This window comes from Rothia sp. HMSC062F03 (assembly GCF_001836905.1).
Classification (GTDB): Bacteria; Actinomycetota; Actinomycetes; order Actinomycetales; family Micrococcaceae; genus Rothia; species Rothia mucilaginosa_A.
The window spans coordinates 17,688-75,358 of the sequence record NZ_KV830882.1; the positions used below are offsets into that span (position 1 = coordinate 17,688).

The 57,671-nt window shown below is 63.7% G+C and carries 49 protein-coding genes (1 of these 49 only partly in view); 5 read left to right on the plus strand and 44 right to left on the minus strand.

What is annotated here, in order from left to right:
- Positions 1-134 precede the first annotated feature (134 nt).
- The 7 genes from HMPREF2674_RS04410 to infC form a co-directional block, all read right to left on the minus strand.
- Positions 135-644 carry a (deoxy)nucleoside triphosphate pyrophosphohydrolase gene (locus tag HMPREF2674_RS04410; protein ID WP_049332725.1) on the minus strand — a complete coding sequence of 170 codons (510 nt, stop codon included), beginning with the start codon at positions 642-644 and terminating at the stop codon, positions 135-137.
- Positions 645-660: 16 nt separating this feature from the next.
- Positions 661-1,476, minus strand: a complete 816-nt coding sequence (locus HMPREF2674_RS04415) for a DUF421 domain-containing protein (protein ID WP_049332727.1) — start codon at positions 1,474-1,476, stop codon at positions 661-663.
- Between the two features lie 18 nt (positions 1,477-1,494).
- The gene (locus HMPREF2674_RS04420; protein ID WP_049332729.1) at positions 1,495-2,421 is read right to left on the minus strand and encodes a cation diffusion facilitator family transporter; all 927 of its coding nucleotides are present in this window, start codon (positions 2,419-2,421) and stop codon (positions 1,495-1,497) included.
- A gap of 172 nt (positions 2,422-2,593) precedes the next feature.
- Positions 2,594-3,508, minus strand: coding sequence for a TrmH family RNA methyltransferase (locus HMPREF2674_RS04425; RefSeq protein WP_070824933.1), 915 nt, complete (start codon positions 3,506-3,508; stop codon positions 2,594-2,596).
- 309 nt (positions 3,509-3,817) lie between these two features.
- Positions 3,818-4,198: a 50S ribosomal protein L20 gene (gene rplT / locus HMPREF2674_RS04430; protein ID WP_005507127.1), complete on the minus strand. Its 381-nt coding sequence runs from the start codon at positions 4,196-4,198 to the stop codon at positions 3,818-3,820.
- A gap of 114 nt (positions 4,199-4,312) precedes the next feature.
- Complete coding sequence (gene rpmI, locus HMPREF2674_RS04435; RefSeq protein WP_004006287.1) at positions 4,313-4,507, minus strand: 50S ribosomal protein L35; 195 nt, start codon at positions 4,505-4,507, stop codon at positions 4,313-4,315.
- A 198-nt stretch (positions 4,508-4,705) separates the two neighbouring features.
- Positions 4,706-5,407 (minus strand): translation initiation factor IF-3, encoded by a 702-nt coding sequence (infC, locus tag HMPREF2674_RS04440; RefSeq protein ID WP_005507875.1) that lies wholly within the window; start codon positions 5,405-5,407, stop codon positions 4,706-4,708.
- A 292-nt stretch (positions 5,408-5,699) separates the two neighbouring features.
- Here infC and HMPREF2674_RS04445 point away from each other — a divergent pair, with 292 nt between their 5' ends.
- Positions 5,700-6,122 (plus strand): DUF1844 domain-containing protein, encoded by a 423-nt coding sequence (locus HMPREF2674_RS04445; protein ID WP_049332734.1) that lies wholly within the window; start codon positions 5,700-5,702, stop codon positions 6,120-6,122.
- A gap of 163 nt (positions 6,123-6,285) precedes the next feature.
- On the opposite strand, the gene HMPREF2674_RS04450 is transcribed toward HMPREF2674_RS04445, so the two are convergent.
- The 3 genes from HMPREF2674_RS04450 to HMPREF2674_RS04460 all read right to left on the minus strand — a co-directional run bounded on the left by HMPREF2674_RS04450 (position 6,286) and on the right by HMPREF2674_RS04460 (position 8,535).
- Complete coding sequence (locus HMPREF2674_RS04450) at positions 6,286-7,068, minus strand: HisA/HisF-related TIM barrel protein (RefSeq protein ID WP_070824934.1); 783 nt, start codon at positions 7,066-7,068, stop codon at positions 6,286-6,288.
- Positions 7,068-7,808, minus strand: a complete 741-nt coding sequence (locus HMPREF2674_RS04455; RefSeq protein ID WP_070824935.1) for a type 1 glutamine amidotransferase family protein — start codon at positions 7,806-7,808, stop codon at positions 7,068-7,070. The genes HMPREF2674_RS04450 and HMPREF2674_RS04455 overlap by 1 nt, the downstream gene beginning before the upstream one ends.
- 91 nt (positions 7,809-7,899) lie before the next feature.
- Positions 7,900-8,535 (minus strand): LysM peptidoglycan-binding domain-containing protein, encoded by a 636-nt coding sequence (locus HMPREF2674_RS04460; RefSeq protein ID WP_141761803.1) that lies wholly within the window; start codon positions 8,533-8,535, stop codon positions 7,900-7,902.
- Between the two features lie 657 nt (positions 8,536-9,192).
- Between HMPREF2674_RS04460 and lexA the strand changes: the two genes are divergently transcribed.
- A complete protein-coding gene (gene lexA / locus HMPREF2674_RS04465) occupies positions 9,193-9,855 on the plus strand; it encodes a transcriptional repressor LexA (RefSeq protein ID WP_049332741.1) in 663 nt (220 codons plus the stop codon).
- A gap of 239 nt (positions 9,856-10,094) precedes the next feature.
- Here the strand turns inward: lexA and HMPREF2674_RS04470 are convergent, their stop codons facing one another.
- Both HMPREF2674_RS04470 and hflX read right to left on the minus strand, forming a co-directional pair.
- The gene (locus HMPREF2674_RS04470; protein ID WP_070825065.1) at positions 10,095-12,149 is read right to left on the minus strand and encodes an ATP-dependent DNA helicase; all 2,055 of its coding nucleotides are present in this window, start codon (positions 12,147-12,149) and stop codon (positions 10,095-10,097) included.
- A 24-nt stretch (positions 12,150-12,173) separates the two neighbouring features.
- Positions 12,174-13,853 carry a GTPase HflX gene (hflX, locus tag HMPREF2674_RS04475; protein WP_070824937.1) on the minus strand — a complete coding sequence of 560 codons (1,680 nt, stop codon included), beginning with the start codon at positions 13,851-13,853 and terminating at the stop codon, positions 12,174-12,176.
- A gap of 198 nt (positions 13,854-14,051) precedes the next feature.
- On the opposite strand from hflX, the gene HMPREF2674_RS04480 reads away from it, so the two are divergent.
- A complete protein-coding gene (locus HMPREF2674_RS04480; RefSeq protein WP_049332745.1) occupies positions 14,052-14,675 on the plus strand; it encodes a class I SAM-dependent methyltransferase in 624 nt (207 codons plus the stop codon).
- 174 nt (positions 14,676-14,849) lie between these two features.
- Here the strand turns inward: HMPREF2674_RS04480 and dapF are convergent, their stop codons facing one another.
- The 4 genes from dapF to miaB form a co-directional block, all read right to left on the minus strand.
- Complete coding sequence (dapF, locus tag HMPREF2674_RS04485; RefSeq protein ID WP_070824938.1) at positions 14,850-15,785, minus strand: diaminopimelate epimerase; 936 nt, start codon at positions 15,783-15,785, stop codon at positions 14,850-14,852.
- A gap of 162 nt (positions 15,786-15,947) precedes the next feature.
- Positions 15,948-17,099 (minus strand): acyltransferase family protein, encoded by a 1,152-nt coding sequence (locus tag HMPREF2674_RS09115; protein ID WP_084824428.1) that lies wholly within the window; start codon positions 17,097-17,099, stop codon positions 15,948-15,950.
- Positions 17,100-17,171: 72 nt separating this feature from the next.
- The gene (gene miaA, locus HMPREF2674_RS04495) at positions 17,172-18,086 is read right to left on the minus strand and encodes a tRNA (adenosine(37)-N6)-dimethylallyltransferase MiaA (RefSeq protein WP_070824940.1); all 915 of its coding nucleotides are present in this window, start codon (positions 18,084-18,086) and stop codon (positions 17,172-17,174) included.
- Between the two features lie 85 nt (positions 18,087-18,171).
- On the minus strand, positions 18,172-19,686 hold the full coding sequence (gene miaB / locus HMPREF2674_RS04500; protein ID WP_049332750.1) for a tRNA (N6-isopentenyl adenosine(37)-C2)-methylthiotransferase MiaB: 1,515 nt from the start codon (positions 19,684-19,686) through the stop codon (positions 18,172-18,174).
- A gap of 35 nt (positions 19,687-19,721) precedes the next feature.
- Here miaB and HMPREF2674_RS04505 point away from each other — a divergent pair, with 35 nt between their 5' ends.
- Entirely contained in the window at positions 19,722-21,167 is a 1,446-nt protein-coding gene (locus HMPREF2674_RS04505) for a hemin ABC transporter substrate-binding protein (RefSeq protein ID WP_070824941.1), read from the plus strand.
- A 162-nt stretch (positions 21,168-21,329) separates the two neighbouring features.
- Here the strand turns inward: HMPREF2674_RS04505 and HMPREF2674_RS04510 are convergent, their stop codons facing one another.
- The 11 genes from HMPREF2674_RS04510 to dapB all read right to left on the minus strand — a co-directional run bounded on the left by HMPREF2674_RS04510 (position 21,330) and on the right by dapB (position 35,918).
- The gene (locus tag HMPREF2674_RS04510) at positions 21,330-23,267 is read right to left on the minus strand and encodes a regulatory protein RecX (protein ID WP_070824942.1); all 1,938 of its coding nucleotides are present in this window, start codon (positions 23,265-23,267) and stop codon (positions 21,330-21,332) included.
- Positions 23,268-23,474: 207 nt separating this feature from the next.
- Positions 23,475-24,581 (minus strand): recombinase RecA, encoded by a 1,107-nt coding sequence (gene recA / locus HMPREF2674_RS04515; RefSeq protein ID WP_049332756.1) that lies wholly within the window; start codon positions 24,579-24,581, stop codon positions 23,475-23,477.
- Positions 24,582-24,986: 405 nt separating this feature from the next.
- Positions 24,987-25,208, minus strand: a complete 222-nt coding sequence (locus HMPREF2674_RS04520; RefSeq protein WP_049333114.1) for a DUF3046 domain-containing protein — start codon at positions 25,206-25,208, stop codon at positions 24,987-24,989.
- A 177-nt stretch (positions 25,209-25,385) separates the two neighbouring features.
- Positions 25,386-25,790: a helix-turn-helix domain-containing protein gene (locus HMPREF2674_RS04525; protein WP_049332759.1), complete on the minus strand. Its 405-nt coding sequence runs from the start codon at positions 25,788-25,790 to the stop codon at positions 25,386-25,388.
- 314 nt (positions 25,791-26,104) lie between these two features.
- Positions 26,105-26,698, minus strand: coding sequence for a CinA family protein (locus HMPREF2674_RS04530; RefSeq protein WP_049332760.1), 594 nt, complete (start codon positions 26,696-26,698; stop codon positions 26,105-26,107).
- 143 nt (positions 26,699-26,841) lie between these two features.
- Positions 26,842-27,498: a CDP-diacylglycerol--glycerol-3-phosphate 3-phosphatidyltransferase gene (gene pgsA, locus HMPREF2674_RS04535; RefSeq protein ID WP_049332762.1), complete on the minus strand. Its 657-nt coding sequence runs from the start codon at positions 27,496-27,498 to the stop codon at positions 26,842-26,844.
- Between the two features lie 210 nt (positions 27,499-27,708).
- Entirely contained in the window at positions 27,709-30,846 is a 3,138-nt protein-coding gene (locus tag HMPREF2674_RS04540; RefSeq protein ID WP_070824943.1) for an FtsK/SpoIIIE family DNA translocase, read from the minus strand.
- A 248-nt stretch (positions 30,847-31,094) separates the two neighbouring features.
- Positions 31,095-32,810, minus strand: a complete 1,716-nt coding sequence (locus HMPREF2674_RS04545; RefSeq protein WP_049344400.1) for a ribonuclease J — start codon at positions 32,808-32,810, stop codon at positions 31,095-31,097.
- A 494-nt stretch (positions 32,811-33,304) separates the two neighbouring features.
- A complete protein-coding gene (dapA, locus tag HMPREF2674_RS04550; RefSeq protein WP_049344398.1) occupies positions 33,305-34,240 on the minus strand; it encodes a 4-hydroxy-tetrahydrodipicolinate synthase in 936 nt (311 codons plus the stop codon).
- A gap of 241 nt (positions 34,241-34,481) precedes the next feature.
- Positions 34,482-35,150, minus strand: a complete 669-nt coding sequence (locus tag HMPREF2674_RS04555; RefSeq protein WP_070824944.1) for a tetratricopeptide repeat protein — start codon at positions 35,148-35,150, stop codon at positions 34,482-34,484.
- A 9-nt stretch (positions 35,151-35,159) separates the two neighbouring features.
- Positions 35,160-35,918 (minus strand): 4-hydroxy-tetrahydrodipicolinate reductase, encoded by a 759-nt coding sequence (gene dapB / locus HMPREF2674_RS04560; RefSeq protein WP_049332771.1) that lies wholly within the window; start codon positions 35,916-35,918, stop codon positions 35,160-35,162.
- Between the two features lie 293 nt (positions 35,919-36,211).
- Here dapB and HMPREF2674_RS04565 point away from each other — a divergent pair, with 293 nt between their 5' ends.
- Positions 36,212-38,179, plus strand: coding sequence for an acyltransferase family protein (locus HMPREF2674_RS04565; protein ID WP_070824945.1), 1,968 nt, complete (start codon positions 36,212-36,214; stop codon positions 38,177-38,179).
- 180 nt (positions 38,180-38,359) lie between these two features.
- Here HMPREF2674_RS04565 and HMPREF2674_RS04570 read toward each other — a convergent pair whose 3' ends face one another.
- The 17 genes from HMPREF2674_RS04570 to HMPREF2674_RS04650 all read right to left on the minus strand — a co-directional run.
- Positions 38,360-39,691: a M16 family metallopeptidase gene (locus HMPREF2674_RS04570; protein WP_049344392.1), complete on the minus strand. Its 1,332-nt coding sequence runs from the start codon at positions 39,689-39,691 to the stop codon at positions 38,360-38,362.
- Between the two features lie 25 nt (positions 39,692-39,716).
- A complete protein-coding gene (locus HMPREF2674_RS04575) occupies positions 39,717-40,841 on the minus strand; it encodes an acyltransferase family protein (protein WP_080978765.1) in 1,125 nt (374 codons plus the stop codon).
- Between the two features lie 63 nt (positions 40,842-40,904).
- On the minus strand, positions 40,905-43,124 hold the full coding sequence (locus HMPREF2674_RS04580) for a polyribonucleotide nucleotidyltransferase (protein ID WP_070648946.1): 2,220 nt from the start codon (positions 43,122-43,124) through the stop codon (positions 40,905-40,907).
- Positions 43,125-43,528: 404 nt separating this feature from the next.
- Positions 43,529-43,798: a 30S ribosomal protein S15 gene (gene rpsO / locus HMPREF2674_RS04585; RefSeq protein ID WP_049332781.1), complete on the minus strand. Its 270-nt coding sequence runs from the start codon at positions 43,796-43,798 to the stop codon at positions 43,529-43,531.
- Positions 43,799-44,065: 267 nt separating this feature from the next.
- Positions 44,066-45,466 (minus strand): amino acid permease, encoded by a 1,401-nt coding sequence (locus tag HMPREF2674_RS04590; protein WP_070824946.1) that lies wholly within the window; start codon positions 45,464-45,466, stop codon positions 44,066-44,068.
- A 230-nt stretch (positions 45,467-45,696) separates the two neighbouring features.
- Complete coding sequence (locus HMPREF2674_RS04595; protein ID WP_070824947.1) at positions 45,697-46,035, minus strand: hypothetical protein; 339 nt, start codon at positions 46,033-46,035, stop codon at positions 45,697-45,699.
- A gap of 252 nt (positions 46,036-46,287) precedes the next feature.
- On the minus strand, positions 46,288-47,187 hold the full coding sequence (gene mtnN, locus HMPREF2674_RS04600) for a 5'-methylthioadenosine/S-adenosylhomocysteine nucleosidase (RefSeq protein WP_049344378.1): 900 nt from the start codon (positions 47,185-47,187) through the stop codon (positions 46,288-46,290).
- A complete protein-coding gene (locus HMPREF2674_RS04605) occupies positions 47,187-47,645 on the minus strand; it encodes an S-ribosylhomocysteine lyase (protein WP_049344376.1) in 459 nt (152 codons plus the stop codon). The genes mtnN and HMPREF2674_RS04605 overlap by 1 nt, the downstream gene beginning before the upstream one ends.
- 206 nt (positions 47,646-47,851) lie before the next feature.
- Entirely contained in the window at positions 47,852-48,892 is a 1,041-nt protein-coding gene (locus HMPREF2674_RS04610; RefSeq protein WP_049344374.1) for a bifunctional riboflavin kinase/FAD synthetase, read from the minus strand.
- A gap of 164 nt (positions 48,893-49,056) precedes the next feature.
- Complete coding sequence (locus HMPREF2674_RS04615) at positions 49,057-49,833, minus strand: DUF4345 domain-containing protein (RefSeq protein ID WP_049332792.1); 777 nt, start codon at positions 49,831-49,833, stop codon at positions 49,057-49,059.
- Positions 49,834-49,996: 163 nt separating this feature from the next.
- The gene (gene truB, locus HMPREF2674_RS04620; RefSeq protein ID WP_049332793.1) at positions 49,997-51,088 is read right to left on the minus strand and encodes a tRNA pseudouridine(55) synthase TruB; all 1,092 of its coding nucleotides are present in this window, start codon (positions 51,086-51,088) and stop codon (positions 49,997-49,999) included.
- Positions 51,089-51,529, minus strand: a complete 441-nt coding sequence (gene rbfA, locus HMPREF2674_RS04625) for a 30S ribosome-binding factor RbfA (RefSeq protein WP_049332795.1) — start codon at positions 51,527-51,529, stop codon at positions 51,089-51,091.
- A gap of 260 nt (positions 51,530-51,789) precedes the next feature.
- Complete coding sequence (gene infB / locus HMPREF2674_RS04630) at positions 51,790-54,555, minus strand: translation initiation factor IF-2 (RefSeq protein WP_070824948.1); 2,766 nt, start codon at positions 54,553-54,555, stop codon at positions 51,790-51,792.
- 200 nt (positions 54,556-54,755) lie between these two features.
- Positions 54,756-55,109 carry a YlxR family protein gene (locus HMPREF2674_RS04635; protein WP_070482825.1) on the minus strand — a complete coding sequence of 118 codons (354 nt, stop codon included), beginning with the start codon at positions 55,107-55,109 and terminating at the stop codon, positions 54,756-54,758.
- A gap of 235 nt (positions 55,110-55,344) precedes the next feature.
- On the minus strand, positions 55,345-56,469 hold the full coding sequence (nusA, locus tag HMPREF2674_RS04640) for a transcription termination factor NusA (RefSeq protein WP_070824949.1): 1,125 nt from the start codon (positions 56,467-56,469) through the stop codon (positions 55,345-55,347).
- Positions 56,470-56,578: 109 nt separating this feature from the next.
- Complete coding sequence (gene rimP / locus HMPREF2674_RS04645; RefSeq protein ID WP_070482831.1) at positions 56,579-57,250, minus strand: ribosome maturation factor RimP; 672 nt, start codon at positions 57,248-57,250, stop codon at positions 56,579-56,581.
- A 2-nt stretch (positions 57,251-57,252) separates the two neighbouring features.
- On the minus strand, positions 57,253-57,671 hold the 3' portion of the coding sequence (locus HMPREF2674_RS04650) for a proline--tRNA ligase (protein WP_070824950.1). 1,414 nt of this gene lie beyond the right edge of the window; 419 of the gene's 1,833 nt are visible here — the last part of the coding sequence; its start codon lies off the right edge, out of view; it ends in the stop codon at positions 57,253-57,255.

Sequence of the window (57,671 nt, forward strand, 5' to 3'; positions counted from 1 at the left end):
CCCCGCGTGGACTTTTAAAAAAAGCTGAGAAAAAACTATTCGGACGAAAATATTACGCCGCGTGAATGCCGTTACGTTCCGTCAAGGTGCCGCAACGGCTACCGGAGTGTCCTCGGCACGCGAGGTGCGCGCCCTTAGCTTTCGTCGCCCGACCCAGACCGACCCGCCCCAGACCGACCGAGCTGACGCAGGAGTGCCTCCACGATTGGGAAGTCCGCGGGAATCCACGGCAGCGCCAGAATCTCGGCGGCTTCCGTGGCCTCGAGGATTCCCTCCCCCGCCGGGGGAAGCGGCATCCACCGCAGAGCGCTGTGATCTTCCAAAGTATCCGGAGTACCCGAAAGAATTTCCGCGAAGAACACGCGCATCGCCAGACGCTCGCTCAGACGCCAGCCCTGCGGGTACGCGCCGGGCACCTCAGCACCCAAACGCGCCTGCACCCCCAGCTCCTCCTTCAGCTCACGCACCAGCGCCTGCTCGCAGCTCTCCCCCGGCTCGACCTTACCGCCCGGGAACTCCCACATCCCGGCAACAGTCTGCGGCTCAGAACGCTGAGCCACCAGCATACGGGTCGGAGCCACCAAAGAATCAACCACGGCGGCGCCAACCACCTGAACCTCAAACGAGGGCGACACTTCACTCATCTTTCTCTACCTTCTTCTACGCTTTAGATTCCTTCGTCGGATGCGCATCTTCAGCAGCGTGCTCCGCTACTTCCTGCTCTGCATCCTCGGTATCCTCATGCTCAGGAGCTTCCTCCACGCCTTCCTGCCACTCTTCTTCCTCATCATTCATATTCGAGGCCTCTGCTACCTCACGGCGAATATTAGTGCCGTCATTCAGCAGAATCAGAAGGCGGTTACCGTTCTTGAACTCCATGAGGAAGACATCCTCAAGTTCGACCTCAGCGGCACGCAACTGTAGGTACACCCAATCCTCGGTCTTGTGCGCATCCGCGATATCGCGAGTGACCAAGGTACCCTTCACAATCAGAGCAAAGTTCGGCACACCGTCACCCTTACGGATCACGCTCAGCGCACCGTTCGGTTCAATCTGAGCGAACTCAATGTCTTCCAGGTCGTAAATACCCTGCGCACGAAGGTCAGCAATCAGGCGCATCGGATCAAGAACCACATCTGCCTGCTGGAAGCTCTTAATATCGATATCACCATCCGTAATGACCGGCACGCGCTGCTCACGCACCGCCATATGCAGAAAACGAATCTTCGTGGTCGCCACATTCAGCAGCTGAATCATGCACAGCGTAAACACCATGTAGATGACAAAGTAGAACAGGCTAATCTGCTCGCTGTACAACACGCCACCGAACACACCACCGATGACAAAGTTACCGATGGTATCAATCGGGGTCTGGTGCCCCGCCTGAGAACGGTGAGTCAGACGCAGGTACACCAAAAGAATGATCAGGCCAACGAAAATCTTTAGCAAACGATAAACGATCATCTCAACGGTCATAACAAAAATCTCCTAGAACTAAGCCCGGAAAATATCCGGCTCCAAATAAATGATGCGTGCCGCAGGAACAGCCTCACGAATACGCACCTCAGCCGCATCAATCTCATCAGCCACAGCGCGGCCGGTGTCGGCATCGTGAATACGAATCTTCGCCGCCACCAGAATCTCCTCGGGACCCAGGTGCACGGTCTTAATGTGGATAATGCGCTCGCTATCGCCATCCTCAATCGCCGCGCGAATCTTCGCCAAATCCTCCGGTGAAGCAGACTCACCCAAAATCAGCGACTTCATCTCCACGGCCAGGAACGCCGCGATGAAAACCAACAGAATACCGATAGCCAGGGTGCCGAAAGCATCCCACAGACCGTTACCGGTCAGTAGGGTCATTCCCACACCAATCAGGGCCAGCAGCAGACCGACCAGTGCACCCGCATCCTCCAGCAGAAGAACCGGAAGCTCCGGGTTCTTCGAGGTGCGCAAGAAACGACTCCAGCTCTGCTTGCCCTTCAGCCCACGCGACTCCTTCACCGCCACGCGGAACGAGTTACCCTCCAGCAGAATCGCACCCACCAGAACAGCCACCGGAACCCACTGCCACTCGGTAATACCGTGCGGGTCGTGAAGCTTCTCGAAACCCTCATACAGGGCGAACAGACCGCCCAGTGCAAAGATGATAATCGAGACGATGAACGCGTAAATGTAACGGTTACGGCCGTAACCGAACGGGTGCTCCTCGTCGGCCTGCTTGCGGGAGGCGCGGCCACCCAAAAGAAGCAGAACCTGGTTACCGGAGTCAGCCACCGAGTGGATGCCCTCGGCCAACATCGAGGAGGAACGGGTCAGAGCAAAAGCCAAGAACTTCAGGACGGCGATACCGAGGTTCGCCCCCAGGGCGGCAATAATCGCCCCGGCTCCCGAGTGGCCGGAATGACTGGATTGAGACATATTTACCTTTCTGCAGGCCGCGCTAACCCGAAAAGCACGGAGCCATCGGGGGCGACACTATTCAAAAGTCTGTAAAAGGCCCGCGGCGGGCACGGCCAAACCTCGGCCCGATACAGCCACGACGAACACAGCTCGCCGGGAGAGCACACCACGGGATGATGGGCTTACGGTATTAGCCCAGAGCGTTCGAGCGCTGCGCCATCGCCGAGGCGTACAGGCAGACCGCCGCGGCGGTACCCACATTCAGGGACTCCGCCGAGCCGTACACCGGCACAGCCACTCGCATCGTAGCGGCAGCCTTCTCTTCAACGTTCAAGCCCTGCGCCTCATTACCGAAAAGCCACATCGTCGGCTTAGAAAGATCAAAATTACCCTTCACGCCGGACGGGGCGCTCGTCTCCACACCCGCGCGACGGGCCGCGGTGTACTCACTCAGCTCCTGCAGGTTCACCACGCCGTAGCCGTCAGCAGCCAACACAGCAGTACCCTGAGACTTCACATCCTCCGCGAAGTCCTCGAGTTCCACACCCTGAATAACCGGCACGTGGAACAGCGAACCCGCGGTGGAACGCACCGTCTTCGGGTTGTACAAATCCACCGAGCCCTTGGTGGTAATCACAAGATCGGCGCCGGCGGCATCAGCCACACGCAGGATCGTGCCCGCATTACCCGGATCCTGCACACGAGACAGCACAGCAATCAACTTCGGGTTCAACGCGCCCTCACCCCAGAGCAGCGAGAAGGAGGCGTCCACCATAAAGGAAACCGCAATAATACCCTGCGGCGACACCGAATCGGCCATAGCCGCCAGCACCTCTTCGGTCACCACTCGCATGAAAACGCGGCGGCCCTCCTCCGGGGTGGGGGTGCCGTACACCTGCTCCAGCAGCTCAGCAATATCCTCGTGGCGATCGAACGCGGCCTCCGTAACGTACACGGCGTCCAGGATGGGGCTCTTCAGGTGTGCTTTCAGGGCCTCACGCACGGCCTGCGGACCCTCCACCAGGAACTGGCCCTTCTTCGTGCGGGCAGCGCGGGTACGCAGCTTCGCAATATCGCGCACACGATCTGCCTGCGGATTGGACATCACAACGGGGGTACTAATACGTTCAAAAAAATTCACCCTTTAAGGGTACGGCAAAGGTGGAGCCACATAATACGCCGAAGCCATCAAAGCTCCACTCGAGAATGATAACAGGTCGAGATAGGGGCCTATGGACGGAGGCAATCGGTGGAACATCCCGAGGTGCTACATCCCGAGCGGTAATCATCGTCTTCCCCACCGGGGCATAGCAAAAGCGGCCGTCCACACCCAACGGTGCAGACGGCCGCTCACGACGCTTAAGCATCCTACCCCGAACCTAGATCTTCGAGGCAAGAACACAACCTAGGCTAATTAAGCCTTGGGAGCCGAGGTGTCCTCGGGCAGGTTGTTCTTAGCAATCTCAACCAGTGCGTTGAAGGCAGCGGGCTCGTTTACGGCCAGCTCAGCCAGCATACGGCGGTCAACCTCAACACCAGCAGCCTTCAGGCCCTGGATGAAGCGGTTGTAGGTCAGGCCCTGTGCGCGGGAAGCAGCGTTGATACGCTGGATCCACAGGCGACGGAAGTCACCCTTCTTCTTACGACGGTGGTCGTAGCTGTAAACGAGCGAGTGGGTGACCTGCTCCTTAGCCTTACGGTACAGGCGAGAACGCTGACCGCGGTAGCCGGATGCACGATCGAGAATAGTACGGCGCTTCTTGTGCGCGTTAACCGCGCGCTTCACACGTGCCACGTGTGTCTCCTTCGTCTTATGTCCTGAACAGCTCACATATCACGCTGAACAGGAGCGAGTCTTTAATCAGTGCGCACCACTATCGGTGCGCCAGGTGCAGAGAGTAAGCGTTGCTTACTTACCCAGCATCTTCTTGACAACCTTTGCCTGGCCGCCGGTAACGATCTGGTCAGAAGCCAGACGACGGGTCAGACGAGAGGACTTGTGCTCCAGGTAGTGGCGACGGTTCGCCTGCTGGCGCTTAACCTTGCCGCTACCGGTGAGCTTGAAGCGCTTCTTAGCACCAGAGTGGGTCTTCTGCTTCGGCATAGCTGCCGTTCTCCTTACATTCATCCCCCGCCACAACAGCGGGGTAGCTTAGTGGGGCTGCGTACGCGAACGCATCAGCCCCAAGGACCAAAGGTGAGGCACCCCTGACGAGGTGCCTCGGAACCGGCACCGGGTGAACCCGCAACACCCACCGAGCGGTGGAGGCGCGTGCCCATCCTAAAGTGACGACCCGGTTCCCTACTCGGCGGAAGCCTGTGCCTTCAACTCGGCAGGCATAGCGTCTGCCAAAGAATTAGTTACGGGCTTCGCCTTGGTCGTGTCAATACGCTCGCGACCCTTGCGACCGCCGGCGCCCTGCTCACGGCGAGCCTCTGCCTTACCGCGAAGCGGAGCCAGAACCATCACCATGTTGCGGCCATCCTGACGGGGGCGAGACTCAACGGTGCTCACCTCAGCCAGCTCAGCCGCCAGACGCTCCAGCAGACGCACACCCATCTCGGGGCGCTGCTGCTCACGACCACGGAACTGAATCATTGCCTTGACCTTGTCACCACCGGAGAGGAAACGACGAGCGTGTCCAACCTTGGTTTCGTAGTCGTGGGTATCAATCTTCAGGCGGAAACGGATCTCCTTCAGAACGGCATTAGCCTGCTTCTTGCGGGATTCACGAGCCTTGATTGCGGCTTCGTACTTGTACTTGCCGTAATCCATGAGCTTGCACACGGGCGGCTTCGCGTTCGGGGCAACCTCGACCAGGTCGAGTTCGGCGTCCTCAGCCAGGCGCAGAGCGTCCTTCAGAGGGACAACGCCTACCTGCTCGCCACCGGGGCCGACGAGTCGGACCTCGGGAACGCGGATACGATCGTTAATGCGTGGTTCGCTAATGACTAGCTCCTGTGCTCTGTGGGTTTCCCCGTGAATACTATCCGTTGCGGGCACTAAAAAGCCCCCGCAGTTACACAAGCGGAGGCACAAACCAGCGTACGCCGAAATCGGCGGACGAACCCGTTCACCTCAAAACTCGCAAACAAACGTCTGCGGCGGTCAACCGGGTGGGAGGCATGCTCCACTTGCAAACTGCCTACAACCATACCGCAGAATCCCCGACAGACGCAAGGAAATAGACGCAAAACACCATAAAAATTGCGGGGGCTCCCCCAGAAAGTCCACAGAAGCACCCACTCTTAAGGACGCATTTACCGAATTAAACGAAATGTGAGATTCTAGGGTTATGAGCACTGAAAACAATAACTTCCGCTTTACCGCGGGAGAAGAAACCCCCGTCCACGGCCACACCGAGCTCACCGAGGAGCAGGTCGAGGCCGTTAATGAGCAGCTGCGCGACATCGCAGACGTACCCGCCATCGAAATCATTAGCTCCGCGGCCATCCACATGATGAGCGCCGCAGCCGTCAAGTGCGGCCTGGCCTCCGACGAGAATGCAGACGATCTCAAGGACCTCGATGAAGCACGCAAGCTCATCACCGCCCTGGCGGGCCTGGTCACCGCTGCCGCCCCCGAAATCGGTTCCCAGCACGCAGCACCCCTGCGCGATGGCCTGCGCACCCTGCAGTTGGCATTCCGTGAGGCTTCCCCCTTCCCGGACGAACCCGGCAAGGGCCCCGGCGAGAAGCTGACCGGCCCGGTGTACTAAACCGATCTCTCGAACCGGACGGCCTACCATGTCGCCCCCAATCTATTCACGGTAAAGCCCCGTCTCCCTCGGCTGAAGGAGGCGGGGCTTTACCGTATATATTCTGCGCGATATATTCTGCGCGGACTGGCGGGATCCGACAGCCTTATCAGAAAGGAGAGATTCAGCGGGAGCCAGCGACCTCGAGTGCCCGCTCAAAGCTAAAGTTCCCCACGTACAGCGCCTTGCCCAGCACCACGCCCTCCAATCCGTAAGGCACCATGGCGCGCAGCTTCTCAAGGTCCGCCAGCGACGCCACGCCACCGGACGCCACCACCCGACAGACGGTCTGGGCCAGCACCTCATCGAGCAGTTCCGCGCCGGGACCAGCCAGCGAGCCATCCTTACTCACGTCGGTGACAATGTAGCGACGCACGCCCACGCTTTCTAGCCAGGCCAGCGCCTCCGCCACCTCGGGGCCCGACCAGTCGGTTCCGCGAGCCACCGTCACCCAACCCCGCTCGGGGTCGTAACGGGCATCGAGCCCCAGGGCTAGAAGATCAGAATCCGCGTAACGAGCCAGGATACTTTCAAGCCAGACAGAATCCGCCAGCGCCGCGCTGGTCACGTTCACGCGGTCCGGGTTGAGGCTCAGGGCGCGCTCCAGGCTCTCAGCATTACGCACACCGCCACTGACCTGAATACGCACCGGAGCAGAGCCGCGGGTATTCTCGGCACGGACGGCGGAGGCAACCTCCGCCAGAACATTCGTATTCGTACCGCGGCCAAAGGCTAGGTCAAGATCAACCAGATGAATCCAGCGGGCACCAGCCTTCACCCAGGTGAGCGCCGCCTTGACCGGATCGAGACGCTGCTCGCCACCGGACAGGGTGCCGCCCACAGGGCGTACCGCATAGCCCTCGGAAATATCGACGGCCGGCAGAAGTTCAAGGATGGGTTTAGCCATTATGATTCCTCCCCACCGGTAGCGGATTCACCGGCGGCAGGCGACAGCCGGCCGGTCACCGCGAGGGACCCGACCCAGCGGCGCATAAATTCCGCACCCAGCTCACCGGATACGACCGGGCAGAACTGCACAGCGGTCAGCGGGCCGTTCTCCACCGCGGCAATATAGGGAGGTTCGGTTGCCGTCCAGCTCACCGCGGGAGGAGCGATATAGTCAATGCTCTGGTCAAAGGCCCACTCAAAAACACCGTGCTCGGACTTGAAACGGGCCTCGCCCTCAATATCTTTGAGCAGTCGACTGCCGGTCGAGGGGGACACCGCGGAGGAGCCGGGCACCAGGCCCCGGGTGGAAAGCTCCACGCTCTCGCCGGGCCACTCCCCCATACCCTGAACCTGCACGCTGCCCAGCTGTGGGTGGTTCACCGCAACGGATTCAAAAAGGCAGCTCAGGGCGGCACCGGCCGCGAGCACCGGACGGACACCGGCCACGCGGCGCCCAATCACGCGCTCAGCGTCCTTGGCTTTTAGCTCGTCGAACGCCTCAAGGGAACCGGCAGGACCGGCAACCACCATGCCGTCAGCCTCGCGGAGCTGATGCGGGTCAGCGGTGACGATGACCTCCGCACCCGAATCCCGAAGAAGCTTTACCATGGCGCCGTGAGTTCCGGGATCTCCCAGAACGGCGACCACGGGGCGCGGTGAGGAGACCGCGTCCTGATGGGACTGAGAGGGTGTTGACATCGCGTGCTCCTTGAGTAGTGCGGTAGGCGGTTCGTAGCCGATTCATAATCCGCTGACGGGTGAGCCGAAGCTCTCGCCTCGACAGCTTTGCCTAGTGGCGCGGCTTGGGAACCTCGAGGCGCTGACCGGCGTCGACAGCGGTGCTCGTCAGCGAGTTCATCTCCATAATACGCACCACGGTATCACGGACATCACCGCCGGGGTTCACCGACTGGGCGATGTCCCACAGTGTCTCGCCGTGCTTAACGGTCACAGTGGCTTGGGTGGCCGATGCGTTCTCAACACGGGGGCCGAAGGAAGGGCCGAGGAAGGTAATGGCGCCCAGCACCACGAGCGCGGCCAGGGTCAGCAGGGGCAGCCCCTTGAAATTGCGCAGGGGGTTGAAGCGTTCAAGGCGAGACGATAGGGAGCGAAGACCCGAGATAGCGGAGGGCACAAGGCCCGCATGACGAGAAGACGATTCCCTCCCCTGCCCGGAGAGGTGCGCCGAAACGGAGCGTTCATTCACCGGAGCGGAGGGGGCTGCAGGCCGAGCAGCCGTCGCGGCGGGAGAGACACGGCGGACGGGTGCCGGAGAGGCAGAAAGCTGAGGAGCGGATGCGCGACGGGAGGAGCCTCGAGCGATGCGCGCGGACTGCCGTGCGTGCGCGGGGTGAAGTACCACCAAACCTTCCGGAAGGGTAGCAGACGCAGAGGCACGGTGAGGGGCCAAAGAAGCTGCGGTCATAATTGTGGTTCCTTTCTCTCAAGCTCACTCCCGCGGTAATCCGCCGGGGTGAACGGTGCCGGCTCTCTCGAGACTCGGCGGGTGAGTTGAGTGTGGTTGTTCGTTTTTCTGCCCGGGACCCGACACATCGGGTCAAGGAACGTTCGGGGTTTTGTCTTGCAGACGCGTTCCCCAGAACTCCCCTTCGACTTAAGGAAGGTCATTCGGTTTCTCGTTCGAATACTCTCGAACATTCGACGACCCCCTTCCAGACCCGCAAGGCAGAACGAGTATTCGAATTACATGGAGAATACCCCGTTTGTACCCCGAAAATCGGGAGGGTTTTCTACTGTATCCGAATCCGTGTTCTAAAGTCTAGCAGATACATACTAAAAATTCCCCCGGTTTCGAAGAAAAAATCTAGTATATTTGTTTGAATTTGTCGGTAGAGTGTTCTACACTTGTGTCAAGAGATGTTCCACACGCTCGTGATGATTTCCATCATGGCGGGGCGTGACTCGCGACGGATCTAGAATCTAATCCACCCCTGACGAGATAAGGGGTATGTTTCACCTAAGCCGTGCGATATACGTCACCGTATGACGAACACGTGGACAACCCATCCGTGCTCCGCCGAAGGTACAGCAGCCTTCGGCGACACAGACCAAAGGAAGAGATATGGCAACAGCACCCCGCCCGGCGCTGACCGCGCGCCAGCAGAAGATTCTTGACGCGATCCGCACCGAGATTGAACAGAAGGGCTATCCGCCATCCATGCGCCAGATTGGCGATATGGTGGGTCTTGCGTCTCTCTCTTCGGTCACCCATCAGCTTGGCCGACTCGAAAATATGGGCTACATTCGCCGCGATCCCAAGCTCCCGCGCGCCATCGAGGTGCTCGACGAAAACGGCGCCGGCATGCACACTCCCCTGCCTGAGCTTCCGAACTTTGAGGTTGGCGAGGACGACCTCGTACCCGTCCCCCTCGTCGGTCGCATTGCCGCGGGCGGCCCCATCACCGCCGAGCAGTCTGTGGAAGATGTACTCGCCCTGCCGCGCCAGCTGGTCGGCAACGGCAAGCTCTTTATGCTCAAGGTCAAGGGCGATTCCATGATTGACGCCGCCATCTGCGATGGCGACTGGGTCGTCGTGCGTGAACAGCACACCGCCGACAACGGCGACATCGTGGCCGCCCTGCTGGACGATGAGGCCACCGTGAAGGTCTTCCGCCAGGTTGATGGCCACACCTGGCTCATGCCGCGCAACGCAAGCTACGAACCGATTATGGGTGACCGCGCCACCGTCATGGGCAAGGTTGTTTCGGTATTGCGTAGCCTCTAATCCCCGCTCTTCGCGAGAACATCATGGGGTGCTATGCCTCCCGGCGCCAACGCCCCGATCTGGTAGCTACGTCCTTTGAGACTTCAGCGTTTCCAAAGCCCATAACGAACAAAGCCCCCGGCACTCGCAAGTTTGCGAGTGCCGGGGGCTTTTCTCTGACTCTACGGGGAAATAGCCCTGCGGGGAAAACGCGCCGCCCGCTCAATACACAATGGCCCGCTCAGCACACGGTAGACGGGCTACCTGTCGATGGATTCCGAGAGACGGGCCAGCGCACCCACCACGGCCTGCTTATTCTGGGTGGGCCACATCGGCGGCATGGCCCTCATCAGGTAGCCGCCGTAGCGCTTCGTTGCGAGTCGCGAATCCAGAACCGCCACGACCCCGCGGTCATTCACCGAACGGATCAGGCGACCCGCGCCCTGCGCCATGCGGATAGCCGCGTGATGCGCAGAGACGGCCATGAACCCGTTACCGCGATGACGGTTCACCGACTCCGTGCGGGCCTGCGCAATCGGATCGTCCGGTCGCGGGAACGGGATGCGATCCATCACCACCAGACGGCAGGAGTCTCCGGGGACGTCAACGCCCTGCCACAGGCTCATCGTGCCGAATAGGCACGAGTCAACATCCTCGCTAAACTCCTCCACCAGGGCCTTCAGCGAGGATTCACCCTGCAGAAGAATATTCAGATCGCTGTGCTCACGCATATACTCTGCGGCGCGCTCGGCTGCACGCTTCGAGGAGAACAGCCCCAGGGCACCTCCCTCGGACGCCTCGCACAGCTCGCGAAGTCGCTCCAGCTGGCCCTCGTGCACGCCAAATCCCGGGGGCTTCAGATCCCCGGCTACGTATATGATGCCCTGCTTGCGGTAGTCGAAGGGCGAACCCACATCGATGCTCGTCCAGCGGGGAGCCCCCTCCCCCTGCAAACCCAGGGCGCCGGCGGCCACATCGAAGGAATCGCCCACCGTCAGGGTCGCGCTCGTTAGGATTACGGTGCGGTCGGCAAACAGACCGTCACGCAGCTGCAGGCCAACGCTCAGCGGGGCGATATTCAGGGTCGCGGGGTCGGTATCGGAGGCGGCCACGTAGCGGCCGTTCTCCCAGCCGCCCTGACGTGAAACCCACAGCACATCCTGCTCAGCCGAAGCCTCCAGGATGCGGTTGCTCACCTCGTGCACCTCCGAGACGCGGGAACGGGCCATCTGTAGGCCGGCGTCGGCCTCTTGTCCGTCGGGTTTCGTATCGGAGAGCGCGGCGCGGGCCGCATCGTTCACCGCGGACAGGGCCGTGAGCAGACGACCGTCGAGGCCGTTGAGCAGCCCTTCGGGCAGGCCCTCCAGTGCGGTTTCCAGGGTTCCGGCGGCCATCTCCAGGGCCCCGGAATCGGCCTTAGAGTGTTTCTTCACGCCTCGAGCGGCGCGGCGAACCATCGCAACGGTCAGCGATCCGGAAACCGCACCGGTCACGCGGTCCACCAGCTCGTGGGCCTCGTCGATGATGACGGTCTCGTGCTCGGGCAGAACCTTCATGCCCTCGAAAGCGTTAATGGCCAGCAGGGCGTGATTCGTGATGACGATATCTGCCTCGGCGGCACGACTACGCGCCATCTCGCTAAAGCACTCCTCCACCAGCGGGCAGCGGCGGCCCAGACATTCGGCCGCGCTCACCGAGACCTGAGCCCACGCGCGATCGGACACACCTGGCTTGAGCTCGTCGCGGTCGCCGGTCTCCGTGCGGTCAGCCCACTCGCGCAGGCGCACGACTTCCTCGCCCACGCGGGAGGTCGAAGAAGGCATGTCGAAGAGGGCATCCTGTTCCTCTTCGGGGTAGCCGCCCTCAAGCTTGTGCAGGCACAGGTAGTTGTTGCGGCCCTTGAGCAGGGCCACCTGCGCCTGCGACTCCGGGCGCGGCTCCAGTGCTTGCAGAAGACGCGGAATATCGCGGTTCACGATCTGCGCCTGCAGGGCCAGGGTCGCGGTAGCCACCACGATGGGCTGGTCGGACTCCCCCACGCGAGCGAGAGCCGGAACCAGGTAGCCCAGAGACTTACCGGTGCCGGTGCCGGCCTGCACGAGCAGATGTCGTTGCAGTTCAAGGGCCTGCGCCACGTGCGCCGCCATCGTGCGCTGACCGTCACGTTTCTGCCCGCCCGTGGCCTCCACAACCTCGTCGAGCAGGTTCAGGGCATCCCTCGCACCGGGCAGGGTCTCAAGCTCCTGCCCGGTGAATCGGGTGCCCTCGGGTGCAGTCCCGGAGGCGTTTTTGGGCACGCCGGCGCGTCCTGTCATCTTCTGCGTCACGTTAACCGGATCCTAGCGAGTCTCGGCGCTATCGGCCTCGGCGGTGAAGGCGCGGGCCTCGGCCAGTTCCTCTTCCAGAACCTCCAGCAGGTCGCCCTCCAACACGTACTCGGCCAGGTCCGAGGCGACGTCCTCGCGGACCAGCGCCGTCACGAAGGTGCCGTCCGATACGAAGTCGGTGCTCTTAATCTCTGCGTCCCACTCGTGCAAGCGCGAAATAATCTCGCCGTGGTTGTAGGGAATCAGCAGCTTGACTTCAATCGAGGGGCGCGGAATAGTGTCCGCGATCTTCTGCTTGAGCTCCTCGATGCCCTCGCCGGTGCGTGCCGATACGATGACGTGCTCGGGCTCGCGCTGGCGCATCCGCTCCAGCACGAACGGGTCGGCGGCGTCCGCCTTATTCAACACAATGATTTCGGGGATGTGGCGGGCGTCCACCTCGGCAAAGACCTCGCGGACGGCGCGAATCTGGCCCTCCGGGTCGGGGTGGGAGGCATCCACCACGTGCAGAATCACGTCGGCGTCGGCAACCTCCTCCAGGGTGGAGCGGAACGCCTCCACCAGCTGGGTCGGCAGCGAGCGCACGAAACCCACCGTGTCGGAGAGGGTGTAGCCGATTCCGTCGGGGGTCTGCGCCTTGCGCACGGTCGGGTCCAGGGTTGCGAACAGGGCGTTCTCCACGAGCACGCCCGCGTCGGTCAGACGGTTCAGCAGGGAGGACTTGCCGGCGTTCGTGTAGCCGGCAATAGCCACCGAGGGAACGCGGTTGCGGCGGCGGTTCAGGCGCTTCGTCTCGCGGGCCGGGGCCATCGCGGCGATTTCACGCTTGAGCTTGGCCATGCGGGCGCGCAGGCGGCGGCGGTCCATCTCAATCTTGGTTTCACCGGGACCGCGCGAGCCGATACCCTCACCGGAGGCGGCACGGCCACCCGCCTGACGGGACAGGGAGGCGCCCCAACCGCGCAGACGCGGCAGCATGTACTCCAGCTGAGCCAGCTCAACCTGCGCCTTACCCTCGCGGGACTTAGCGTGCTGTGCAAAGATGTCGAGAATCAGGGCGGTGCGGTCGATGACCTTCACCTTGACGATATCCTCGAGGGCGCGGCGCTGGGAGGGAGCCAGCTCGGAGTCGACAATCACTGTGTCGGCGCCGGTGGCCTCCACGATGTCCTTGAGCTCCAGGGCCTTGCCGGAGCCGAGGAAGGTGCCCGGGTCCGGCTTGAGGCGGCGCTGAACCAGGCCGTCCAGCACCTCGGAGCCGGCGGTCTCGGCCAGCGCGGCCAGCTCACGCAGGGAGTTTTCGGCGTCCTCGACGGTGCCTTCGGTCCACAGGCCGGCCAGCACCACGCGTTCCAGGCGCAGCTGGCGGTACTCGACCTCGGTGACGTCCTCCAGCTCGGTGGAAAGGTTAGCTACTCGGCGCAGGGCGCGGCGCTCGGCGAGGTCTTCCTGATCTCCATCGAACTCGGAGTGCTCACGCTGAACATCGGAAATTTCACGCGCGCGGGTGTCGAGCACGCGGCGGCTACCGCGCGTCGGCGCGCTCTCGTGATGCGCGGTGCCCGCGGCATCGTAGGTGGTCAGTGAGGAGGCGGACTGGGAGCGGCCCAGAACGCGGTCCACGGTGCGGCGCAGCTGCTCGTCGCTCGGCAACTTCTCGGCCTCAGATACGGAATTATTCTTAGAAGTCATACGCCTTCCATTCTACCGCCGTTGCCCCGCTCGGGTAGGGGGTTTGGTCACCTGTGCGCTCAGGGCGTGCAGGCGGGCACAGCACCGTTCGGGCCAGGAACGCTGGGCCGTGCGGGCCAGGAGCGTCAGGCGGGATCGGGACGCCGTTCTGCCCCCCGGGAACCGGGCCGGTGCGGGCCTCCCGGTACACTGGATAGCATGAGCGAGCAGCATTACTTTTCTGAGACCCCCGAGACGGAGTTCAAGCCCCGCCCCGTGCAGGTGGAGCTGGCAGGCCGCAAGGTCACCGTCACCACCGCCAACGGCATTTTCAGCCCCTCCGGCATCGATAAGGGCACGGCCATCCTGCTTCAGGAGGCCCCCGAACCCCGCGGCGAGCGCCTCCTCGATATCGGTTGCGGTTGGGGCCCCATCACCCTGACCCTGGCGATGCTCGCCCCGCAGGCTCAGGTACACGCGGTGGACGTCAACTCCCGCTCTATCAGCCTGACCGAGCGCAACGCCGCCGCGCTCGGGCTGCCGAACGTCACCGTGGGAACCCCCGACTCGGTGGATCCCGAACTGCGCTTTGACACCATCTGGTCGAACCCGCCGATTCGCGTGGGCAAGGAGGTTCTGCACGAAATTCTGCTGACCTGGCTGCCGCGCCTGGCCCCGGAGGGGGACGCGTACCTGGTGGTGCAGAAGAACCTCGGCTCCGACTCGCTGCAGAAGTGGCTGGATGCGAAGCTGGAGGAGCTGTACCCCGGCGAGTTTGAGGTGTCGCGCTACGCAACGGCGAAGGGCTTCCGTATTCTGCTGGTGCACCGCCACGGGGCCTAAACCGCCCGGCGAAAGCCACCCGGCTAAAACCGCTCGGCGAATGTCGCCAACCGTTTAAGACATAGCGGCGGCGGGTGTTTTCTGAAAGAATCTCAGAAAACACCCGCCGCTTTTCTATATTAAATCTCTGCACGCTCAGGCCGTGTTCCGGGCGCAGTACCTTAGCTCGTTCCCCTAGCGCAGCACCACGGTCGAAACCATCTGCGCCGGGCCGGCCAGCACCACATGCTCAAGGTCGTCCGGGCCGAGCACGAAGGTGACGGCCAGGGTACCGCCGGGCACGTGCACGAGCCATTCGTCCGGCGCCTCCTCGCCGCCCCAGAATCGGGTGGCTGCGGCAGCCGCGCAGGCGCCGGTACCGCAGGAGAGGGTCTCACCCACGCCGCGTTCGTGCACGCGCATCCGGATAGCGCCCACGTGGGTGCTGCCGTCATTTTCCAGGTCGACCGGCACCACGAATTCGACGTTCGTGCCATCTGCGGGTGCGGGATTGACCTGCGGCTGGCTGTGCAGGTCCAGGCCATCCAGTTTGCCCTCGGAGCCGAGCATGACCACGGTGTGCGGATTGCCCATCGAGATGGACAGGCCGGCGCGCGGGGTCTTCAGGCCGCGGGCGGACACCAGGCAGTCCTCGCCTCCCTCGCGGGCGGCGTCACCATGGATGAAGCTCCAGGGGCCCATGTCGACGGCGTAGCCTTCCTCGGTGCGGGCGACGGTCTTCACGCCGGCGCGGGTGGCAATCTGCACGGTCTGGCCGACCTCAAGCTCAATCAGGCCCTCGGTGCGCAGGTAGTCCACGAAGGCGCGCACGCCGTTGCCACACATCTCGGCGATGGAGCCGTCACCGTTGCGGTAGTCCATGAACCACACAGCGTCGGGGTATTCCTCGAGGAGCTTCTGGCCGCCGCGGGAAGAGGTGCTTCGGGCAGCGCGAATGAAGCCGTCCGCGCCGATACCGAAGTGGCGGTCGCAGGCGCGGGCGACCAGGTCGGGGGTGAGGGCAATCTCTGACTTTTCATCCGTCACGAAGATGAAATCGTTGCCGGTGCCGTGACCCTTGGTGAGGGTCAGTCCTGCCAGCTCGCCCCAGGTGGAGGGGTTCTCGCTCATATGCTGTCCTTAAACGTTGGGGACCTGTCCGTCTATGATTTTACCGCGCCAGTTTGCGGACCAGGCTTTCTCCCTTAGAAATACTTCCGCGGCTTCCGGTCTACTCGGTCAGTTTATCGAGTTCACCGAAAGACGCAGAAATAGACGGAATACTTTTATCGTTTACGAAGATGCCGCTACGGTGTCTGTGGGGCGATTACGGCGAATGGGCAGAAGCTTTCGGTCCTTCAAAGCCAACGCAGGTTTCTCAACATACAGCCAAGACAGCCACGCCAGACCAACGGTGATAACAAAAGTGATGATGGCGTTCAGAACCCAGCCCAACGATGCACTACCGAAAATTATCAACAGAATCTGCACCGGGAACGCGTAAATATACACACCGTAAGAGATATCGTTCTTGCTGCACCAACGGGTTTTAATAGCTGCGCTCAATGCCAAAACCCCGTAAGTAGCAGGCAAAGCCATATAACCCGTCATTTCACTTTCCCAGAAGAAAGTTGCTACAAAGCTGATAAAGGTTAAGGCAATTCCCAGAGAAGCGCTATACACAATTCGCTTGCCCCATACGTAGAAGAGGGTCCCGGCAAAGAAATACATGCCAAGACGGAGAGAATTGTTCACAAAGCTATCGGGGGTATAGCCAGTGAAGTGGAAAAATTGAAATACACCAAAAAAGATCACAAAGATGCTTGGCACTAACCACTTCGAACTTTTTCGGATGAACGAAATATAAAAAATAGGAATCAACGCAAGGTATGCAAGGAACTCATATCGGAGAGTCCAAGTAGATCCATTCCAAATACCTGACCACGGGATTCCCGTAGGTCCACCCAAAAAAGTAATCTGCCTAGCTTGCAAATCAAAGTTTCGAAGGACATATCCAGCCGCACTCTTAAAAGAGAAGGGGTCAGATGCATGACCGGTAGCAACTGAAATCGGTCCACAAACGAAGACAACGAAGAGTAGAGACACCCAGTAACCCGGAAAAATCCTGAGGACGCGACGCTTCAAATACCCAATCACTGTACCCCTCTGTGTGCTGTGCGCAATGAGAAAACCAGAGATACAGAAAAAGAGGTTAACGGCCCAATGCCCCAACGAATCAATGTAAATGGGAGCAGGAATACCCAGTATTCCAGCATTGTATTTAATAAGCGGCGCTGAGTGGGCGACAATAACGGAGCTTGCAAGAACGAAGCGAATAAAGTTCAGCGAATTCGTTCCGCCTAGAATGGCATCGTAGAGGGAACGCGGAGTGGATTCTGCCGCGGTCAGAGTGGCAGAATTTTTCGCATGTGATGTGAGTGACATATTTCCTCTATGGTTGAGTCGAATATGCCCTCAGAGTAACCCAACTTCCCCGAATTTAGTACTTCTGCTTGCTTATTTTTGCAAAATTGTAGCCAACGCCTCATCGACCGGGGTGGGTGAGAGCGCGTCCAACCAGTGCACACGCTCATCTCCCCTGAACCAGGTCAGCTGGCGGCGCGCAAACTGGCGGGTGGCAATCGTCGTGTCCCCAATCGCCTGCTCCACACTGTAGTCCGCATCCTCAAGGACGCGGGCAAACTGCGCGTAACCAATCGCGCGGGAGGCGGTCTTCCCCTCCTGCAAACCCTGCTCGTTCAGGGCACGCACCTCGTCCAGCAGGCCGCGCTCATGCATCAGTTCCACACGGCGGTGCAGACGCTCATGCAGCAGGGCACGATCCATATCCAGACCAATCTGCACGCTCTCGGTCACGTACTCGCGCACCGGCATGAACGCCGAGAACGGGCGGCCCGTCACCTCGAACACCTCCAGGGCGCGAATGATGCGGCGCTCGTCCTTCACGCGCGCAGCCGACTCAGGATCGACCTCCGCCAGGCGGGCGTGCAGGACCCCGATGCCCTCGGTGCGCGCCTGCTCCTCGAGGCGCTCGCGCACCCGCGCATCCGTGCCGGGAAACTCCAACTTATCCAGGGCGGCGCGCACATACAGGCCCGAACCGCCCACCAGAATCGGGTAGCGGCCACGGCCGCGAATCTGCTCAATCAGCTCGCGGCTGCGCTCCTGAAACTCCGCTACGGACGCCTCATCCCGCACGTCCATGATGTCCAGCAGGTGGTGCGGAACGCCTCGCGTCTCCTCCGCGGTGACCTTCGCGGTACCAATATCCATACCCCGGTAGAACTGCATAGAATCAGCGTTAATGCACTCGCCATTCAGGCGCAGAGCCAACTCAATCGCGAGCGCACTCTTACCGGTGCCGGTCGGGCCCACAATAGCGATAACGGGCAGAGTTTCGGAGATAGTCATGCGCCCCATTCTACCGGTTCCCACTGCCCCACTCGCGGTGAGGATGAGGACCCGAAGAACGGGGCGCACGACTCGCTATGAAAGATTAGGGGCGCAGGCCGATGGTCGGCATGCCCAGGCCCACCGGCGCACCGGGAACCTGGGTGGTGCCGGTACCGCAGGAATCCGCCTGGGAGCGGTCCCATGCGTCGCCGGCGCGGGTGCGGCGCAGGCTGTACTGCTCGGCGGTCGGATCGGAAATCAGGTGGAAGGAGCCGGCCTCGGTAATCGGCACGGTCACCATGTCGCCGGGGCGGGGAGCCTCGCATCCCTCGGGCACCGAGAAGTGCACGAGGCGCTGGTCCGGGCCGCGACCGGAGAGACGGTGGGTCTGCTCGGCCTTACGACCGGCCTCCGCCACGACCATCAGCTCAACGGTCTTGCCGAGCTGCTTGCGGTTTTCCTCGCCGGCGATGCGGTCCTGCAGGGCAATCAGGCGCTCGTAGCGTTCCTGCACGACCTCCTTGGGGATCTGGTTCTCCATGGTCGCCGCCGGGGTGCCGGGGCGAATCGAGTACTGGAAGGTGAACGCGGAGGAGAAACGAGCCTGCTCCACAACCTTCAGGGTCTCCTGGAAGTCCTCCTCGGTCTCGCCGGGGAAGCCCACGATGATGTCGGTGGTAATCACGGCGTTCGGGATGCGCTCGCGCACCTTCTCCAGAATGTTCAGGAACTTCTTGGAGCGGTAGGAACGGCGCATGTCCTTGAGCACCTTGTCGGAACCGGACTGCAGCGGCATGTGCAGCACGGGCATGACGTTCGGGGTTTCGGCCATCGCGTCGATCACGTCGTCGGTAAACATGGCCGGGTGCGGGGAGGTGAAGCGCACACGCTCCAGGCCCTCAATTTCGCCGCAGGCGCGCAGTAGCTTGGAGAACGCCTGACGGTCGCCGAACTCCACGCCGTAGGAGTTCACGTTCTGGCCCAGCAGGGTCACCTCGATAGCGCCGTCGTCGACCAGCGCCTGAACCTCGGCGAGCACGTCGCCGGGGCGGCGGTCCTTCTCCTTACCGCGCAGCGAGGGCACGATGCAGAAGGTGCAGGTATTGTTGCAGCCCACGGAGATAGAAACCCAGCCCGAGTACACGTGATCGCGCTTGGTCGGCAGGGTCGAGGGGAACACCTCGAGGGATTCGAGCAGCTCGGCCTGCGCCTCGTGGTTGTGGCGGGCACGCTCCAGCAGGGCCGGCAGGGAGCCGATGTTATGGGTACCGAACACGACGTCCACCCAGGGCGCCTTCTCGATGATGGCGTCCTGATCCTTCTGCGCCAGGCAGCCGCCCACGGCAATCTGCATACCCTCATGGCGGCGCTTGACGGGGGCCAGCTGACCGAGGTTACCGTAGAGGCGGTTAGCGGCGTTTTCACGCACCGCGCAGGTATTGAAAACAACCAGGTCGGGTTCGACGCCCTCCTCAGCGCGAACGTAGCCGTTAGCTTCGAGCAGACCCGACATTCGTTCGGAGTCGTGCACGTTCATCTGGCAGCCGAAAGTGCGCACTTCGTAGGTGCGGGGGCTGGTTTCAGTGGTCTGGGCGGAATCGCTGAGGGTCGAAGTCATGCCCTATAGGGTATCCGATGGGGGATAATGGCTCTATGCAGGTTTCCCTTAGTAGTAACTTTTCGCGTTTTTCACCGAACGATTCCTCTGGCTCTTCCGATGCCCCCGCACAGCAGGCGGAGGCTCCCGAGGCGCTAAACCCGGAGGAGGTCGCCCCCGAGGCCGAGCGCTCCCCTAGCGCCGAGGCCGGCTCTACCGATGATGCCCTCATCGAGGAGGCCATCGCCCTCTACACCCCCGTGCCGCCCCAGGCGAGCGCAGACTCCGCCGCGATGCGCCGCAACCTCTCGCGCATGTTGGCCTGGGCGAAGGGCCTGGAGCAATCCGGCGGCCGCGACCTTGCGAGCGTACGGATTCTGGGCACCGGCATGCGCTCGGTCGTGGTGCGTGTGAACTTTGAGGCAGCCGACCCCGCGGAGGCCGCCGAGGCCCTGCCATCCTCCCTGATTCTTAAGCGCTACCGCCGCAAGGATTCCACGCAGAACGCCGGCGGCTTCGGCTACCTGCGCGAACGCTACGGCCTACCGGCCCTCAACGAGCAGGTGCCCGGGCTCTTCCCGCGGTTCTACGGTGCCGATGCCGAGCTGCGGGTCATCGCGCTCGAGGATGTAAGCGCCGGAACCGCCGAGGGTGAGCAGTACTCGGTCGCCCACGCCCTGACGGAGGGCACCAAAGAGCAGGCCCTGAACGCGTTGGACTACTACGTGGGGGCCTACCGTTCGCTGGCGCGCGCCGGCATCATGGGTGAGGCCGTGGAAAGCTACCGCGCGAACCTGGCCCGCGCCGACCGCAAGGCGCAATTCCCCGGGGCCATCGCCTCCCCGGCGCTGGCCGAGCGTGGCCTCAAGCGAATTTACGGCGTGGATGAGCAGGAGCACCTCGAGGACCGCGAAGGTTTTGAGCTTCCCGAAGACCTCGAATCGCGCAGCACTCTGCCGCCCGCCGTGGAGGAGCTCTCCTTCCGCTTCCGCCGCGTGGTGCAGCCCTTCTTCACCAAGCGTCCGCCCGTTCCCGAACAGTTCAAGCTCAACCGCGGACGCGTCTACATGCTGTCCTCGGGCGATTTTTCGCCGCAGAACGTGCTTATCGGCCCGGCCGAGGAGGCACCGGTGCGCATCGTGGACGCTGAGGGCACCTGCCTGCATCACCGCGGCTTCCCCTTCGTCGAGGCCATGCTGGGCTTCCCCTCGTCACCGGAATACCCGCGCTACCGGGTGGACCGTCAGCGGGCCCTGCCGGCGCTGTACTCCGCACTCTTCGATGATGCTCCGCTCGAGGCGCACCTGGCCGAGGATCTCGCGGTGTGCACCGCGGTCACGGTGTGCGTGCTCGTGGAGCTCTACTCCGCTTCCCCGCGTGCGGCCTTGCTCCCGATGATTCGCCGCGAGGGCGCGCAGCTGATGCGCCTGCTCCTGCAGATTTCGGGTTCGCAGGATGCAACCCTGGCCGAATGTGCCGAGCGTCTGGACTCACCCGAGTAGGGAACGGCCATAGGCCTTCGGCAGGGGGCTTTATAGGGTTTTAAAAGGGTGAGCCCGCCGCAGAGTATTTCGGTGGCGGGCTCACCCTTTTGCTCGTCATAGTGCCGAGCGTAGCTGCGCAGTCCTCCTGCCGTCCTCCTGCCGACTTCCTACCGCAGGCCCCTACCAGAGGTCGTCCTCCGCGCCGTAGGCGGCAAGCTCCTCGCGGATTACCGACATCGATACCGAGGAGGAGTAGCCGCGGCGCGCAAGCATCCCCAGCAGGCGACGGGTGACCCTATCCTTCTCGGCGCGGTCGCTCAGATCCATGCCGGGGCGTAGCTTCTTGCGCACCAGCTCAGCGGCGTCCTCGCGTTCCTGCTCGTCGGTACGCTGGGCCAGGGCGTTCTCCGCTTCCTCACCGCGCACCCCGCGCTCGGCCAGCTCGCGGCGCAACGCGGCGCGCGAGAGCTTCTTGGTGCGGCTCTTCTGCCGCACGAAGGTCTCGGCGTATTCGGCGTCGTCGATGAGCTTGGCCGCCTCGAACTTATCGAGCAGCGGCTCGATGAGCTCGGCTTCGAAGCCTTCTGACTGGAGCTTCTTGCGCAGCTGCCCCCTGGTCTTTGCCGAGTAGGCCAGCTGGTTGTACACGATGGTCTTGGCGCGGGTGTAGGGGTCGGCTTCCTCGGCGGCGCGGTCGGCGCGCACCTTCTGCTTCCAGGAGGGGCCCTGCCCGCCCATCCCGGCGGAGCCGTTCCCGCCGTTTCTCGGCGCGCGAACCCCGGAGGCTTGAGAGGCTCGGGGCGCGGCCGGGCGCTTGCCGCTGCCGATACCCTGAGCTTCCTCCTCGGCGATACCCCGAATAAAGGCTTCCTCGGCCGCGGTGAGCTTCTCGTTCAAGCTGCTTCCCTCCCTGAATAGGTTGCTCCCCGAGCCGCGACCCGCGGGGCTCTTATGGGTTTCCTCTTCCTCGCTCCGGGCCCCGAATGCGGGCGCGTAGGGCGAGCGCTTCTGCATCTTCTCCCGCTGCGCCGGGCTCATGCGACGGAATCCGCGTTTGTACTCGCTCGGCTTCTGCCGGTTCGAGCGCTTCTTCTGCTGTTTCTCCCGCTGCTGCGCCTGGCGCTCAATCTCTTCTTTTTCCTCCGCGGTGAGCCCCGACCCGATGGATGCGGCCCCGGCCCGGCTCATGCGGCCGGCCGCCATGGGGCGGGGCTCCGCGCCTCCAGGCATGAAGGCCCGCACGGGGGCCTCGTCGATGGAGACGGCCGGCAGGTTCGGATCCACCCGCAGGCTACGGCGCGGCGAGCCCTCCGAAGATTCCTCGGAGCCTTGCCCTGCTCCCCCGCCCGGTGCGGGTTCGAGGGGTGCCGCGGGCACCGGAAAGTAGCCTGGGTAGTCGTCCCCGAGATCGCGGGCGATGGGCTCCTCGCGGAAGCCGTGGGCCGCCGGATGCCAATCGGGGAACTCTTCGGTTGCCTCTGGGACCGGCATCTTCCAGGAGGTCTTTTCCCCGGAAACCTTGCGCGGGGCTGCGTTTTTCCGGGTTACGTTTTCCTGCGCAGGTTTTGCCTGCGCCAGTTTTTTGGGCTCGGATCCTACCGCCCGCGATGCTTGGGGCACGGAGGTCTTCGGAGATGCTTCCGGCGGTGTTTTCGCGGGCCTGTTCGCCCCGGGCTTCTGCTCTACCGGCTTTTGTGCCCCGGATTTTTGTGCCCCGAACTTTTGCGATACGGGCACTTCAGATGCCTGGCGCGGCACGGCGGGTGCGTCAGGCTCCGCGGATGCGTACTGCGGAGCCCCCCAGTCGAGGACGGGCTCGGCCAGGGGCGCGGGCGCTTCGAAGGCCAGCGCCTCGAAGGCTCCCAGCTCGGCCGGGGCGGTGGGTGCTTCAAAGGTGAGGGGTTCAAAGCCTCCGCGGGCCGTGATATCGCCGTCCGCCGATTCGAAACCTGAAAAGCCGTCGGTGCCCGACACCGCGCCACCGAAGTTCTGCGCCGGAGAGGACCCGAAGAAAGGTTCGGTTGCGTCCAGGGCGGCGAAACCGGCGTCGTCCTCGCGCATACCGTCACGCTCGCCGCCGCGCGCGTTCTCGTCTTGGCCGAATACATCTCGTTCCATCTGCCTGTCCCCTCCTCTCTTTCTAATCCGCCGAAGCCCGTGTGCCTCCGGTTGGAGGCGCTCCCCCATTGTATCGAGCCGCACCTCCGCCGGTTCCGGCTTAAACGGCAATCGCCGCGCACCGTGCGAAAAGCACAGCGCACGGCGATTACCACGCGTTGTCGAGCGGGCCGCACATCCTATCGGGGACGGCCCACGGGCGAGGGTTTAGAACTCCTCAGCCAGCTCGTCCAGCGGATCGTTCTCGGTGCCCTCGGCCTCTGCGGCCTCCTCGGCGGGCTCCTCCTCGATGATGCCCAGCTTCACCAGAACCTTGTACTGCAGTTCCTCGGTGAGCTCGGGGTTGTCCTTGAGTAGCTTACGAACGTTTTCGCGGCCCTGGCCCAGCTGCTCACCGTCATAGGTGAACCATGCACCGGACTTCTTGACGATATCGTTCTCCACGGCCAGGTCGAGAATACCGCCTTCGACCGAGATGCCCTCGCCGTAGAGGATGTCGAACTCTGCCTGCTTGAAGGGCGGAGCCATCTTATTCTTCACAACCTTGGCGCGGGTGCGGTTACCAATCGGGTTCGCGCCGTCCTTCAGAGTCTCAATACGGCGAATGTCGATGCGCACCGAAGCGTAGAACTTCAGGGCCTTACCACCGGTGGTGGTCTCGGGCGAGCCGAAGAACACGCCAATCTTCTCGCGTAGCTGGTTGATGAAGATCGCGGTGGTGCCGGTTGCGGAGAGGCGACCGGTAATCTTACGCAGAGCCTGGCTCATCAGGCGAGCCTGCAGACCAACGTGGGAGTCGCCCATGTCGCCCTCGATTTCGGCGCGGGGCACCAGCGCGGCCACGGAGTCGACCACCACGATATCCACTGCGCCGGAGCCGACCAGCATATCCATGATTTCCAGGGCCTGCTCGCCGGTGTCGGGCTGAGAGACCAGCAGCTGGTCGATGTCCACGCCCAGCTTAGCGGCGTAAATCGGGTCGAGGGCGTGCTCGGCGTCGATGAACGCGGCCACGCCGCCGGCCTTCTGCACATTAGCGACGGCGTGCAGGGCCACGGTGGTCTTACCCGAAGACTCAGGACCGTAAATCTCAATCACGCGACCGCGGGGCAGACCGCCGATGCCGAGAGCGGCATCCAGGGCGATGGCACCGGTAGAGATAACCTCGGTGGTGGTGGTTTCCTTATCACCCAGGCGCATCACGGCGCCCTTACCGTAGTTCTTATCAATCTGTGCCATGACGGCTTCAAGTGCCTTGGCGCGACCCTCTTCGGGAACGCGAGCTACGCTCTGAGACTTGGTGCTCTTAGCCACGTTAGTACCTCGTTCTTTGTGGTGTCAGTGATGACGTCAATAATGTTTCTAGGAATCGGCGGGGCTCGTCGCCCCAGCTTTTCGCCTGCCGGTTCCTTCTGAGACTACTCTAGGGTCACGGCCTGACAGGATAAGGCCATTTTCACGATTTGTGGAAAAATCCCGCGGATTTTTCGAAAAATTCTCGATGTGGAAAAGTCTAGCACGAATCGAACAAAATTACGAGGCATTTTCGAATACCTCGCATAAGATTTCGGCAAATATTTTCGAATATTCGAAACCCGCCCAAGGATACCTCAATCGGTTCGCGCACACCTTTCGGGGCCTGGGGCGCACCGTAACCCGGCCGCCACGCTCCCCCGTAGCGCATCCCCGCGGCACTTAGACGCACCGCCATACACCGAGCTAACGCAACGGTTCCTTATCCGGGCCCCAGCGGCGCTCCTGCGGGATCTCCTGTTCCTCGCAGATGGCAAACCAGACCGTCTTCGGATTGACACCGGCATCCAGCGCCTCCGCCGCCGTCCGGTGATTCAGGGATCCCAGCACCAGATCCCGGGCCAGCACCGGGGCGTACCCGGCACCAAATTCGTGCTCCATGAGCGCCCAAAACTCGCTCAGCTTCATCGCAATCTCCTTCACCGCACCCGGCGGCAGCGTGCCCATTGGCGGAGCACCCACCCCGAGTTCTTCATTCTCACAATTCCGTCTCGCCATTGCTCGACAAAGAACCGATGCCGCACACCCGTTCGGGGTGTACGGCATCGGCCCAATAGCGGTGCGGAGCTTCCGCACCCTCACGTCTTAGAGAGAGACGTAGTAGTCGTTCTTGTAGCGTTCGGACAGCTCAGCCGGAACGGTATCCGGAATCTGAACGCCCTCTGCGACGGCCATACGATCGGCGACCTCGCGCAGCATCTGGGACATCGGGATGTCCAGAGCCTGGCAGATCCAAGCCAGCAGCTCGGAGGAAGCTTCCTTCTGACCGCGTTCAACTTCACTCAGGTAACCGAGGGAAACGCGGGCACGCTGCGAAACCTCTCGCAGGGTGCGGCCCTGACGCTGGCGGACATCGCGAAGAACCTCACCGATGGCCTGGCGGAGGGGAACAACTCGTGCTTCCTCAACGACCGGAGCCACCTGCTTGGGGGTCTCGTCGATTTCCTTCCACTTCGTAATACCGTTGATTGATACGCGCTGCTTAGCCATGAGCTTCTTTATCACTTTCCTGAGTAGTTCCTCCCGACGCGCGGGACTGTACAGAGTTAAGCCTAACTGATTTTTGGGATGCGAGCTACAAAACTCGCTGTTTTCGTCATCTTCTTCAGACTTGTATCCATTCAAACAGACCAAGCTATGTGTTTATTCCCTTGAAGCTGGGAGAAGACTGGGAAATTCTTTGAAGCGTAAAATATCCTCCCCGAGTCTTTCCCCTGTGCCTTCCCCCAAGCTTCACGAGCACCGCCTCACGTGCCTCACACACCGCCTGGTCATGCCACCGGGACGCGCCGCGGGGCTGGGTCCTAGAGGCTCTCCCTCAAAGAGCCGGAGGCGCTCCCCCGCACCGCGCGGGCCAGTAGCGCAATCGCATCCGCGCTCGCCGCCGCACGAACCCGGGCGCGATCCCCGTCGTAGTGGCGCTCGAACACCTCACACCCGCCCGGGGCGTGCACCCCGATAAACACGGTGCCCACCGGCTGGCCATCCGCGGGGTCGGGCCCCGCCACACCCGTGGTCGACACCGCGTAATCGGCACCGCACACCCGCGCCGCGCCGGCCGCCATCTGAGCCGCCACCTCCGGGTTCACCGCGCCCTCGGTCGCAAGCAGCTGAGCGTCCACGCCCAGCACCCGCGCCTTCACCTCGTAGGCGTAAGAAATCACGCCGCCGCGATAGTAGGCCGATGCGCCCGGCACCGTACAAATCGCGCCGCCCACGTCCCCGCCGGTCAAGGACTCAGCAGTGGCCACCTGCACCGGACGTTCCTGGGATGCGCACGAGCGCACCGCATCGCGCAGCAGCAGGGCCGCCGCCTGCGGGGTACCCGAAAAAACCTCGGCGCGCGCCAGCTCGGGCGAGGCCGACTGGGTGCCTTCGTTCAGAAGAGGAACCATGATTCATCCTTTCCCGGCGGCCGGGCCGACCCGACCGCCCGTTCACGCACCCGCTCCTTCCGCGAGCGCCCCGGTGCTCGAGCGCCGCTAACGCTCACCCCGGGTACAGTTCGGGGGAGCGGCCCGTACCGCTCCCCCATCAACGTCTATTGAGCGCGCTGCTTCTGCGCGGCCTGGTTCTGCAACCAGGTGCGACGCAGGTTGTAGGCATCGCGCACGTACACCAGGCCGGTCCACACGGTAATCGCCGTGACCGCGCCCATCAGCACCCAGCCCGGCACCAGCCAGCCCAGGCCCAGCTGACCCAGCGGCAGGAGCATCAGCACCAGCGCCACGGTCTGCAGTACCGTCTTGATTTTGCCGCCCTTGCTGGCCGCCATCACGCCGTACTTGATGACGAACAGGCGCATCACCGTGATGCCCCACTCGCGCAGCAGAATCACGATGGTCACCCACCACCACAGCTCGCCCAGGGCCGAGAGCACAATGAACGCGGCACCGGTCAGGAACTTATCGGCAATCGGGTCGGCGATCTTGCCGAAGCTCGTGATGAGGTTGCGGGAACGCGCCAGGTAGCCGTCGGCCCAGTCCGTGAGCATCGCGAGGATGAAAATCACCCAAGCGAGCCAGCGGTGGGTCGGGTCGTCGGCACCAAAGGTACCGCCACTGACCAGCGCCACGATGAAGAAGGGCACCGCGATGATGCGCAGAACCGTCAGCACGTTGGGAACGTTCCAATTCGACGTGCGAGGCTGCACCGCCCGGACCTCACCGGTGGGGGCTGGGGTGTGAGCGTCGCTCATGGGTGCTCCTTAGAGTCGGCGGGCTCGACGGGTGAGCCCGGTGTTGCAGTTTCGATGCGGGCCGCACACCGCGCGAGGCACGCGCACAGCCATCGTCAAATATTGGCACCGAAGGGTATCGGGAACGCACAAACGCCCCGTACGTCCATTATACGGGTGCCTCATCGGGCACCGCCGAACGTGCGGGGCGCTTGTGGATAACGCGTGAGCTTAGCGGCCCGTCAGCTGCCAGGCGTCCTCCGAGCCCTCGTCATCGGATTCGTCGTAATAATCGGTAACCGGCTCCCCCGGATCCACCGCGTTCGCGTACGGGTCGGCCGCCGGGGGCTCCTCACCGCGAATACGCGCCAGGGTGGCCTGCAGGTCGTCGGGGCGGACCAGCACCTCGCGGGCCTTCGAGCCCTCCGAGGGGCCCACCACGCCCTGCGACTCCAGCAGGTCCATGATGCGTCCGGCCTTCGCGAAGCCCATGCGCAGCTTACGCTGCAGCATCGAGGTCGAACCGAACTGCGTGGTAATCACGATTTCGGCCGCCTGCAACAGATCGTCGAGGTCGTCGCCGATTTCCTCGTCAATCTGCTTCTTCGCGGCCGAAACCATCACGTCCTCACGGTAGATGGTCGGGGCCTGCTTCTTCACGTGCTCAACCACGGCGTGAATCTCGGATTCGGAAACCCACGCACCCTGAACACGCATCGGCTTCGAGGCACCCATCGGCAGGAAGAGCGCGTCACCCTGACCAATCAGCTTCTCGGCGCCGGGCTGATCCAGCACCACGCGGGAGTCAGTGACCGAGGAGGTCGCAAACGCCATGCGGGAAGGAACATTCGCCTTAATCAGGCCGGTCACCACGTCCACCGAAGGACGCTGGGTAGCCAGCACCAGGTGGATACCGGCGGCGCGGGCCAGCTGCGTGATACGCACGATGGCCTCTTCCACGTCGCGCGGGGCGACCATCATCAGGTCGGCCAGCTCGTCCACGATCACCAGCAGGTACGGGTACTCGTGAATCGTGCGCTTGCTGCCGGGCTCGGGCTGAACCTTACCCTCGCGCACCGCCTTGTTGAAGTCGTCCACGTGCTTGTAGCCGTAGTGGGCGAGGTCGTCGTAGCGGGCGTCCATCTCGCGAACCACCCACTGCAGGGCCTCGGCGGCCTTCTTCGGGTTCGTGATGATGGGCGTAATCAGGTGCGGAATACCCTCGTAGGCGGTCAGCTCCACGCGCTTGGGGTCGACCATCACCAGGCGCACCTGGTCGGGAGTTGCGCGCATCAGAATCGAGGTAATCATCGAGTTCACGAACGAAGACTTACCGGCACCGGTCGCACCTGCGACCAGCATGTGCGGCATCTTGGCCAGGTTGGCCAACACGAAGCCGCCCTCAACGTCCTTGCCCACGCCCATGACCATCGGGTGGTGGTTCGCGTGGGCCTGCGGGGAGCGTAGCACGTCGCCCAGGGCCACGGTCTCGCGGTCGGTATTCGGAATCTCAATGCCGATCGCGGACTTGCCGGGAATGGGCGAAAGGATGCGCACGTCCGGGCTGGCCACCGCGTAGGCGATGTTCTTGCTCAGCGCCGTCACGCGCTCCACCTTTGTGGCCGGTCCCAGCTCAATCTCGTAGCGGGTCACGGTCGGGCCGCGCGAGAAACCGGTCACGTGGGCGTCCACCTTGAACTGCTCCAGCACGCTGGTGAGGGCCTCGACCACGTGCTCGTTGACCTCGGAGGACTCCTTGGCGGGCGGGCCGGAAACCAGCATCTCCTCCGAGGGCAGCACGTAGGCGCCGCGGGAGGACTGCACAACCTGCTCGCCGCGAGCCTGCTCGGTGGTCGCGGTCTGGGTGTTGTTCTGCAGGGGGCGGGACAGGCCGCCGCCGGAGCGTGCCGCCTGCTGGGACGCGCCCTGGTTCGTACTCTGGTTTGCGCCCTGATGCGCGCCGGCTGAATGTATGCGGGTCGGAATCGGAGCCTGACCCGCGGCGGCACCTCGGCCGGCCTCCTGAGCGGGTGCGCCCGCGGGCGGAACCACATCGCGGGGCCTGGTCTGCGGGGCGGGCTCGGAGGGAGCCTGCTGCGAGGAGTCGCCGCCGAAACCATCGTAGGCTTCCACGTCGAAGAGGGGCTCCTCCCCCGGGATGCGGCCGTGCGCCACCGCGGCGCGCTGCACCTGATCCAGGCGGGCGGCGGGAGCCTGAGAGGCCTCCACGTCAAAGAGGTCCGGGCCGCTCGAAGCCGCGGCGGGAGCCTGGTTCAGGCGACCGGGCAGACGACTCAGGCGGTTCGGCTTGGCGCCGGCGCGCGCGTCGGGAGCGGGGTTGGCGGGCTGCACGGGCATCTGGGTGGTCTCGGGGTGGGCATCGTCCACCACGGCGTTCACGAAGGCCTCGTCACCGGCGTACTCGTCGAGGGGGCCGTCATCGCCCTTGGAAACGCCAAAGCCCAGCCAGCCGCGCAGGCGCGCCATCAGGCCGCCGCCCGAAGAAGAGGCTCGGGCCGGCTTCTCGTCGTCACCGTACAGGTAGCTGCGGTCGTGCTCCTCGGCGTTCAGGTCCACGGTCTGAGTTGCATCATCCGAGGAGGAGCGCTCGCGGGTGGTGCCGTTGGGCTTCTCGCCCAGGGCCAGGCCCACCAGGTGCCGGGTGCGGGGCACAATCTGGCGAATCGGAGTGTTGGTCATGACCAGCAACCCTGCGAGCGCCAGCAGCAGGTGAATCAGAATCTCCACCGCCGCGATACCCCCGCTCAGGCGAACGATGGGGGTGCCGAGGATTACTCCCGTGACGCCGCCTCCGGCCCATACGGCCTCGAAACCGTCCGCAAAGGTCGGGTGCCCGGCGTGGCGGGCGAAGAAGAGGGAGGTCGCAATCAGCAGAATCAGGGAGCCCAGGGTCACCCGGTTATTGCGTTTGACCAGGTCGGGGCCTCGGAAGACGCACCAGGCCAGCACAAAGCTGAGCACCGGAATCAGCAGGGCACCCTGGCCGAAGATGCCGCCGAGCATCGTGTGCCAGGCGTCCAGGGGCGCGCGCAGCAGACCGAGAGAGGTGTGGGCGCGCCAGTTGTACCACTCAACACCGGCGCTGATGAGGCCGAAGAGCAGCAGTACGAGCGCGCCGCCATCACGACGCTGTTCGGGTTCCAGGTCGGTGCGCGCCGTGCCAATCGAGCGCACCGCGCCACCGATAGCGTGAGCGATGCTCAGCCAGACGGAGGCGATGGCGCCGGCGACAGGATTCGTCGCCTCGGCACCGCGACGGGCACCGCCCCTCGAGGAGGTGGTGCGCTTGCGGGTGGTTTTCTTTGACTTAGCGGTCGTACTACGACCCTTTGTGGTCCGTGGAGCCATACCTTTTAGAGTATCAACCTTCCCGTTAATCTAACGATTTCTTCGTTATCAGTGAGCGCAGCGGCTGCGATGGGGCGTCGCACGCGGGTGCTGGACCCGCCGAAACCCGCCGAGCCAGCCCGCCCTGCCGGATGCGCAGGGGGCGGGGCCGACACTCGGTATCGACCCCGCCCCCTGCGTTTCAGGTAACCCGTTTCAGCCTCGGCCCGAAAGCCGATGCCACCTGCGGGAGGCGGCCGCGCTGATATTTAGTTCTTAGCGTCCGGAGAGGTGCTCTCGATGACCACGGGCACGATCATGGGCTTGCGGCGCAGGCGGCGAGAGATCCACGCACCGATGGTGCGGCGCACAATCTGCTGCAGCTGCTGCACGGTGTGCACCTTCTCGGGTGCGCGGTGCAGTGCGTCCTCCAGGGCGGCGGTAATCTTCGGGACGATCTCGTCGAAGACGGCGTCGTCCTCCGCGATACCGCGGGCGTGGATGTCCGGGCCGGTCACCACGCGCTTGGTCGCGCGGTCAATCGCGGTCACGATGGACACGAAGCCTTCCTCACCCAGGATGCGGCGGTCCTTCAGGTCGCTCTCGGTCACCTCGCCGACGGAACGGCCGTCAACGTAGAGGTACTCGCAGGGAATCTCGCCGACCACGGTGGCCACGCCATCGCGCAGATCCACCACGGTGCCGGACTCGCAGAGCAGCACGTTCTGTGCGGGGACACCGGTCTCGATGGCCAGGTCGCCGTTGGCAATCAGGTGGCGCACCTCGCCGTGAACGGGCATGACGTTCTTGGGCTTGAGGATGTTGTAGCAGTACAGCAGCTCGCCGGCGGCCGCGTGGCCGGACACGTGAACCTTCGCGTTGCCCTTGTGCACCACGTGGGCGCCCAGCTTCATGAGGGCGTTGATGATGCGGTACACGCTGGTTTCGTTACCGGGAATCAGCGAGGAGGCCAGCACCACGGTGTCGCCCGGCTCAATCTGAATCTTGTGGTCGCCGTTAGCCATACGCGAGAGCGCCGCCATGGGCTCGCCCTGCGAACCGGTGCACATCATCACGATCTGGTCGGGGCGGTAGTCGTCGACCTTCTTCAGGTCCACGAGCACGTTGTCGGGCACCTTCAGGTAGCCCAGCTTCTCGGCGATGGTCATGTTGCGCACCATGGAGCGGCCCACGAGCACGACCTTGCGACCGCGTTCGGCGGCGGCGTTCAGCACCTGCTGCACGCGGTGCACATGCGAGGAGAAGGAGGCCACGATGATGCGGCCGCGAGCGTCACGGAAGACGTTTGAGAGCACCGGGCCGATGTTCTTCTCGGTCGGGGTGAAGCCGGGAACCTCTGCGTTGGTGGAGTCCGGCAGGAACAGGTCCACACCCTCCTCACCCAGGCGGGAGAAGTGGCGCAGGTCGGTCAGGCGACCGTCCAGAGGCAGCTGGTCCATCTTGAAGTCACCGGTGTGCAGAACCTTGCCTGCCTTGGTGCGGATGTAGACGGCCAGCGCATCCGGAATCGAGTGGTTCACTGCCACGAACTCGCACTCGAACGGGCCGAAGCGCTCCACCTGGTGTTCCTTCACCGCGAGGGTGTAGGGCTTGATGCGGTGCTCGGCCAGCTTCGCCTCGACCAATGCCAGGGTCAGCTCGGAACCGACCAGGGGGATGTCGGGGCGGCGGCGCAGCAGGTAGGGAACCGCGCCGATGTGGTCCTCGTGACCGTGGGTCAGCACCATGGCGACCACGTCGTCCAGACGGTCGACAATGTAGCTGAAGTCGGGCAGGATCAGGTCCACGCCGGGCTGGGACTCTTCGGGGAAGAGCACGCCGCAGTCGACAATCAGCAGCTTGCCGTTAATTTCGTACACGGTCATGTTACGACCGACTTCGCCCAGGCCGCCCAGGGGCACCACGCGCAGGGTGCCCTTCTTCAGGCGGGGAGGCAGGGGAAGATTCGCTTCAAAGACGCTCATCGTGTGTCTCCTCTTTCTATTTTCTTACTATCTGTTGTGTCGTGATTCGTTCGAGGGGCTCAGGCGCCGGGCCTTAGCGTGCGGGCCTGCGTTCGCATCCTCGTTCGTCACGGGAAGTCTAGTGATATGCGTTCCGGGGCGAGTTTCGCTCCGAATACGGGTCTGGAGTGTTCCAAATGTTGTGGAGTTTCCGGGGATTCCGAGTGTTCCGGGGTTTCCGTGGGTTACGCGACGTGTTTCTGCGGCCTATCGGTGCCGCGGCGGGTCATGGTCGTTTCGGACACCTCGGGAAATACGCCAGAGCGGACCCCTCGCCGTCGTAACGGCGAGGAGCCCGCGTTGGGGGCCGCGTTCCACGCGTGCTGAAAGCATACGTCACGGTAATTCGCTATGAGCGGCCAAATTACCGCGTGGGCGGCCAAAAGTCTCTCTTAACCTGCTTCACGCCGCCCGGGAACACTAGCCCGGACGTATAAAAGAAGCTAAATAAAAGTTTATGCGTTTTTCAGGGTGTGGGCAAGGCTGGAGGTCATCAGGTCCTCGCGCATGGCGGCCAGCACCTCCGGTTCGGAGAGCACGTGCGGCAGGCGAACGACCGGCTGGCCCAGCACGCCCTGCCAGGCGAGAATCTCCTTGGCGGCCACGCAACCGGGGGCGCGACCCATGGTGGCGCGCACGATCGGAGCCAGCTCCAGGTGCAGGCGCTGCGCTTCCACGAGGTCCTGGGCCACCACCGCGTCAATGAGCGCGCGGAAGAGGTTCGGGGCCACGTGCGCGGTCACAGACACCAGGCCGACGGCACCCATCGCCATCCAGGGCAGGGTCAGGCCGTCGTCGCCGCTGTAGTAGTGCAGATCGGTGGTTGCCATGACCTCGGTTGCGGCACCGAAATCAGCCTTGGCGTCCTTCACTGCGACGATGCTGTCAATCTCGGCCAGGCGGCGGTAGGTTTCGGGGGCAATCGGGATGCCCGCGCGGCCCGGGATGTCGTAAAGCATCACGGGAGTGTCGGTGGCCTTGGCCACGGTGGAGAAGTGGGCGTACACGCCCGGCTGAGTCGGCTTGTTGTAGTAGGGGGTCACGACCAGCAGGCCGTCCACGCCGACCTTCTCTGCACGGTGGGCCAGCTCAATGGTGTGCGCGGTGTCGTTTGAACCCACGCCGGCAATGATCTTGGCGCGAGAGCCAACGGTGTCCTTCACAATTTGGAAGACGCGCTCGTTCTCGTCGTCGGTCATGGTCGAGTACTCGCCGGTGGTGCCGCAGACCACCAGGCCGTCGTGACCGTTATCGACCAGGTAGTTCGCCAGGTCTGCCACCTGCTTCTCGTCCACGGAGCCGTCCTGCGCGAAGGGGGTGACCATCGCGGTCAGCAGGCGGCCGAAGACGGGCTCAACAAAGGTACCGGGGTTAGATAGGTTCTCAGACATATTTCCAGGGTACCCCCGAAATGCAGGTTTTTACTACATAACGCATAAATTTTCATATAGTGTCGCGCGGCACCCCCCCCCGCACGCCGCGGCGGGTTCCCGAGGTGCCTCCCGCGGGCCCCGGCCCGATAGACCGCCCCGGCTCGCCGAACTAATACTCATACGGCAAAAGGGCCGCCCCGGGTACTCTCCCGGCGCGGCCCCTCAACCTTCGGGAGCGCAACCGCTCCTCCCGATGCTTCTAACGCATTTCCTTCGCGGCGCCACCCGAGCGCAACGACCACGCGTTACGCATCGCCGCGCGGGCGCGCTTGCGCTCGCCCACCGCATCGTACATGCAGGCCAGGTTGAACCAGGCCTTCCAGTTCTCGGGCTCCTGCTCAACCGCCGCCGCGAAGGACTCAAACTCCGCCGCGGCTGCCTCGCGGTCCACCTTACCGCTCGGGGTGCGCGGCAGGTTATCCTCCGCCAGGTCCCCCGAATCGGACAGCTGCTGAGCCATCATCTGAATACGCGTTCCAAAGAGAATCTCACGCACCAGGGCCCACGCGCCGAGCACGGGCAGCAGAATCATGCCGAGCCCCAGCACCATGCCGGCCACCGAACCCGAAAGGAGCAGGGACACGCCACGATCGGCCGTGTACACCAGGTACAGCACCAGCAGCGTGCAGGTCAGCGCGGCGAAGGTTTTGCCGAACCCACCGGCATCCACGGTCACGAAGACCGCGCTAAAAATCAGCACGCCCAGGATGAAGGCGCGCACCACGATGGGTAGCGGCAGGATGAGCACCGTCACCACCAGCAGAACGCACGCGCACGCCGTCCACAGGCGCAGCGAAGCCCACCAGGGGCCGCGGCTTCGCGCCTCGGCGGGAGCCGGCGAACCCTCGGAAGAAGTCTGTTCAGACATCGTGCCCTCCTAAGACAGGTCCATGTAGGCGTCCAGGCCCACGCTCAGGCCCGGATGCGCCGCCACCTCGCGCACACCCAGCAGCACGCCGGGCATGAATGAGGCGCGGTCGAAGGAATCGTGGCGAATCACCAGCTGCTGGCCGGGGTCGCCCAGCAGAATCTCCTGGTGAGCCACCATTCCGCGCAGACGTACCGCGTGCACGTGCACGCCGTCCACCACCGCGCCGCGCGAACCCAGCGGATCGGATGTCGTGGCGTCCGGGCTCGGACCCACGCCGGCCTCGGCACGGGCGGCCGCCACCTTGCGGGCCGTGTGAACCGCGGTGCCGGAGGGGGCATCCACCTTGTTCGGGTGGTGAATCTCAATGATTTCAACCGAATCGAAGTAGCGGGCGGCCTTGGCCGCAAACTCGGTGGCCAGAATCGAACCGATCGCGAAGTTCGGGGCAATCAGTACGCCCACGCCGGGGTGCTCGCCCAGCAGCTCGCGCAGGGAGTCCAGGCGTTCGGGGGTCCAGCCGGTCGTGCCGACCACCGCGTGCATGCCGTGCTCAACCGCGAAGCGAACGTTGGCCTCGCTCGAATCCGGAACGGTCAGGTCAATCACGATTTCGGCGCCGGAGTCGACCAGCTCCTGCAGGTCGTCACCGCGGCCCAGGGCCGCCACCAGGTCCATATCCTCGGCGGTGTTGACGGCGCGAACCGCCTCCGACCCCATGCGGCCCGCGGCCCCAAGAACCGCTACCTTCCAAATCTTCTCGCTCATGCGCTCTCCTCGCTTCTTCCTGGTGGCTTCTTCCGTGGCGGTAGGCCCGTTGTGGGGCGGCCCGTCACCATTTCTTCTCCTCCATTATCGCCGATGCGCTACCGCGCGACCCTCCGGGGCCTCTTCTCGTCTCTCGGCCGGCCTTCCCGGAGCGCCCGCTCGCGCCCCAATCCCGGCGCTGACGTGCTGGCTCTCGGCGCCATATAAGAATCCCACTACGTCATCTAATGGAATCAAACCTATAATAGGTTGGTATTTAATTTTCAATCCGTCCCTCGGAGTACACAGACCGTATGAAGTCCCTCTTTACCTCCTCTGTACGCCCATATGAAGCAAACCGGCGTTATATTCTGCCTGGTTTGGACGGTTTGCGCGCCATCGCAGTGCTCCTGGTGATCGTGTACCACTTCTGGCCCGCGGTCCTGCCCGGCGGCATGATTGGCGTGGATATCTTCTTCGTCATCTCGGGTTTTCTCATCACTTCGCTCCTGCTGCGCGAGGGTGCACTGAACGGCCGCATCGCGCTCGGTAGCTTCTGGATTCGCCGTGCCCGCCGTCTGCTACCGGCCATCGCCCTCATGATTCTCGTGCTGGGTCCCGTGAGCCTCATCGTTGGCGGCGATATCCAGGTCAACCTGGGCCGCCAGCTGCTGGGCGCGGCAACCTTCTCCTCCAACTGGATTTCCATCTTCGCCGGAAACGACTACTTCGCGCAGACCTCCCCGGAGCTCTTCACGAACTTCTGGTCCCTGGCCGTCGAGGAGCAGTTCTACGTGGTCTGGCCGCTGCTCATTGTTGGTTTTGGCTTGTTGTTGCGCCGTTCGTGGCGTCGTTTTAGCGTGGTTATAGTGTTGGGCATTATTGCGTCACTGAGCGTTGCTACCGCTCTTCTGATGTCCGGCGCACCCATTAGCCGCGTCTACTACGGCACCGACACCCACCTGTACGGTCTGCTGCTCGGCGCCCTGCTGGCGTTTGCGCGCCCCTGGTCGCTGTACCCGCCGTTGCAGCAGTCCGTGCTGTACCGCGTGGCTCAGCCCTTTGGCGTGGTTGCTTTCGCCCGCGTCATGATTAGCTGGCTGTCCCTGTTCGCGCTGATTCCCTACGCGGTTCTCGTGCCCGAATCGGCACCCGGTGCAATCCCCTGGGGTCTGTTCGGCGCTTCCCTGCTGGCTCTCGGCGTGATTCAGGGCATGCTGCCCGATATGCTTGCCGGTGCTTCCGAGGCCCTGCGCCGCCTGCTGAACTTTGCGCCCCTGCGCTGGGTGGGCGAACGCTCCTACGGCCTGTACCTGTGGCACTGGCCGCTGGCCGTGGTCATGCACTACCTGCTCGGCGCGGACCGCTCCCCGCTGGTGAACGTCGGCGTGCTGGTGGCGACTTTCGCCATCGCCGAGATGTCCTACCGCTGGGTTGAGACCCCGATTCGACGCCACGGCTTCCGCGGAAGCGCCAACCGCGTTATCGCCTCCTTCCAGAATGCCACCGTTAAGGCCCTGCCCATCGCCCTGACCCTGCTCGTGATTGCGGCCGCCGGCGCGACCGGCGTGGCCGTACGCACCGCGCCGGCCATGACCACCGCCCAGCAGTCCGTTGAGGACGGCAAGCGCGCCGCGGCCGAACGTCTGAAGGCCCGACAGGAGGCGCGCGCCAGCGCCTCCGCGAGCGCTTCGGCCAACCCCACGGCCAAGGACGGAAAGGATGCGAAGGCCACCGCCTCAGCAAGCGCCTCGGCCTCCCAGGAGGCCACCGGCCCCATCGACTCCTCACAGGTGACCGTCGTGGGTGACTCCATCGTGGTGGCGACCTCCCCCGATCTCTACGACAAGATGCCCGAGGCCCAGATTGATGCGGCTGAGGGACGCACCATCGCTAACGCGCTGCCCATTATTAAGTCCATGGGCGCCAACGGTCAGATTCGAAAGACCCTGGTGCTGTCGGTGACTGCAAACTCGACCATTCTGGACGGTCAGCTCGATCAGGTGCTGGCGGCCATGCCCGCCGATTCGAAGCTGGTGCTCGTGACCGGTTACGGCCCGCGCAACCTGAGCTGGATCGAGTACTCGAATACGAAGATTCGAGAGTTTGCTTCCCAACATTCCGACCGCGTGATTATCGCGGATTGGAACTCGGCGATTCGCCAGGCCCTGCAGACCCAGAGCGGTCTGCTCGCTTCCGACGGCGTGCACCCCGAGGCGGCCGGCCAGGAGCTCTACGCCCGGGTCGTGGAGCAGGCCATCGCCAAGGCACAGAAGAAGTAGCGGCGTCGCAGCCACAAAGCGCAAGTACTCGCGTCGAACCGGCTGGCCCGGTGACGCTAACCCGGTGACGGTTCTGACGCGCTGAAAGGCCCGTTGGTCACTCTCATGAGAGTGACCAACGGGCCTTTCGATTTCCCGTAGCTCTATTTCAAACGGCAAGGGGCCAATGCCCCGCACGAGCTACCGCACGATGGTCGTAATCATCTGCTGCTCACCCAGGAAGGCGGCGAGATCGCGTACCTCGTCGAGGGAGACCGCGCGAATCTTCTCCAGCAGCTCGTCGGTGCTCGTGAACTGGCCAGAATCCATCTCCGCGCGGCCCAGGCGGGACATGCGCGAGCCGGAGTCCTCGCTGCCGAGCACGGTGGAGCCGGCCAGCTGACCGCGCACCTTCAGCAGCTCCTCCTCGGTGATGCCGGCGGCCGCGAGCTTATCGAACTCGTGGCCCATGACCTCGCGCACCTGCTCGGTCTTGGCGGGCAAGCAGCCGGCGTACATGCCGAAGTAGCCGGCGTCCGAGTAGGCACCGGAGAACGCGAAGGTGCTGTACGCCAGGCCGCGCTTCTCGCGGATCTCCTGGAACAGGCGCGAGGACATGCCCGCACCAAACGCGCTGGTCAGCACGCTCAACGCGTAGCGGCGGTCGTCGCCCGCGATGATGCTCGGGCAGCCCATCACGATGTTGGTCTGCTCAAAGCCCTTCTGCACCTCGCGCAGCTCGCTCAGCGGTACGATGCCGCTGTCGGTACGCACACGGCGCGGCGCGGGGGCCACGCCCTCCCGCAGGTCCCAGCCGTAGCGGGTGAGCGACTCCAGCACGAGGCGAACCATGGTGCTGTGCTCCAGGGAACCGGCGGCGGAAATCACCAGGCGATCCGGGGTGTAGTAGCGCTTGTAGTGCTCCCACACGGCGTCACGCGGGACCGCCTGAATCTCCTCGGGGGTGCCGCCGATGGGGCGTCCGAGGGGGTTGGCGCCCATGAGCTGCTCCACGAAGTTCTCGAAGGCGACGTCGGTCGGGTCGTCCTGATCCATCGCGATTTCTTCGAGAATCACCCCGCGTTCCTGCTCCAGGTGGGCGGGATCAAGCAGGGCGTTGGTCACCATATCGGTGATGACGTCCACGGCCATGGGCGCGTCGTCGTCGAGCACACGCGCGTAGTAGCAGGTGTGTTCTTTGGCGGTCAGCGCATTGGATTCTCCGCCCACCGCGTCGAAGGAGGACGCAATGTCGAGCGCCGTGCGGGTACCGGTGCCTTTGAACAGCAGGTGCTCCAGAAAGTGCGTGGAGCCGAGCATGCCGGGAGCCTCGTCACGCGAGCCCACCCCCACCCAGAAGCCGATGGACACGCCGCGCGTGCCGGGCATCTTCTCGGTGATGACGCGCACGCCACCGGGCAGGATGGAGCGGCGCACCTCGTTGCCGCCCGCGCCCTCGTAGATGAGGCGGCCACGCTCGTAGTCGAGCTCCTCGGCAATGGCGTCAAGCTCGACGGGCAGGGAAATAGACATTCAGTGTCCTTCGATGTGAGTTCGGTTAGCTAATCTTTTGTTCGATGGGACGCGGCAGGGTAAAGAGCGGAATCCGGAGCTTTCGTGCGCAGTACCCCAGCAGCAGCGAGGCGAGGATCGCAAAGATCGTACCGCCCACCAGGAACAGAGGTACCGAGAAAAGACCAGACTTCGTCAGTACGAAACGGAAGGCGGCACCGCACACGATGTGCGCGATAAAGATTTCCAGGGAGTGGCGTCCCAGGTAGGCGAGCCAGCCGCTCCACGGAACCCGAGCCAGCAGGTAGGAGAGCGAGAGCACCGTCAGCGAGGATATCACCGTCGCAAGAATACCCATAGCTACCGCACCAACATCATTCGTGAAGTAAGGAATGACGGTAGGCGGAGTAGCCTGAATGTTCATCAGAAGGTAGATGTAGTCGAACAGGCCAACAGCAACGATACCCGCGTGAGCTGCCAAGGGAATGGAGCTCATAATGCGTTGGAATCGTTCATGGCCAAGCGCCACACCAACGAGGAAGAAGAAGAGTAGCGAAAGGCCCTGAGTACCGACATACTCGCCGATGTACCCCCACGAGGCAAGCGCAAGAATCGCTGAGCCAGCAATCGTTAGGGCAGCGATAGCGTTCTTCTGCCATACTCGCGTCACCACAGCAATAATGGTGACAATCATGAGCCAGGGGAAGAACCAAAGCTGACCTTCGGGCTTCCACAGCTCCAGCAGGCTCATAACAGTCGTCTTATCGGAAGAATTAGACGGAAGTACAAGCTTCATACCCACCTGTAGAACCTGCCAAATGACGTACAGGTATCCGAAGAGAACCAGACGTTTCGTCAGGTACGAGGAGGGGGTAGTCTTCAACGCTCCTCGCGACACGAACAGGCCGCTCAGGAAGGCAAAAACTACCAGGTGCCAAAAATAGACACCGTAGTCAAGAACATATTTATAGGGGCGGAAGGCTTCCGTCCCCAGTCCAGATGCCCACATCCCTCGATGAATGTGCCCAAACACAATTGCAATGATTGCGATGCCTTTAGCAATATCAATTGTGCTGTCACGTCGTGTCAACATTCGCTCACTTTCCTTCCAGTGCAAGAGAAATATATTAATCTTATCCCTCTTACTCGCGACAAGGGGCGCCCGGTGCATCCGGCGGGGAGTGAACCGCACCGGGTGCGCCGAACGCCCCTCATCACTTAGCGGGGGTTACGACTACTCGTCGTCGCCGCCCTCAACGACCGGTGCGAGCGAGAGCTTGCCGCGGTCATCAATCTTGGTGATCTCCACCTGAACCTTCTGGCCCACGGAGACAACGTCCTCGGCGTCAACCACGCGCTTGCCACCGTTGAGCTTACGCATCTCAGAGATGTGCAGCAGACCGTCCTTACCGGGGGTCAGCGAGATGAAGGCACCGAAGTCGGTCACCTTCACCACGGTGCCCAGGTAACGCTCGCCGACCTCGGGAACCTGCGGGTTCGCGATGGCGTTCACGGCGGCGCGGGCAGACTCGGCGGAGGGGCCGTCGGCTGCGCCGATGTACACGGTACCGTCGTCCTCGATGGAGATGTCGGCGCCGGTGTCCTCCTGAATCTGGTTGATCATCTTACCCTTGGGGCCGATGACCTCACCAATCTTGGCGACCGGAATCTTCACGGAGATAATGCGCGGTGCGTACTCGCTCATCTCGTCGGGTGCGTCGATGGCGCTGGTCAGCACATCCAGGATGTGCAGGCGAGCCTCGCGGGCCTGGGTCAGCGCACCGGCCAGCACGGAGGCGGGGATGCCGTCGAGCTTGGTGTCCAGCTGAATAGCGGTCACGAACTCGGAGGTACCCGCCACCTTGAAGTCCATGTCGCCCAGTGCGTCCTCGGCACCCAGGATGTCGGTCAGGGCAGCGTAACGGGTCTCGCCGTTCACTTCGTCGGACACCAGACCCATTGCGATACCCGCAACGGGTGCGCGCAGCGGCACGCCGGCGTTCAGCAGGGACAGGGTCGAGGCGCAGACCGAACCCATGGAGGTCGAGCCGTTGGAGCCCAGAGCCTCAGAAACCTGGCGGATAGCGTAGGGGAATTCTTCGCGCGAGGGCAGCACCGGGGTGATTGCACGCTCGGCCAGGGCGCCGTGACCGATTTCGCGGCGCTTGGGCGAACCCACACGGCCGGTCTCACCGGTGGAGTACGGCGGGAAGTTGTAGTGGTGGATGTAGCGCTTGGACTTGAGCGGGTGCAGGGAGTCCAGCTGCTGCTCCATCTTGAGCATGTTCAGGGTGGTGATACCCATAATCTGGGTCTCGCCACGCTCGAAGAGGGAGGAGCCGTGCACGCGGGGCAGGACCTCAACCTCGGCGGTGAGCTGACGGATATCGGTCAGGCCGCGGCCATCGATGCGCACCTGATCGGTGAGGATGCGCTGGCGCACGATGTGCTTGGTCAGGGCGGCGAATGCCACGTCAACCTCGTCTGCACGCTCTTCGAATTCCTTGCCCTCGCCGGTCAGAGCTTCCTTGAGGTCTTCTTTCAGCTCGGCTGCGGCGGCTTCGCGCTCCTGCTTGCCGGCGATGGAGTACACCTCGACCAGGCGGTCTGCGGCGAATTCCTTCACGGCTGCGTCCACGTCCTCGCCGTGGCCGCCGAAGAAGGGCAGCTCGAGGGCGGGCTTGCCGGCGCGGGCTGCCAGGTCGGACTGGGCCTTGCACAGGGCAGCGATGAAGGGCTTAGCGGCCTCCAGACCCTGAGCGACGACCTCTTCGGTGGGGGCGGTCTGGCCGTCCTCCTTGATGAGCTTCCAGGAGTTGTCGGTGGCCTCAGCCTCGACCATCATGATGGCCACGTCTTCGGTACCGTCGGCCTTGGTGACGATGCGACCGGCCACGGCCATATCGAACACGGCGTTCTCGAGCTGGGAGTACTTGGGGAAGCAGACCCACTGGCCGTCAATCAGGGCCACGCGCACGCCACCGATGGGGCCGCTGAAGGGCGCACCGGAGAGCGTGGTCGATGCCGAAGCCGCGTTAATCGCGAAGGTGTTGTAGATTTCGTCCGGGTTGTAGGTCAGGACGGTCACGACGACCTGCACCTCGTTGCGGATGCCCTTGGTGAAGGCGGGGCGCAGCGGGCGGTCAATCAGGCGGGCTGCCAGAATGGCCTCGGTGCTGGGGCGGCCTTCGCGGCGGAAGTAGGATGCCGGGATCTTGCCGGCTGCGTACATGCGCTCTTCCACGTCCACGGTCAGCGGGAAGAAGTCGAAGCCCTCGCGGGGAGACTTGCCGACCACGGTTGCGGAGAGCAGGGTGGTCTCGTCATCGATGGTGACGAGCACCGAGCCGTTAGCCTGCTTGGCGAGACGGCCGGTTTCAAAGCGCACGTGGCGCTTACCGTAAATGCCGTTGTCGATTTCGACTTCGGCAAACTGGATTTCGGGACCTTCCACGGTTCCTTCTTTCTCTTGGTCAGCCGGTGCGTAGCGCACGAGTCGGCCTTCGATAGGAAACCACGGCACCGCTCCCCCGCCGTCATCGCGCCGGTTGGATCCGGCGGTTCCGGGCAGAGTCCCGCACCGTTCGTATGTGCTGAGGGGTGTTATTCCGTAATTCGCTACCGAGGACCGCGGCGTGTGCGCTCGCGGCTGGTTTTCTGTCATGGTTGGTGGGGCGTGCCCACCGGACGGTCCGGGCCGTCCGACCCGCGACCGGTTGAGGTGAGCGCCCCCGAACGCGGCAGTACGGACGTGCCGACGCCCGCGCCTTACGAAGAAGGCGAGGAACAGCTACAGCACGTCCGCACGAACCGCCGCGGGGCGGTTAATCACCGCGTGAAGCGTCAAACGCTCCCGTTTTATCGGCGCAGGCCCAGGCGCTCGATCAGCGAACGGTAACGCTCGATGTCGACGCTCTTGAGGTAGCCGAGCATGTTGCGGCGACGACCAACGAGGATCATCAGGCCGCGACGGGAGTGGTGATCGTGCTTGTGGAACTTCAGGTGCTCGGTCAGGTCGGAGATACGACGAGACAGAACTGCAATCTGAACCTCGGGCGAACCGGTGTCGCCCTCGTGGGTTGCGTATTCCTTGATGATTTCCTGCTTGATAGCGGGATCCAGTGCCACTTTTAACTCCTAGAGTTAGTACCGCATACGTCCCGTACGGACGGTTGCCGCCGGGTGGTGGGCTTGCGCCCTCAATACACGACGTCTGCTGCGGACTGCAGACGCGTTCTTCCCATTCTACGCTACCGGGACGCGTTCGCGGAAGAGCGCACAAAAGCCCGGCGGCAGGTAGCTCATCACACTACCGGCCGCTGGGCTTTCGAGGCGAACGTTCACACGGGCGCTACCCGGCAGCCGCTACCGCCGGGTGCCCGATGGCTTGAGTGCCTACGCCGCGGCGCGAGCGCGCACCACCACGAGGCGGTAGTAGCCCAGCAGGAACAGGCACCAGAGTGCACCCATCACCAGCGCCAGCTGGGTGTCGGCGAAGAAGCCGAAGAGCACCACGATAAAGATCATGAACGCCAACGCCAGGTAGCTCAGCCACAGGGGCTGGCGTACCGGCTGCGCCTCGGTATCGGCGCCGCTGCGCTTGAAGGCAATGTGCGCCAGCAGAATCATGACCCACACGAATACGGTCGCGAAGGTTGCCAGGGAGGCGACCACCTCAAAGGCGTTCTCGAAGAGCACGTTCACAATCACACCGACCGCCATGACCAGTACCATGAGCAGGGTGGTCATCCAGGGAGCGCCGTTCTTGGTGACCTTCGCGAAGGATGCGGGGGCCAGCTTCTGCTTGGCCAGGCCGTACATCATGCGGCCGGCACCGTACACATCGGCGTTCAGGGCCGAGATGGCGGCGGTAATGATGACCACGTTCAGAATCGAAGCGGCCGCGGGGATGCCCAGGCCCTCAAAGATCTGCACGAACGGCGAGTTCTCCTTCGAGACCGAGTACCAGGGGTACAGGGACATGATGACTGAGAGAGTCAGCACGTAGAAGATGAGGATGCGGAACGGCACCGTGCGAATCGCCTTGGGAATCGAGGTGCGCGGATCCTTCGCCTCACCCGCGGCGATGCCGATGTTCTCGATACCGCCGAAGGCAAACATCACCACGGTGAAGCAGGCGAGGAAGCCGGTAAAGCCGTTCGCGAAGAAGCCGCCGTCCAGTGCCCAGAGGTTCGTGACCGAGGGGCCGACTTCCTCGTGCGCCTGCACGCCCACGAAGAGCAGGGCGATGCCGCCGACGATCATGGCGATAATGGCGCTGACCTTCACGAGCGTAAACCAGAATTCTGCCTCGCCGAAGGCCTTGACCTTCGCCAGGTTAATGGCGAGCAGAATCAGCAACACCGAGACAATCCAAATCCACGAGGGACTATCCGGGAACCAGAACTTCATATACACGGCGAAAGCGGTCACGTCCGCGACAGCCACCAGCGCCATTTCTAGGGCGTAGGTCCAGCCGGTCACGAAACCGGCCCAACGGCCCAGGTAGAGGGTCGCGTACTCGGAGAACGCGCCGGCGACCGGGTGCGCCAGGGCGAGCTCACCCATCGCACGCATCACCATGAACACCGCCGCGCCGCCGATGACGTAGGCCAGCAGTACGGAGGGGCCGGCCAGCTGAATCGCGGAAGCGGAGCCGTAGAACAGACCCGTGCCGATGGCCGAGCCAAGGGCGATGAACATAATGTGGCGCAGGGAGAGGCCGCGCGAGAGCTGTCCACTCTCGGGGCTGCTCAGCGTTACCGATGCGTCCGGGGTCGGGTTGGTTTGTGCCATTTTCCTTTACCTCGTGGGGGTTGCCCGCTTGTGGCGGGTATGTCTTGCACATTACGTGCGGCGCCGGTCGACGTCGCCGTATTCACTCCCCATCGAGCGATGGGGCGTTGCGCAGAAGGTGTTGCCTTCACGCCTCGCCCCGTGCGTCACCGCCGCGGCCAAGAAGCCGGGCGGAACGCAAAAGACGGCGGGAAGGCAACGTTGCCTTTCCGCCGTCTTTTATTCAAAGACTACTTCTGTCGCTTACGTCCAATGATGATGGAGGACAGAGCGGTTACAGCAGTCACGGTGTAGACTGCAGGCCACGCGCCAATCTTCTTGGCGAGCGGATGAGCGGCGCCGAACGCGCCGAGGTAGAGAGCGGTGAGGAAGGTGGCACGGCCTGCGCCAGCCTTACGCTTCCAATTCTTGTAAGCCACGGCACCGCACAGTGCCAGGACAGCGCCACCGAGCGGGCGGATGCCGGTGCTCGATGCAACCTTGTAGCCACCGAGCAGACCGGTGACGGAGGCGAGAGTCGGGCAGAACTTCACGACGTACTCCTCTGTGAGATCGGATAGTTTCCTCATTTATAGTACTCCACGACACACAGAATGTATATTCACCGCGGTTAATATTTCTGCATTTCTTACGGACCGGATACGTCAAAGTGCCTGATCGCAAAAAGACTGGGGCACAAAAAGACTGGGACGCAAAAGGACCAGCACAAAAGGACCGGTACAAAAAATACCGGCACAAAAGAACCGGGGCGCAAACCCGTCAGGTTCACGCCCCGGCACTTGCCGCATGCGAGCTCACTTTGTGCCGCATGCTCTAGAGCTTTAGAGAGCCAGCTCCAGGTCCTCCAGCTCGGCCTCGGTCCACAGCTCTGCGGCCAGCTGCAGGGCGTAACGCGCCGAGCGGGGGGCCACAACATCCACGGAGAGGTGGAAGTCCTGATCGGCCTCCGGGCCGCACAGATCAGACACGCAACGCACCCCGATAAACGGAATCTCGTAGTTGTGGCAGACCTGCGCAATGGCGGTGGTCTCCATGTCGGTGCTGATGGCGCCCTCGAAGGCCTCACGGGTGTCCTTCACGTTGTGGGCGGTCACGAAGGAGTTGCCCGCAAGCATCTGGCCGCGGCGCACCTGCCACGAGCCCTCGGCCTTCTCTGCAGTGCGCGCAGGCTCCAGGGCGGCCAGGGCGTGCGCCAGGGCGTCCTGCCACTCGTCCGCCTGGCCGTCGTAGCTTTCGGGCATGCCCGGAACCTGGCCGCGCGCGTAACCGAACGCGGTCGCGTCGGCGTCAGTGTAGGTGTAGTTCTCGCCAATCAGCACGTCGCCCACGTTAATGCCGCGCGCCAAACCGCCGGCGGTACCTGCGCTAATGACGCCCAGGCAGTTTGAGGCGTAGCTAATCGCCTCTGTCACGGCGCTCGCCGCATTCACCAGACCAATCTTGGAGCGAACCAGCAGCAGGGGCACCTGGTCCTCGCCCACCTGCAGGTAGCGCGGGTGGAACTGGGCGGCGCCCTCGGTGAAGGAGGGCTGCAGCTCCTCGGTCACCTTCAGGAATGGTGCGAGCTCCTCGTCCATGGCAACCTGAATGATGATGGCGTTGGACATGCCGTCCATCAGCTCAAACATGCTGTTGAACGCCTCAGCCGGGTCAAAAGCGTTCGGGTCAAAGTCCACCGGGTTGAAGGCGGCGGTGAAGGCCTCGGGAATCTGCTCGCTCACTACGCCATCACCTGCGCCCACTCATCGCGTGCCGCGAGGAACTCGCGGGCCGCAACCTGCGCACCCTCGAGGGTGTGGTTGGCGCCCCAACCGCACTGCACCTCGTTCGCCGCCGGAACCTCGGTCGCGTTGAGGATGTCGTTGAGGGTTGCCTCCAGAATCGGGAAGAACTCCTCGGGCTCCAGGCCCAGGGTCAGCGCGTAGAAGCCGGTCTGGCAACCCATCGGGGAGAAATCAATCAGGCGGTCGGTGTGGTTGCGCATGTGCTCGGCGCTCAGATGCTCGATGGAGTGCACGGTCGGCATCTCCAGGTGCGCGGTGTTCGGCTGGGTGAAGCGGATATCGTACTTGATGAGGGTGTCGCCACCGGGCAGCACCTTACGGTCGGCGATGCGCACGTAGGGGGCCTTAACGGCACGGTGGTCAAGGTTGAAGGATTCGACGTTCATTTTTTCCATGACTCTATCTTCTCTTAACTTTGCCGTTTCGCGTCCCCGGTCTCACGAAGGGCTGAGAACGCTTGAGCACCGGGGCCATGCGGGTACGACAAACCCCGGCGGCAGGTACGAAACCTGCCGCCGGGGTTCAAGCGTTCTACGCGTGAGGTGCCGGATGCGACGCGCGGGTCAGCGCCGGGATGTTGACCGCGGCTTTCGTCCGCGACCTACGCCTCGAGACTCTCCGCCTCGGACTTCTTCTCGGAATCCTTTTCGCCCCGCACGGAACGCTCCGGCGGGCAGTAGGTCTTCGCATCCTCGGCCAGCACCTCGCGGGTCTTGGCCACGTCATCGTTAATCTGCTCGATCAGCGCCTCCACACCGGTGTAGGCCACCATGGGGCGAAGTCGCTTCACGAACTCGATGAGCACGTGCTGACCGTACAGGTTGAAGTCTTCCACGCGTTCCTCGGGGCGGTCAATCACGTGCGCCTCCACCTGGCGGTGCTCGATGCCGTCAAAGGTCGGGTTCGTACCCACCGAAATGGCGGAGGGGTGGCGGGTACCCGCCTCATCCACGAGCCAGCCGGCGTACACGCCGTCCGCGGGCAGCAAGCCTCGCGCCTCAAAGTCCAGGTTCGCGGTCGGGAAGCCCAGCTCGCGGCCACGCGCCAGACCGTGCACGACCTCGCCGGCCATCATGTGGTGGCGGCCCAGCAGCTCGGTCGCGGCCGGCATGTCGCCCTCCAGCAGCAGCTGGCGGATGCGTGTCGAGGAGCAGCGGGTGTTCTCATCCACCATGAGGTCCTCCACGACCACGACTTCGAAGCCGTACTTCTCCCCCAGCTCACGCATCGTGTTCAGGTCGCCCGAGTTGTTACGGCCAAAGCGCACGTCGTCACCAATCACCACGTAGCGGGCATTGAGGCCGTCCACGAAGGTGGTCTTCACGAACTCCTCGGGGGTCTGCTGCGCAAACTCCAGGCTGTAGTGCAGCAGCAGGTAGTCCTCCAGGCCCAGCAGGCACATGTAGTGGCGGCGAGCGCCCTGGCTCATGATATCGTGGTGGGCCACCTCGGGGCGGTGCACCTGAATGGGATGCGGGTCGAACGAGACCGCGATGGAGCGCAGACCGTGCTCCTCAGCGAGGGACACCACGCGTGAAATCACGCGGGCGTGCCCACGGTGCACGCCGTCAAAGTTGCCGATGGTCACGACCGAGGGGCCATAGCCGGCGGGGACGTCGCTCAAAGCGGTGTAGAGGGTCACGGGCTCTCCTGAAAAGTTAAATGTACCTCTCCATCCTAGACCACGGGCGGCAGGATAAAGAATTAGCGGGCACTCATCGCTAGAGAATGGAACGGGGGCTCGGCAAGCGCCCCGAAAAAGCCCGGGACGAGCCCCTCTCGGGGCCCTCCCGGGCGCATACGAGCCTACTTGCGGCCCTTGGCAGCCGCGGCGGGCTGGGTTCGGGATGCGTTAAGCATCTCCTGGCGGATTGCGTTGGACTTGTTGATCCAGCCGTACCACACCAGCAGGCAGGGCGGGATGACCAGCTCGGTCACCATCAGCACGATAAGAATCCAGTTCGGGGTGCCGAAGTTCACCCAGGACAGGATGCGGCCCACACCGCCCAGGAACACCACCAGGCACGAGAAGGCCAGCATGTTCACCCACTTGAACTTCAGGGCGATGAACACGAAGGAGAGGCCCACGCCCACGTAGGTCGAGGCGAAGAAGACGTAGTTCGACTGCACCGAGGAGTTAGCGAAATCGGTCGGGGCGTCGGGCACGGCCGACACACCGCCGAAGACCTGCCACAGGCCGTAGGCAATCATGAACAGGCCGTACAGGGCCACGGCCGCGCGGAAGGCCGCACGGTTCTGAGGCTTAGCCGCCTCCTCAATACTCTTGGGACGGGCGAAAGCCTCGCGGGTCGCCTTCTTCTCGGCCTTCTTGTCTGCCTTCTTCTCGGCCTTGGAGGCGGTGGGCTTCGCGGAGGCCGAAGGGCTCACGCGCACGCCCTCGGGATCCTTCGCCGCCGAAATATTGGTCTCCTGCTCGGCGGCACCGGCGGTGCCCTTCACCCGGGGAACCGGGGCGGTGTGCGGTTCGGCCTGCGAGGTCTTCTGCGCGGCCTCGCGCTCTGCGGCCTTTTCTGCGGCGGCCTTCGAGACGTTACGCTCGGAGGGCGTCAGGTTCTCGCTCATGTTCTCTCCTTGAGTTGGGTGCCCCACGTGGGGCGTCTGCGAGTGTTTGGCTGTGTGTAGGGGCCGGGCCCCGAGTGTGAGGGGTTCCCCGAGTGAGCGGGGAGGCGTCGAAAGGCGAGCTATCCGAGAGGCGCTCTAGGATAAGCGCCCTAGGATAAGTTTCCTAGTCGAAGGAGCGGTTCGCCTCAAAAACCAGCACCGGGGCGGCCTGCACCTTCCCGCGCTGCTTCTTGTTCTCCAGCAGGGCCACCAGGGTGCCGTCAGGGGCAAAGCCCGCCACGATACCCTCGACGCTGGCGTGCTGAATCGCGCCCTGCTCGTCGGGGCTCGCGTGGGCGGAGCGCTTGACCACGGTGCCATCGCCGCTGGAGGCGATGCGCCGCCCGTAGGAGATATCGCTCGCCTCGGCTGTACTAAGCTCGCGGGCCCCGAAAATACGGCGGGCGGCCTCTTCCAGGGGTAGCAGGGGCAGGTCCTCGAGGGGCCCCTCGGAGGCCTCGCGGCGCGCCGTCAGCTCGGCCAGGTCGGCCGCATCCTGCAGGTGCACCGCGCCCACGCGGGTTCGGCGCAGCGCCGTCAGGTGACCGCCAGTGCCCAGGGCCTTACCCAAATCACGGGCCAGGGCACGAATATAGGTGCCAGAGGAGCACGAAACCGTGACCTCGCAGTCCACGACGGGAACCGAGGTCGCCATGTGCTCTCCCTCGAGGTCCTCGACGACGTACTCGGCGAAACCGGCAGTTACGGAATGTACCGTGAACTCGCTGATGGTCACCGGGCGGGCGGGAAGCTCAACCTCCTCGCCGCCGCGCACACGCGCGTAGGAACGCACCCCGTTGATCTTGATAGCGGACACCGCGGAGGGAACCTGCATGATGTCACCGCGCAGGCCGGCCACCGCCTCCAGGATGCGCGCACGCATCTGCTCGGGGCCCATGGCGGTCAGGGCCTCCACGGCCTCGGGGTGGGCGGCGGTGTGCTCGCCCTCGGCGTCCTCGGTCAGCGTCTCGATGCCCAGGCGAATCGTGGCGTCGTAGGTCTTGTCCTGGCCCACCAGGTAGGTCAGCAGCTTCGTCGCCTTATTCACGCCCAGAATCAGCACACCGGTCGCGGCCGGATCCAGGGTACCGGCGTGGCCGACCCGTCGGGTTCCGGCGATGCGGCGCATCCGCGAAACCACGTCGTGGCTGCTCATCCCGGCGGGCTTATCGATAACCATCAGGCCCGAGGGGCCCTGGGGCTGCTTCTTGGCCACTTAGGCGTCCTCGTCCGCTTCGTCCTCGTCCTTCTTGTAGGGGTCGGCGTCGCCGGCGTACTGCGCGCCCTCGGCGGCGGCGGCCAGCTTGGCGTCGCGCTCGCGGGTCTCGCGCAGCAGGGACTCAATGTGGAAGGCGTTCTCGGGCACCTCGTCGGCCACGAAGGTCAGGGTCGGGGTCAGGCGCGCGGTGATGTTCTTACCCACCTCCGAACGCAGAATACCCTTAGCCGATTCGAGGGCCTTCTTGGTGTTGGCGGCGTCCTCTTCGGAGCCGAGCACCGTGTAGTAAATGGTTGCGTGCTGCAGGTCGTTGGTCACGCGGGCATCGGTGACGGTCACGAAACCGAGGCGGGGGTCCTTCACTCGGCGCTCGAGGGCCTTCGCCACGATGACCTTGATGCGGTCTGCAAGTCGTGCCGCGCGGGCTGCGTCAGCCATGTGTTTCTCCTTGTCTGCGGTTGATGGGGCCGCCCGGGCCCCGGTTGGTTCCGGTTGGTTCCGGTGGATTTCGAAGCGGGGTGGGCGGTCGCCTCGAGATGTCGGTATCTCGAGGAGGGAATTCTAGATACAAAAATTCTATGGGTTGGGGGCAGGATGCGGAAAGCGCCCGCCCCCGCTCCCCCGCTCGCTGGCCTCCGGTCACGGAACCGGGTACCTGCGGGCGGGGTGCGGGTCACGGGCGCATCAGCATGGGAGCCTTAGACGCGCGGCTTCTCGCGCATCTCCCAGGTCTCGATAATGTCGCCTTCCTTGATGTCGTTGAAGGAGCCGAGGCCAATACCGCACTCGAAGCCTTCGCGTACCTCGGTAGCGTCGTCCTTGAAGCGACGCAGCGACTCGATGGTGAGGTTGTCTGCCACCACGGAGCCGTCGCGCACCAGGCGTGCCTTGGCGTTGCGCTTGATGATGCCGTTCTTGACGATCGAACCTGCGATGTTGCCCCACTTGGAGGAGCGGAAGACCTCGCGGATCTCTGCCGAGCCGAGCTCGACCTCCTCGTATTCGGGCTTGAGCATGCCCTTGACGGCCTGCTCGATGTCTTCGATCGCACGGTAGATGACCGAGTAGAACTTCATCTCGACACCCTCGCGGTCGGCCAGCTCGGCCACGCGCTCTGCCGGGCGGACGTTGAAGCCGATGATGACCGCGTTGTCCACGGTTGCCAGGTTCACGTCGTTCTGGGTAATAGCACCCACACCGCGGTGGATGACGCGCAGCTGAACCTCGTCGCCACCGGCGTCGATCTTCATCAGGGACTCTTCCAGTGCTTCCACGGCACCGGAGACGTCACCCTTGATGATCAGGTTCAGGGTATCCATCTTGCCCTCGGCCACGGCGGCGTCGAAGGACTCCAGGGTGACGCGCTTGCGACGCTTAGCCAGCTGGGCGTTACGGTCGGCTGCCTCACGCTTCTCAGCGATCTGGCGGGCGGTGCGCTCTTCCTCGGTGGAGAGGAAGGTGTCACCTGCGCGCGGCACGGTGGACAGACCCAGCACCTGCACGGGGCGGGAGGGGCCGGCTTCCTTCACAGCCTGGCCGTTCTCGTCGAACATTGCACGGACGCGGCCGTGTGCCACACCGGCAACAATGGCGTCGCCAACGCGCAGGGTACCGGACTGAACCAGGACGGTGGAAACCGCACCGCGGCCCTTGTCCAGGTTGGCCTCGATGGCCACGCCGCGGGCTTCCTTGTTCGGGTTAGCGGTCAGCTCGAGCACGTCGGCGGTCAGGGTGACCGCCTCCAGCAGCTCGTCGATGTTGGTGCCGTTACGTGCGGAGACGTCCACGAACATGGTGTCGCCACCGTACTCTTCGGGGATCAGACCGTACTCGGTCAGCTGGCCGCGGATCTTCTCCGGGGACGCGCCTTCCTTATCGATCTTGTTCACGGCAACCACGATCGGCACGTTAGCTGCCTGGGCGTGGTTCAGAGCCTCAACGGTCTGGGGCATCACGCCGTCATCCGCTGCGACCACGAGGATGGCCACGTCGGTGACCTTCGCACCGCGGGCACGCATAGCGGTGAACGCCTCGTGACCGGGGGTATCGATGAAGGTAATCGCGCGGTCTTCGCCCTCAACGGTGGTGTGGACCTGGTACGCACCGATGTGCTGGGTAATGCCGCCGGCCTCACCCTCGATAACGTTGGTGTGGCGGATGGCGTCCAGCAGGCGGGTCTTACCGTGGTCGACGTGGCCCATGACGGTCACGACCGGGGGACGAACCTCGAGAACGTCCTCGCCCTCAGCCTCAAGCTCTGCCTCGAGGTTGATGTCGAAGGACTCGAGCAGCTCGCGCTCCTCGTCCTCGGGGGACACAATCTTGATGACGTAGCCCAGCTCGGCACCCAGCAGCTCGAAGGTGTCCTCGTCGAGGGACTGAGTCTGGGTAGCCATCTCGCCCAGGTGGAAGAGCACCGTAATCAGCGAGGCCGGGTTTGCGCCAATCTTCTCGGCGAAGTCCATGATGGAGGCGCCGCGACGCAGACGAATCTCGGTCGAGCCGTCGCCGCGAGGAACAACCACGCCACCGGGTGCCGGTGCGTTCAGCTGTTCCTGCTCGTGGCGGCGAGCTGCCTTCGATTTGCGGCCCTTACGCTTGGAGCCACCGCGACCGAATGCGCCCTGGGCGTTGCCGCGGCCGCCGGGGCCGGGACGACCCGGACCGCGGTTGAAGCCGCCGTTACCGCGACGTGCGCCGCCGCCGTTACCGCCACCGTTGTTAGAGCCGGATGCGCCGCCACCAACGTTGGATACCTTCGGCATCATCGAGGGGTTCGGGCGTGCACCACCGGAGGAACGCTGTGCACCGGGACGTGCGCCACCGGCGGGACGGGGACCGCCGTTACCACCGGGACGTGCGCCGCCCGCGGGACGGGGGCCACCGTTACCACCGGGACGACCGTTACGTGCCGGACGGGGACCGCCTGAACGCTGCGAGTCGCCACCATTGCGCTTCATGCCCTGCTGGGGTGCGAAGGGGTTGTTACCGGGGCGCGGGCCGGGCTTGGGGCCGGGCTTCGGAGCGGCAGGCTTGGGTGCTGCCGGCTTCGGAGCGGCCTCGGGGCGGGCCATACCCTGCTGCGGGGCAAAGGGGTTGTTGCCGGGGCGGGGGCCACCGGGCTTGGGTGCTGCAGACTTTGCGGCCGGCTTCGGAGCGGCCGGCTTGGCGCCGGGCTTCGCTGCGGGCTTGGGGGCCGACTGTGCGGCTGCAGGCTTGGGTGCTGCCGGCTTTGCGGCGGCGGGCTTCGCGGCCGGCTTGGGAGCCGGCTTCGCTGCCTTGGCCTCTGCCGCGGGAGCAGACTGCTTGGCGGGGTACGCCGCGCGCAGCTTCTTCAGCACCATGGGGTTCAGGGTGGAGGAGGAGCTCTTAACGAACTCGCCCATCTCCTTGAGCTTGGCGATAACTTCCTTGGAAGGTACGCCTACCTCTTTAGCAAACTCGTGTACTCGAGGCTGAGCCAAATTTTCTCCTATCCCGGTCCGCACCGGGATAGGTGCGGACTCTAATGTATACGGGGTGCGCGCCGAGGGGCGCGCCAATTCGTGAAGTTACCGGTGGGTGAGCACGGGAAGGTACTCATTTCGCGGCACTCATTAGATATCCATCAGTTTTCTGACTCGCTTTCAGATAAGAAGTCGTCAAACTCGTTGACTAACAGGGGCTATGCGGTGCCGGGTGCGGCTTCTGGCGAGGACTCGCGCGCCGTCAGGACGGCTCGAATCTGCTCGCAGCAGGCCTTCAACGCGGCGGCGGGTACCGCCCTCTTGAAGGCGCGGGCCAGGCCGTTCTTCTTCTCAAGAGCGGCCACGCACGCTTCGCTCGGGTGAATCCAAGCGCCTCGCCCGGGCATCGTTCCCGCGGTATCGGGTAGATATCGCGGGGTGCCGGCCTCATCGGAGGCGGGCTGAACGCTCACGATGCGCAGCAGATTTCGCCGTTCATCGCGAGTGCGGCACCCAACGCAGGTGCGAATCGGCGGTCGAACGGAGGCGTCGCTGGGGACCGGTTGGGTCACGGCTCTGCCCTCCTTATGTTCTGTCGGAGCCCGATACGATGCGCGTTTAATGCCTGGGCCGGAGCGAATCCAGGGCGCGCGAGAGCGTCCGGTGTGTTCCGGCACATCTTAATAGTGTATCCCGTTTTTGATTTTTGTGGGTAAAAATGTGAGGTAGGCGCAGGGCGCGGGGTCTCCCCCGGCACCCTGCGCCTACCTCCCCTCCGCGGTTTACGCGGACGGATGCTGGTCTGCCTTACTCGGCGTCGGCGGCCGCCTCAACGGCTGCTGCCGCCTCAACGGCTGCTACCTCTGCCTCTTCACCGGCCTGCTCGGCGGCGGCTTCCTCGGCGAGGCTACGTGCCACGCGCGCGGCGACCTCCTCCTCGGCACGCACCTGGGCGTACTTCGATTCGGAGAGAATGTCGATGCGCCAGCCGGTCAGCTTCGCGGCCAGGCGGGCGTTCTGACCCTCGCGACCGATGGCCAGGGATAGCTGGTCATCCGGCACCACGGCACGGGCGGAGTACTCGCGCGGGTTCGCGATGATTACCTCGGTGACCTTGGCCGGGGACAGTGCCGCAGCAATGAAGGTTGCCGGGTCGGTCGAGTAGTCAACAATGTCGATCTTCTCGTCGTTCAGCTCGGCGGCCACGGCGCGCACGCGGGCGCCCATATCGCCGATGCAGGCGCCCTTAGCGTTGATGGTCGGGTTCTTTGCCGAAACGGCAATCTTCGAGCGGTGGCCGGCCTCGCGGGCGATGGAGTTAATGGTGACCAGGCCCTCGGAAATCTCGGGGACCTCGTGCTCGAACAGGCGCAGCACCAGGTTCGGGTGCGAACGGGAAATCACGATCGAGGGGCCCTTGGGGCCGCGGCGTGCCTCCACCAGGTAGGCGCGCAGGCGGGTGCCGTGCGGGTACTTCTCGCCGGGAACCTGCTCGTTACCGGGCAGAACGGCCTCGACGGTGCCCAGGTCGACCTGGACCATGCGGGGGTTGTTGCCCTGCTGAACCACGCCGGACACCAGGGTGCCCTCGCGGTCCTTGAACTCGCCCAGCACGGAGGCGTCCTCGGCGTCGCGCAGACGCTGGGACAGCACCTGGCGCACGGTGGCGGCAGCGATACGGCCAAAGTTGTTCGGGGTGTCGTCGAACTCGTCAATCTTCTGGTTGTTCTCATCGAGCTCCGGGGCGAGAATCACGAACTCGCCGGTGGTGCGGTCGATGACGGCACGCGAACCCTTGATGGCGCCGGGCTGCTTCAGGTACGCGAGCAGCAGGGCGTTCTCAACCAGGGTGAAGAGCTCCTCCATGACGAGAGAGCGCTGCTTCGCCAATGCGCGCAGTGCGCCCAGGTCAATAGTTTTAATATCCTCCACGCTTTTCAGCCTTTCCCAGTTAGCACGGCGCCGGGACGCTCTCCGCGCCCCGGCTCCCGAACGGTATATACCCGGCACGGAACAGCCCGTGCCTAGAGCTTTAGTGTCTCTATTCTACCGGTTCAACCGGAGAATTGAAGTCAATTTCGACATGCGCAGAACCGATATTTTCCCACGCAACCAAAGCCGGTTCGTGGTACGACTCCTTCTGCCCCTTCTTGGTGTTCTTCTTACGCGCCAGGACCGGGCCCTCGTCCTGCACCTCGAGGAGGCGGGCCAGGTACTCGGTGCCGTCGGGCGCGGTGACCGCAACCAGGCGGGTGCGGGCGCGCTCCCAGTGGCGGTGCTCCTTCAGCGGGCGGGTTGCGCCCGGCGAGGAGACCTCCAGCTCGTAGGGGAAGAACTCGTCGTTCGCATCCGCACGATCGAGAGCACCCGAAATCGCACCGGAAATCTCCGCGAGGGAATCCAGCGACAGCGAATCGGTACGTTCGGCGGTGTAGTCCACCGTAATCTTCACGGTGCGGTTGGCGGCCGGGCCCGAAATCTTCAGGCCCTCCAGCACGAGCGAGAACTCCTCGAGGACGGGGGCAATCGCCTCGGCGACCTCCTCCTCGCGGATCGCGCGGGTGCCCACGCGCACCGGCGCATCCACCACGGGCTCACGCTCGGCGCGGGTGCGCGAGGTGTTCACACCGTTCGCGGCGCGGGATGCTGCGCGGCGAGCGCGCGCATTGGGGGCGCTCTTCTTGGTTCCGGAACGCTTCGGCTTGTACGCCACGGTTATTCTCCCTTGACCTCTGCGATGACCTCGGCCACCGCGTTCTCAGCGGACACCTCGCGAGCCTCGCCGCTACGGCGGTCCTTCAGCTCGAGCACGCCGTCCTTGAAGCCGCGGCCAATCACCAGGATGGTCGGAACGCCCAGCAACTCGGCGTCGCCGAACTTCACGCCGGGGCTGGTCTTGGGGCGGTCGTCCAGCAGAACCTGCACGCCGGCGGCCTCGAGGGAGGTGCTCAGCTCGTCGGCGTAGGAGTGAGAAGCCTCATCCTTGCCGGTGACGACGATGTGCACGTCGGCCGGGGCCAGGTTGCGCGGCCAGATCAGGCCCTTCTCGTCGTGGTTGCCCTCGGCGACGGCACCCAGCGCGCGGGTCACGCCCACGCCGTAGGAGCCCATGGTCACGGTCTGCAGCTTGCCGT

Bases quoted from the DNA above. Each gene is read 5' to 3' on its own strand.
- HMPREF2674_RS04410 (WP_049332725.1), bottom strand. From the start codon at position 644: ATGAGTGAAGTGTCGCCCTCGTTTGAGGTTCAGGTGGTTGGCGCCGCC.
- HMPREF2674_RS04415 (WP_049332727.1), bottom strand. From the start codon at position 1,476: ATGACCGTTGAGATGATCGTTTATCGTTTGCTAAAGATTTTCGTTGGC.
- HMPREF2674_RS04420 (WP_049332729.1), bottom strand. From the start codon at position 2,421: ATGTCTCAATCCAGTCATTCCGGCCACTCGGGAGCCGGGGCGATTATT.
- HMPREF2674_RS04425 (WP_070824933.1), bottom strand. From the start codon at position 3,508: ATGTCCAATCCGCAGGCAGATCGTGTGCGCGATATTGCGAAGCTGCGT.
- rpmI (WP_004006287.1), bottom strand. From the start codon at position 4,507: ATGCCGAAGCAGAAGACCCACTCTGGTGCTAAGAAGCGCTTCAAGCTC.
- HMPREF2674_RS04445 (WP_049332734.1), top strand. From the start codon at position 5,700: ATGAGCACTGAAAACAATAACTTCCGCTTTACCGCGGGAGAAGAAACC.
- HMPREF2674_RS04450 (WP_070824934.1), bottom strand. From the start codon at position 7,068: ATGGCTAAACCCATCCTTGAACTTCTGCCGGCCGTCGATATTTCCGAG.
- HMPREF2674_RS04455 (WP_070824935.1), bottom strand. From the start codon at position 7,808: ATGTCAACACCCTCTCAGTCCCATCAGGACGCGGTCTCCTCACCGCGC.
- HMPREF2674_RS04460 (WP_141761803.1), bottom strand. From the start codon at position 8,535: ATGACCGCAGCTTCTTTGGCCCCTCACCGTGCCTCTGCGTCTGCTACC.
- lexA (WP_049332741.1), top strand. From the start codon at position 9,193: ATGGCAACAGCACCCCGCCCGGCGCTGACCGCGCGCCAGCAGAAGATT.
- HMPREF2674_RS04470 (WP_070825065.1), bottom strand. From the start codon at position 12,149: ATGACAGGACGCGCCGGCGTGCCCAAAAACGCCTCCGGGACTGCACCC.
- hflX (WP_070824937.1), bottom strand. From the start codon at position 13,853: ATGACTTCTAAGAATAATTCCGTATCTGAGGCCGAGAAGTTGCCGAGC.
- HMPREF2674_RS04480 (WP_049332745.1), top strand. From the start codon at position 14,052: ATGAGCGAGCAGCATTACTTTTCTGAGACCCCCGAGACGGAGTTCAAG.
- dapF (WP_070824938.1), bottom strand. From the start codon at position 15,785: ATGAGCGAGAACCCCTCCACCTGGGGCGAGCTGGCAGGACTGACCCTC.
- HMPREF2674_RS09115 (WP_084824428.1), bottom strand. From the start codon at position 17,099: ATGTCACTCACATCACATGCGAAAAATTCTGCCACTCTGACCGCGGCA.
- miaA (WP_070824940.1), bottom strand. From the start codon at position 18,086: ATGACTATCTCCGAAACTCTGCCCGTTATCGCTATTGTGGGCCCGACC.
- miaB (WP_049332750.1), bottom strand. From the start codon at position 19,686: ATGACTTCGACCCTCAGCGATTCCGCCCAGACCACTGAAACCAGCCCC.
- HMPREF2674_RS04505 (WP_070824941.1), top strand. From the start codon at position 19,722: ATGCAGGTTTCCCTTAGTAGTAACTTTTCGCGTTTTTCACCGAACGAT.
- HMPREF2674_RS04510 (WP_070824942.1), bottom strand. From the start codon at position 23,267: ATGGAACGAGATGTATTCGGCCAAGACGAGAACGCGCGCGGCGGCGAG.
- HMPREF2674_RS04520 (WP_049333114.1), bottom strand. From the start codon at position 25,208: ATGAAGCTGAGCGAGTTTTGGGCGCTCATGGAGCACGAATTTGGTGCC.
- HMPREF2674_RS04525 (WP_049332759.1), bottom strand. From the start codon at position 25,790: ATGGCTAAGCAGCGCGTATCAATCAACGGTATTACGAAGTGGAAGGAA.
- pgsA (WP_049332762.1), bottom strand. From the start codon at position 27,498: ATGAGCGACGCTCACACCCCAGCCCCCACCGGTGAGGTCCGGGCGGTG.
- HMPREF2674_RS04540 (WP_070824943.1), bottom strand. From the start codon at position 30,846: ATGGCTCCACGGACCACAAAGGGTCGTAGTACGACCGCTAAGTCAAAG.
- HMPREF2674_RS04545 (WP_049344400.1), bottom strand. From the start codon at position 32,810: ATGAGCGTCTTTGAAGCGAATCTTCCCCTGCCTCCCCGCCTGAAGAAG.
- dapA (WP_049344398.1), bottom strand. From the start codon at position 34,240: ATGTCTGAGAACCTATCTAACCCCGGTACCTTTGTTGAGCCCGTCTTC.
- HMPREF2674_RS04555 (WP_070824944.1), bottom strand. From the start codon at position 35,150: ATGTCTGAACAGACTTCTTCCGAGGGTTCGCCGGCTCCCGCCGAGGCG.
- dapB (WP_049332771.1), bottom strand. From the start codon at position 35,918: ATGAGCGAGAAGATTTGGAAGGTAGCGGTTCTTGGGGCCGCGGGCCGC.
- HMPREF2674_RS04565 (WP_070824945.1), top strand. From the start codon at position 36,212: ATGAAGTCCCTCTTTACCTCCTCTGTACGCCCATATGAAGCAAACCGG.
- HMPREF2674_RS04570 (WP_049344392.1), bottom strand. From the start codon at position 39,691: ATGTCTATTTCCCTGCCCGTCGAGCTTGACGCCATTGCCGAGGAGCTC.
- HMPREF2674_RS04575 (WP_080978765.1), bottom strand. From the start codon at position 40,841: ATGCACCGGGCGCCCCTTGTCGCGAGTAAGAGGGATAAGATTAATATA.
- HMPREF2674_RS04590 (WP_070824946.1), bottom strand. From the start codon at position 45,466: ATGGCACAAACCAACCCGACCCCGGACGCATCGGTAACGCTGAGCAGC.
- HMPREF2674_RS04595 (WP_070824947.1), bottom strand. From the start codon at position 46,035: ATGAGGAAACTATCCGATCTCACAGAGGAGTACGTCGTGAAGTTCTGC.
- HMPREF2674_RS04605 (WP_049344376.1), bottom strand. From the start codon at position 47,645: ATGGAAAAAATGAACGTCGAATCCTTCAACCTTGACCACCGTGCCGTT.
- HMPREF2674_RS04615 (WP_049332792.1), bottom strand. From the start codon at position 49,833: ATGAGCGAGAACCTGACGCCCTCCGAGCGTAACGTCTCGAAGGCCGCC.
- rbfA (WP_049332795.1), bottom strand. From the start codon at position 51,529: ATGGCTGACGCAGCCCGCGCGGCACGACTTGCAGACCGCATCAAGGTC.